A 55826-nucleotide genomic window follows, 5' to 3' on the forward strand; every position below is an offset into this window, starting at 1 on the left:
TGGCGCAACGGGCCTTACGGATGGCCGAGCGCATCGGCGCCCTCGCCGAGCACGCCCACGCCCTCACCACCCTCGGCATCGTCCGCGCCCAGCGCGGCGACCTGGAGGCGGGCCTCGAAGCCCTGTGCGCCGCACGCGACTTGGCCCGCCGTACGGACTCCGTCGAGGACGTCCTGCGCGCGGCCAGCAACCACATGTACCTGCTCTGTACGGGGGGCCGCTTCGCGGAGGCGCGCGAAGTGGCCCTGACCGGACGCCGCGCGGCCAGCGAACTCGGCGCGCCGCCCCCGCTCACCGCCGTCCTGGACTTCAACACGGCCGCGGTCCTCGTCGCCACCGGCCGCTGGCCGGAGGCCGACCAGCTCCTGGCCGAACTCGTCGGCCAGTCCAGCGCCCACATCACCCGCTATCTGCACCTGCTCCAACTGGAGTTGGCCGTCGCCCGCGGCGACCGCCGCCGAACCGCGGAACTCACCGCCGTACTCGCCGAAGCCCCCGACGACCCCCGCCTGCTCGGCCCCTGCCACGCCTGCCAGGCCGAACAGGCGCTGGACGCGGGGGAGTTGGCGACAGCCGCCGACCACGTCCTGCACGGCCTGCGGGCCGTCGGCGGCGGCGCCCTCGCCGAGGAGGAGATCCGGCTGCTCGCCGACGGCGCCCGCCTCGCCGCCGAACTCGCCCTGCTGCCGGGCCCGGTACGCCCCCACGGCCTGCCCGCCGCCTGGGACGGCTCCGCCGTGACCTTCGCCGAACGCGCCGCCGCCATCGCCGCCCGCCACTGCGGCGAACCCGTCGTCGCCGCCTTCGGCGCCCTCGCCGCGGCCGAACACTCCCGCGCCGACGGCTCCGACGACCGGGCGACCTGGCGGCAGGTCGCCGACGCCTGGCGCGCCGCCGACCAGCCCTACCGCGAGGCGTACGCACGCCTGCGCGAGGCCGGGACCGCGATCCGCGCGGGCCGCCGCGAACAGGCGGGCCGCGCCCTGGCCGCCTGCCTCGGCCTGGCCGAACCCCTGTCCGCAGCACCGCTGTTGCGCCTCGCCCACGAACTGGCCACCCGCGGCCGTCTCACCCGGCCGCCCGACCCCACGACCCGGTCCGTCGCCGCCCAGGCCCGCCTCGACCTCACCGAGCGCGAGGCCCAGGTCCTCGCCCTGCTCTCCCGCGGCGAGAGCAACCGCCAGATCGCCCGCTCCCTCTACATCAGCGACCGCACCGTCGCCGTCCACGTCTCCCACATCCTGGAGAAGCTCGGCGTCCGCAACCGCACCGAAGCCGCCCTGGTCTACGCGCGTACGGACCGCCCCCGCCCCGAGCCCGCCCCGTAACCAATCGCGCCCGGAACAAACACACCTTCGCTCGATCGAGTCAAAAACCGACGACATCGCTCCGCTTGCCGCATTTGCCAGAGGCATCACGCCAGGATCAGCGGCGGGCCGCCGTCCGGCCCGGAGAAGCGAGCGAGCCGGGCCGGGTGCCGGGCTCCGTGTGAAGGGGATTTGCGTGATCTCGAAAGCCAAGAAGGTCATCGGCTCGATGACCATGGCGCTGGCCGCCGCCGCCGCGCTGACCGTCGCCGTGCCGAGCGGCCCCGCCTTCGCCATCGACCACGTCGAGTGCGTCGGCGGCGCGGACTACCTGAAGATCTACTCGCACCTCAACGGCCGTGACAGCGTGGACTGTTACGCGAATTCGGGCCGGACCGACTTCGGCGGCTGGTGGGTCGACCGGATCGTCACGGGCAACAACGACCTGATCTACTACGACGTCAACGGCGACTCGGTGCGGATCAACCGCTGGACCGACATCACGTTCCCGAACCGCCCTCCGCGGGTCAAGAGCATCCAGATCCTCTGAACCCGCGAGTCTGCGAGTCCGCGGGCCCGCGAGCGCGCAAGGGTACGAACCGGCGGCCGGGCGACGTACGGCGCCCGGCCGGGGTACCGGCTCCTCGGATCAGCCCGCGCGGACGCCGTCGAGGATCGCCAAGGCCCGCTCCACGGACTGGTCGACGCCCGCGTCGCTGTACATCGTGTCGACCATCACATGGTCGATGCCGGTACGTTCGCCCGCGGCCTTGATCACCGTCACCACCTGCTCCGTGGACGTGCCCGCCTCGATGTTGACGCGCAAGACCGCGTCGATGACGCGCGGATCGCGGCCCGCCGTCCGCGCCGCCTCGTCCACCCGCGCCCGCTGCCGGACGATGCCGTCGAAGTCCACGAAGCCCGGCACCACGCACACCGGCAGCCAGCCGTCGGCGCGTTCCCCGATCCGGCGCAGCGCCCGCCCCGAGCGCGCGCCCAGGTACACGGGCGGCCGGGGCCGCCGCGCGGGCTTCAGCGGCGCGTGGTGCAGCGGCACCGACAACCGCGCCCCGCTGTACCCGGCCGGGTCCTTCGTCCAGATCTCTTCGAGTACGTCCAGGGTCTCGTCCATCCTGGCGCCCCGCGTGGCGAAGTCCACGCCCGCGGCCTCGTACTCCTCCGGCGACCAGCCCACGCCGAACCCCGCGAGCAGGCGTCCCCCGCTGATCAGGTCAACGGTCGTGAGCGACCTGGCCAGTTGGACCGGCGGATACAGCGGCGCCACCAGTACGTGGCTGCCGAGCAGGACGCGCTCGGTGGCGCTCGCGGCCACGCCGAGCAGGACGAACGGATCGGCCGCCGCGTTCAACTCCGGCGGAATCGTGCTCCCGCCGCCGTACCCGACGCTCGGATCGACGGCGGCCAGATTCCGGTCGCCCACCCACAGGCTGGCTCCGCCCGCCGACTCGATCCCGCGCGCGAACTCGGCGGCCCGCGCGACCTCGAAAGCCTGCTTGTTGAACTGCGGCAGTGCGAATCCGACCTTCATGGCCTCCTCCTACCCCGCCAGCCTCAGAGTTGGCTCGCAAAGCTCAGGAAGTCCGCCCACTGGGCGGGGGAGAAGGCGAGTTGGGGCCCTTCCTTGTCCTTCGAGTCCCGCACGTGGACGGTGCTCGGGCAGGCCGAGACCTCTACGCAGTTGTCGCCCTGAGATCCGCTGTGGCTGGACTTGTGCCAGGTGGCGGCCACTTCGATGCAATCGCCTTCGCTGCCGCTGCTGTAGCTGCTCTTGAACCAGGCCAGATCCGATGTGTTCATAGGGCTCCTCGCATTCGCTCCAGCAGGCCCCGCGAGTCTTCGGGGGTCAGAGCCTGCGAGCGAAGTTTTGCATACCGCTGTTGGAGCTCGCTGATCTCTTTGAGGTCTCCGATCAGCCGACCGTTCTTCTGCCCCTCGGAGTATCCGAACCACCTGTTCTGGCGCGTCTCCAGCAGTTGCAAGGGACCGTCTACGCCAGCATGCGAGGGGCATCGCAGCGGCATGATCTGCAACTCAACGTTCCAGTGCCGCGCAGTGAGATCCAGCAAGTGGTCGAGCAGGTCACGCGTGATGTCCTCGCCACCTGTGTGCCGCTCCAAGAGGGCCTGTTCGATGATGAAACTGAACGCACAGGGCGGTTCACGCTTGGTAGACAGCAACTCTTGCCGCTTGAGTCGCGCTGCGACCCGCTCGGCGACGGCCTTCTCACTGGCGAGCGGCGGGACGCTCTCCGACACGGCACGGGCGTACGCCGCCGTCTGCAACAGCCCTGGAATGAGGCGGCATTCGTACGTGTACAGGCTGATCGCCGTCTTCTCCAGGCGCGCCCACTGGTGGAACCAGGCCGCGAGGCCGGGCTGCCGCCCGACATGGTCCAGCGCCTTGCGTAAGGCCCCGGTGTTGCCGAGAACCGGTTCGGCGCGGTCCACGAAGTCGGCGTCGGGCATGCGTCGCCCCTGCTCGATCGAGGCGATCGTGTGTTTGGAGAAGCGCACCTGGTTGCCGAACTCCTCGCGGCTGAGGCGCGCGTGTTCCCGGAGTGCCTGGACAAACGCACCGAAGGTGCGCAAGCTGTCCGAGGTCTCGGGCTCGCTGCCGGGAGTGCCGGCACCCGTACCGGCGGAAGTTTCCGCCTCTCCCGCACCGTCCATGCCATCGGCCATCCTCGGCCACCTCCCGCGCGCCCGCCCGTTTGACCACATCGAGTCGGACAATGCTCACAGGGGGTGACGGGTACTGTCTACGTTTTGTGCGCGTACGCTGGCGCAGCGTACGCGGCGGGACCCTGGTGGGAGGGGCGGGGCCGGGGTCACATTGGGCGGTATGACAGCACCAACGATGCACGAACTCCCCGTGACCGAACGTGAGTTCAGCCAGCGGTTCAGCGCCACGCGGCGCGGGGCCCGGCTGGCGCGGCACGCGGCGTCGAACGAGCTCCACCTGTGGGGTGTCGCGCACGGCACCGAACTGGCCGAGACGGCCGCCCTGTTGGTGGCCGAGCTGGCGACCAACGCCGCCACCCACGGCCGCGTGGCCGGGCGCGACTTCGAACTCCGTATCCGCCTCACGGCGACCCTGCTCCGTATCGACGTCTCCGACGCCCGCGGGGAACGCCGTCCCCCGGACCCCGGCCAGCTCCGTCCCGCCTCCCCGCTCTCCGACTCCGGCCGGGGGCTCCTCCTGGTCGAAGCCCTCGCCACCCGCTGGTCGGTCCTCCCCCGCGACCCCGTCGGCAAGACGCTCCGCGCCGAACTCGACCTCCCCCTTCCCCTGGAAGCGGCCCCGTAGCGAGAGCGTGCCAAAGTGGGCGTTATGACGGCTGACGCAACAGACGTAACAGCGGATGAGGTCGAGGAGTTGTCGGCGGACGCGCTGCGCTGGCTGCTCGGGAACGCGCGGGAGGGCGAGGACGGCGGGCTCGCCTGGACCACCACGCCCTCGGACGACGAGCCGAACGCCTCGCTCTACAGCGGTACGGCCGGTGTGATCCCCGTACTCCTCGAAGCGCGGCGGCACTTCGGGGACGACCGGTACGGCGACGCGGCCGTGCGCGCCGCCCGCAGTGTGGCCGCCGCCGTCGACGGCTGGGACGGCAGCTCGCTGTACTTCGGCCTGACCGGCATGGCGTTCGCGCTGCGGGCCGTCCACGACGAACTCGGCGCCCCGGAGGCCGCGGCAGGCGCCGCGCGGGCCCTGGACCTGGTGCGCTCCCGTTTCGACGGGACGCGCTGGGGCGTGCTGTTCGAACTGCTCGGCGGCAACGCCGGTATCGGCCTGGGCGCGTTGGCGATGGGCGACGCCGACCTGGCCGTGCTCGCCGTGGAGCCGTATCTGCGGACGGCCGAGGAGACCCCGGCGGGCGTCCACTGGGAGGTGCGCACCGACGCGGCCCCGCGCCTGCACCACATCTCGCACGGCACGCTCGGCATCGTGTACGCGCTGGCCCGCGTCGGCTCGGCGACCGGCCGCACCGACCTGGTCGAGCTGGCGCGGGCGGGCGCCGCCGACGTCGTGGCGCGCGACGAGGACGGGCCGGACGGTTTCCTCGTACCCCACTCCGACCCGCAGGACCGGCCCGAACTCATCGAGCGCTACAGCTACGGCTGGTGTCACGGACCGGCCGGTGACGCCCAGGTCTTCCGGCTGCTCCGGGACGTCCTCGACGAGCCCGCCGCCTGGCAGTCGCTCGCCGACCGCTGCTGGCACACCGTGACCCACTCCGGCCTGCCCCGCCGCCTGCGGCCCCGCTTCTGGGACAACAACGGCCGCTGCTGCGGCACCGCGGGCGTCCTCGCCCTCGCCTGCGACCGGCTGGCGGAACAGGGCGACCCCCCGGACTTCGCCCGACTCCTCGCCGCCGACCTCTCCTCCCGCGCCACCCGCGACCGCGAGGGCGCCCGCTGGTCCAACATCGAGCACCGCGCCACCCCCAGCACCCTCGAACCCCACCCCGGCTGGGCCATGGGCACCGCCGGCATCGTCCGCGAACTCCTCCGCTTCACCCGCCTCACCCGCCCCGCCACCCCCACCTCCGCCTACGCCCTCCCCTGGCCCGACCACCACCCCACCACCCCGGCCCGCTGAGGCGGGGGTTATGTCGGGGGGTGGAAGCCGCCGGTCAGTGGTTCGAGCAGTTCGGCCAGGCGCAGCGGGGTGCGGTCCTCGAACATCGGGCCGACGAGCTGGACGCCCACCGGCAGGCCCTCGGGGGATCGGCCCGCCGGGATGGCGGTGGCGGGCAGGCCGGGCATGGTGGGCAGACCGGCCCAGACGAGCTGGTCGAAGTACGGGTACCCGGCGCCGTCGATGTCGATCCGGCGTCGCCTCGGGTCGGGGCCGTGGTCGTGCGGGAAGGCGGGGGTGGGCGTGATCGGGCAGACCACGGCGTCGAATTCGGCGAAGAACCGCCGCCAGCCGTGCCGGTGGAGCTCGCGGCGGCCGTTCGCGCCGAGCCAGTCGCGGTGGCTCAACACCATGGCGCGCAGCCGCGTCGCCTCCAGACTCTGGTCGTCCGGGCTCAAGTCGGCGGCGAGGGCCCGCAGTTGCTCCTGGGCCTCGACCGGGAAGTGCGCGGTGGAACTCGACATCAGGAGCTGTGTGTAGACCACCGCGGCTTCGGCCAGATCGGGCAGCAGCGGGCTGTGCCGTTCGACGCGGGCGCCGCCGTCGGCCAGGGCGTCGGCCACCCGGCCCACGGCCGCCCGTACCGCGGCCCCGGTCGGAATGTGCGGGTGCTGGTCGAGGACCAGGACCCGGAAGTCGCCGAGCCGCTCGTGGCGCGCGGGCGGCAGCCTCACCTCGTACGCCACACCGGACGTCAGCGGGTCGGGCCCTGCCATGACGTCGAGCAGGAGCGTGAGGTCGCGCGCGGAGCGCGCCATCGGGCCGACGACGGCGAGGTCGAGGTCGACCGGCAGCGCCGGTGCGGGCGGCTGGGCCATGCCGCGGTTCGCCGCCAGCCCGAGCGTCGGCTTGTGCGCGTAGATCCCGCAGAAATGCGCGGGGGTGCGCAGCGAACCGGCGATGTCCGAGCCGATGGACAGCGCGCCGAAGCCGGACGCGAGGGCCGCCGCCGATCCGCCGGAGGAGCCACCCGACGTGCGGCCGTGGTCCCACGGGTTGTTGGTGGTGCCGTAGATCTCGTTGAAGCTCTGGATGTCCTGGAGCCCGACCGGCACATTGGTCTTGCCGAGCACCACCGCGCCCGCGGCCCTGAGCCGCGACACCTGCACCGCGTCCTCGGCCGGCAGGTGGTTCCGGTGCTGCGGCATGCCCCAGGTCGTGGGGAGCCCGGCCACGTCGTACGACTCCTTGACCGTCACGGGAATGCCGAGCAGCGGCCGGTCCTCGCCGCGGGCCCGCGCCGCGTCGGCCTCCCGCGCGGCGGCCCGCGCACGGTCGAAGTCCGGCACGCAGATCGCGTTGACCGCCTCGTCGTCCCGCTCGATACGGGCTATCGCCTCGTCGGTCAGTTCCGCCGAGGTCACGTCACCGGCGCGCAGGGCGGCACGGAGTTCTTCCGCCGTCTGAAAGCTTCTGTCCATGCCAGGGACCGTACGGGCGGTCCGCTGGAGCCACGAAATGTCGATTCGGGCAAGGGAAAGTCGCCCCGATCTCCGGGGTCCGGGGGCCACTTCGCGGCCGGCCCCGGCGCGCCCGGAGCCGTAGCCTCCGCAATTGTCGCAGCGCTGTTATATTAGCGCTGTGACAACTTCTGATCCCACCGCGCTCCCCGACCCCTGGCACACCCTGCACGAGCTGCTGGCGGCCATGGACGCCGAGATCGAGCAGCTCTACGTCGAACGCGGCATCACGGGCGTACGGCCCCGGTTCGCGTATCCGCTGATCCGGCTCGCGCACACCGGCCCGCTGACCATCCGCGAGCTGGCGAAGTCCCTGAACCGCTCGCACTCCGCGATCAGCCAGACCGTCGCCGCCATGCGCAAGGAGGACCTGGTCACCTCGGAGCCCGGCCCCGACGCCCGCACCCGGCGGATCGACCTGACCGAACGCGGCCGGTCGCTCGTACCGTTCCTGGAGGCGGAGTGGCGCGCCACCCACGAGACCGTCGCCGAACTGGACGCCGAGGTGCCGTACGCCATGACCGCCGTCGTCGAGGAGGTGCGGCGCGCGCTGGAACACCGGTCGATGCGCCAGCGCATCCTCAACCGCCTTGTCGAGCCGCAGAAGTGAGCGGGTCGAAGTGAGCGGGTCGAAGTGAGCGGACCGAAAGTGAGTGAGCGGGTCGAAGTGAGCGGGACGACGTGAGCGGACGGATACGCGTCCGGTTCCTCGACACCCGTCCGCTGCGCGGCAGTCAGCCCTTCCGCGACCTGTGGATCGGCACGTCCGTCTCCCAACTCGGCGGCCAGATAGCCAATGTGGCCGTCCTCGCCCAGGTCTGGGACCTCACCGGCAGCCCGGTCGGCACCGGCGCGATCGGGCTCGCCACCGGCCTGCCGATGCTGCTCTTCGGGCTGCTCGGCGGCGCGTTGGCCGATACCGTCGACCGCCGCGCGCTCGTACGCGCCACCACCACGGGCCAACTCCTGGTCGCCGCAGCCCTGTGCGCCCAGGCCCTGGCCCACAACAGGAACGTCCTGCTCCTGCTCGCCCTCGTCGCCCTGGCCACCGTCTTCAGCGCGCTCGGCGCTCCCGCCCGGCGCACCTTTCCCGTCCGGCTGCTGCCCGGCGACCAGGTCGCGGCCGGTCTCGCCCTCACCAACGTCTCCTTCCAGGCCGCGATGCTGGCCGGGCCCGCCGCGGCCGGACTGATCATCGCCCGTTGGGATTTCCCCGCCGCGTACGGGATTCAGGCCGTGGCCATGGCGGTCTCGATGCTCGCGGTGATTCGTCTTCCGGCGATGCGGCCGGAGGGGGGTGAGGGGACGGCGTCCGAGAGGGGCGGTGGCTGGCGTCGGCGCGCGAAGTGCGGTGGGCTTGGGCGCGCGCTCGGGAAGGGCGGTGGGCTTGGGCGCGCGCTCGGGAAGGGCGGCGGGCGGCGGCGTGCCGAGCGCGGCGGGCGGCGGCGTGCCGAGCACGGCGGGTGGCGGATCGTCCTGCGCCGACCCACCCTCTGGGGCTCGATGGCCACCGACCTGGCCGCGACGCTCCTCGCCATGCCCGTGGCGCTCTTCCCCCTCGTCAACGAGATCCGCTTCGGCGGCAACCCGCGGACCCTCGGCCTGTTCCTCTCGGCCGTCGCGGTCGGGGGCATCACGGCCGGTCTGCTCTCCGGCACGGTGACCCGCTGGCGGCGCGGCGGCCTCGTACAGCTCTCCGCCGCCGTGGTCTGGGGCCTGGCGCTGGCCGGGTTCGGGCTGGCGGGGCCTTTGTGGCTGGCGCTCGGCTGCCTGGCCGCGGCGGGGGCCGCCGACACCGTGTCCGTCGTCACGCGCAGCGCCCTGGTCCAGTTGGAGACGCCGGACGCGTACCGGGGGCGGGTCTCCTCCGTGGAGCACGTGATCGGTGTCGCGGGGCCCGAACTCGGCAACTTCCGGGGCGGTCTGCTGGCCTCGGCCACCTCCGCCCCGTTCTCGCTGGTCCTCGGCGGGGTGTCCGCCGTCCTGGCGGTGCTGGCCGTGGCCGCGACGAACGCGCCGCTCCGGGCGTACCGCACGCCGTCCCACGGCGGTGCGGACACCGACGCCGGGCCGGTCCCGGACGCCGACCTGGCGGTGGCCTCCGGCCAGGTCCCGTGAATTCTCCGAATCCGATCCGGCCGCCGTGTCGATCCGCTCCCGCGCCGTTCGACCTTGGGGGTGAGAGGGTCGGAAAACGGCCCCGGAGCGCGTCAGCGCTGAACGCACGGAACAGAACAGAGTGGAGACAGCCGTCATGGCGAAGTACATGCTGATCATGCGGGGTACGGACGAGTCCGTCGCGAAGATGATGGAGACCCCGTTCGACGAGATGCTGGAGACGGTCGGCCGGTTCAACGAAGAGCTGATCCGGGCCGGGGTCCTGGTGGCGGCGGAGGGGCTCGACGACCCGGGCCAGGGGGTCGTGGTCGACTTCAGCGGTGAGGCGCCGGTGGTCACCGACGGCCCGTACGGCGAGACGAAGGAGCTGTTCGGCGGCTTCTACCTGATCGACGTGGCCTCGAAGGAGGAAGCGGTCGAGTGGGCGAAGCGGCTGCCCGCCGTCGCCGGTTCGAAGTGCGAGGTGCGCCGGGTGCCGAGCATCGAGGAGTTCCCGCAGGACAACGAGTGGATCACCAAGGAGCGGGCGTGGCGCGAGCGGACGGGCCAGATCTGAGCGGGTCGGATCTGAGCGGGACGGTTCCTGACGGGGTGGCTCGGGGCGGACCGGTTCCTGACGGGGTGGCTCGGGGCGGGTCGGTTCCGGGCGGGTCGGCTCCCGGCGGGTCGGCTCCCGACGGACCGGGGGCCGACAGGTCGGCTCCCGGCGGACCGGCTCCCCGCAGTACGGAGGCCGCGCGCCGCGCCGTCGAGGCCGTCTGGCGGATCGAGTCGGCCCGCGTCGTCGCGGCCCTGGCCCGTTATACCGGGGACTTCGAGCTGGCCGAGGACGTGGCGCAGGAGGCCCTGGCCGAGGCGCTGGTCGGCTGGTCACGCGACGGCACACCGGCGAACCCGGTGGGCTGGCTGCTCGCGACCGGGCGGCGGCGGGCGATCGACGCCTTCCGCCGCCGCTCGGCGCTGGACCAGCGGTACGCGCTGCTCGCGGGGGAGGCGGCCGAGGACGCGGGTACGGGCGTCGCCACGGGAAGGGCTGCGGGCCCGGATACGGGTGTGGGCTCGGCGGCCGACGCCGACCTGCCCTGGGACCCGGACTGTATCGATGACGACATCCTGGCCCTGATGTTCATCTCCTGCCATCCGGTCCTCTCGCCCGAGGCCCGCGTGGCCCTGACCCTGCGCGCGGTCGGCGGCCTGGCCAGCGAGGAGATCGCGCGCGCCTTCCTGGTGCCGGTGCCGACCGTCCAGGCGCGGATCACCCGTGCGAAACGTACGATCGCCGCCGCCGAGGTCCCGTTCGCCCTGCCCCCGGCCGAGGAACGCCGGGAACGGCTCGGCGGCGTCCTCAGCGTGCTCTACGTCGTCTTCACCGAGGGGTCGACCGCGACGTCCGGCGACGACCTCCTCCGCCCCGACCTGGCCTACGAGGCGATCCGGCTCACCCGCGTACTGGCCGCCCTGCTGCCGCGCGAGCCCGAGGTGCACGGTCTGCTCGCCCTCTGCGAACTGACCGCCGCCCGCTTCCCCGCCCGCACCGGCCCCGACGGCGAGGCCGTACTCCTGGAGGACCAGAACCGGCGCCTGTGGGACCGCTCGGCGATCCGCCGTGGCCGGGCGGCTCTCGAACGCGCCTCCACCGTCGGGCGCGGCCTCGGCCCGTACGGCCTCCAGGCGGCCATCGCGGCCTGCCACGCCTCCGCGCCCTCCGTCGCCGCGACCGACTGGGAACGGATCGTCGTGCTCTACGAAGCCCTCGGCCGTATCGCCCCCTCGCCGGTCGTGGACCTCAACCGCGCGGTCGCCGTCGCGATGGCCCATGGACCGCAGCCCGCCCTCGACCTCGTCGACGAACTCGCCGCCGCCGGTCACCTCTCCCACTCCCATCTCCTCCCCACCGTGCGCGGTGAACTCCTCGCCCGCCTCGGCCGCACCGCCGAAGCCCGCGCCGCACTCCAGCTCGCCGCCCGCCACTGCCCCAACACCCGCGAACGCGCCTTGCTGCTCCGCAAGGCCGATGCCCTGCCGATGCCGTGACCCCGTCCGGGCGTCAGCGGCGCGTCGGTGCCGGTGGCGGTGCTTCGGTGGCGGTGGCGGGGTGGGTGCCGGTGCCGGTGCCGGTGCCGGTGCCGGTGCCGGGGTCGGTGCCGGGGTCGAGGGGCGGTGCCGGTGCCGGACCGGCCGGGCCCGTGCTCGACCGGGGCGGCGGGCGCGTCACGCCGTGAGGACGACCTTCCCCGCGACCGTCCCCGACTCGGCCAGCCGGACCGCCTCCGCCACGCGTGCCAGCGGCAGTTGGGCCGCGACCCGGGCGGTGACGTCGCCGCGCTGGAGCGCGGCGAAGACCTCGGTGAGGTCGGCGCGCAGCCGGGCCCGGAAGCGGTCCTTGGCCAGGGCCTTTCCGGCCCAGAGGTTGTAGAAGTAGGCGCGGCGGCCGTTGGGCAGCGTGTTCCAGACCCAGACGCGGGCGATGATCTTGAGCACGGGCCACTGCTTGGAGCCCTCGTCGTTGAGCGTGGACGCGGTGCCGTAGGAGACGAGCGTGCCGCCGGGCGCGAGCAGCCGCCACGAGTCGACGACGCCCCGGCCGCCGACGTGGTCGAAGACGGCGTCCACCCCGCCGGGCGCGAGGGCGCGGACCTGGGCGGCGACGTCACCCGCGCGGTAGTCGACCGGTGTGACGCCGCGCTCCCTGAGCGCGTCGTGGTGCCGTACGGACGCCGTGCCGATCACCTGGACGCCCGCGACCCGCGCCAGTTCGACCAGGACGGAGCCGACGCCGCCGTTCGCGCCGAGCACGAGGACGGTCTGTCCTGCGCGGACGCGCGCCTTGCGGTGCAGCATCTGCCAGGCGGTGGCGCCGTTGACCACCATCGCCTCGGCCTCCGCCGCGCCGACCCCCTCGGGCACCGGGACGGTGTCGGCGGCGTCGACCACCACGTGGCTGGCCCAGCCGCCGGTCTTGGTGAGCGCGGCGACCCGCGTGCCGACCAGGTCCGCGCCGACGCCCTCGCCCGCCGCCTGCACGGTGCCGACCAGGTCGTAACCCGGCACGAAGGGGAACGGCGGCTGGTCGTAGTAGCGGCCCCTGCGCATCTGCTGCTCGGCGAAGGAGACGCCGGTGGCCTCCATCCGCACCACGACCTGGCCGGGGCCCGGCGTGGGGACGGCGCCGTGCCTGACCTGGAGGCCCTCCGGCTCGACCTTGCCGGGCAGGACGACCTCGGTGAGTTCTTCGGTGGTGTTCATGGCGGCCTCCGCTGCGAGCTGCTCGTTACTGACGTTTGCGTTCGTTAGAAGTTCTAACACCTCACGATCGGGAGTGTCAATAGCGTTCGTGATAGCCTCTAACTAAAGGGAACATGGGCACGACGTACGGGCACGACGTACGGGAAGGAGGCAAGGCCAGTGGCTGAACCGGGTATGAGCACCAGCACCCCGCGCGAGCGGTACCGGGCCCAGGTCCGCGAGGAGGTCAAGAAACACGCGTGGGAGCAGATCGCGACGGCGGGCGCCTCAGCGCTCTCCCTCAACGCCATCGCCAAACAGATGGGCATGAGCGGCCCCGCGCTCTACCGCTACTTCGCCGGGCGCGACGAACTCATCACCGAGCTGGTCAGGGACGGCTACCGCAGCCTCGCCGACACCTTCCTCAGCGTCCACGCCGCCGCCTCGGCCTACGACTCCCGGCCCGAACTGGTCGCCCTCGCCCACGCCCTGCGCGGCTGGGCCCTGGAGGACCCGCACCGCTACTTCCTCCTCTACGGCACGCCCGTCCCCGGCTACCACGCCCCCGACGACATCACCGGCATCGCGTCCGAGATCATGGCCGTCCTCCTGGACGCCTGCGTCGCCCTCGACCCCGACGCCACCGCCCCCGTCACCCCCTTCGACACCCACCTCGCCACCCACCGCGCATGGGCCGACCCCCACCCCGCCCCCACCACCGCCCTCCACCGCGCCCTCACCTGCTGGACCCGCCTCCACGGCGTCCTCTCCCTCGAAGCCGCCGGCCACTTCACCGGCATGTCCCTCGACCCCGCCCAGCTCTACGAAGCCGAACTCCACGCCCTCCTCAAACCCTGAGCTCACCGCCGCGCCAGGGCAGTTGGACCTATTCTGGGAATCGGCAGAGGCGCAACACGAAGACGCGATACGGACGGGGGGCCGGATGTCTTTTCTGCGGTTCGCGGGCGACGAGGTCAAGGACATGGCACGCAAGCTGGAGACCAGCGGCGACCAGATGAAGAGCGCTTCGAAGGAGATGAAGCACGCCAACACCAAGGAGATCGGCCACTCCGGCCTGGAATCGGCGTGTGACGACTTTGCCGACTCCTGGGACTACGGATTCGGCCAGCTCTCCAAACTCACCCGGGGCGTCTCGGAGTTCGCGAATCAGGCCGCCGAGGAGTTCGCCAAGATCGATCAGAAGCTCCGCGACGAACTCAAGAAGGCGGGCGAAGGCGGCGGCGAGTAAGCCGTCCGCCGCTCGCCCCGCGGGCTCACTCCCCGCGCCTCGGCCTCAACCGTCGTGCTCCTGGGACGGATTGAAGGTGAACGTCCGCCCGATGTGTGCGAGCCGCCCGCTGTAGGAGTCCAGCAGGAAGAGCGACGGCGTCGAGATCGTCACGTAGACGCAGTAGTCGCGGGGCGCCGGGACGATCAGTTGCAGCGCCGCCACGGGCAGCGTCGGCCGTATTGTCGCCGCGGCGCCAGTAGGATCCTCGACTCCGGCCGCGGCGGCCATGCCCGCGGGGAGCGTCAGCAGCCGCAGCGAGGTCGACGGTGTCCCCGCTGCCCGCTGCCCGCTGCCCGCTGCCCGCTGCCCGCGGCCAGACCCGGCAGACTGGCACGCATCTGCGCTCCCGCAGAGGCCAGTTGCTCCTCGTCGGCGTCGGGCATCAACGTGGCCAGCGCCTCGTGCCAGCCTTCGGACTCAGTGGGTTCCGGCAGCCGGATGAACTCGTCGGGTACCTGGTATCCGAACGCGTACGGGATCTCCCGCCCCGCGCCCTTTGCCGTGCCTTGGGCAGTCGGGCCGCTCACGCCGCTGTCCCGTACTGCCCCTGCTCCAGCCCCTTGGCGAAGCTGTTGCCCGCTGACGTCAAGGTCGTGGGGACGTCGAACGTCGGGCCGAGCGGGCCGGGCGCCATGACCGTGGGACTGTTGTCGGGCGCCTTGTAGTTGACGAATCCGGCGATCGGCCCGGCTACGGGGATGTCGGAGATGTTCCAGTCGCCGTCGGTCCACCGGCCGTCGTTCGCGTTGGACCCGAGCGCGAAGCCCGCGCCGGTGACGGTGCCCACGAAGTCGAATACCTTGCCCGTGGCCACATACGTCCAGCCCTGCCCTGCCATGCTGAAACCGCGCAGGGTGTTGGCGACACCGCTGGGTATCTTGGCGATGTTGCCCAGCGCGCCGGGCCGGATCTTGCCGAGCGTCGCCACGATGCCTTCCGCGACACGCAGTTCACGCCCCGCCTGTACCATCGCGCGCCCGGCCTTCATCATGCTGCCGCCCGCCAGACCGATACCGCCCGCGATCACACCCGCGGCGTCCCAGGCCAGAGTCTGCCAGGTCACACCTTCGGCGCCGCCGATCATCGCGGCGCTGTGCGCGGCGAGCGCGCCCACGCCGACGATGAAGCCGATCAGGCCGAGCGCCCCCACTCCGGTGCCGAGAGCGAGGGCGACCAGGCAGATCACGCCGATGACCATCGCGATGTCGGCGAGTATGTCGCCGACCAGTTTCCAGAAGTTCGGATCGGACAGGACGTTCCACGCGTCGGCGAGGAAGTCGGTGACGCTGTCGACCAGATTGTCGAACCAACCCGGCTTCGGCGGGGCGTCGTCGGTGGCGTCCTTCAGCGCGCGCGCCGTCGAGTCGGCCGCGGTGGTGTACTCGACGTGCAGAGTACGGGCGCGCCCCCGGACCGACTCCAGTTCGCCGTGCGCCGTGTCGTACGCCTGCTGCTTGCCCTTCTTGTCCCGCTCGTGCGCTTCCTTCTCCGTGTCGGACATCGTGGAGGTGTCCGCGGGAAGACCGGTCAAGGAACTCTTGGTCGAGTCGACCTTCCGCGCCGCGGCAGCCGCCTCTTCCTCCAGCCCGCGGGCCCGCGACTGGAAGCCGTCCAGACTGGTCTCCCAGCCCGCCAGGGCCCGGTGCGCCGAATTCACCGCGTCAAGGGCCTTCTTGAGATATGGCGGAATCTTTTCCACGGACTCCGTGAAGGCGTCGGCGGACTTCCCCACCCATACACCGTCCGAGGTGCCGATCTTGCTCAGTTGGCTCTGGGCGCTGCCGCTATTGTGGGCCACTTGCCCCACCGCGGAGACCATCAGACGGACGTTTTCCAGATCCCCCGGAGCCGGATCGAAGCCAAGGTTCGGATACTTCAACGAGCCCACGCTCGCCCCCCATCCGCATGACGAACTCATGCCGCTTCGTTCAGAGATGACTTTTTCTTGACCAAGCTATAAGAAGATCCTTGCGGTATGGATGGTTCCGCCGAGTCCCGGATGCGGGTCCGCCGGCGGGGACCGGACAGAAGGTCATGCCAGACCACGGAGGCCGGAGGTCGTGATGTTCGTGGAGGCTCAACTCAAGGCGCTGATGCGGGACGGGGCGCGGGGAGCGGCGCGGCATGAGGCGCGGAATCTGGTGGGGTCGTGGCGGAGATTCGCGGCGTTCGCCTTTGTCGCCGAGCAGTACGGGTACCGGTACGAGGGGATGGCGGCGACATCGCCGAAGGGGAGTCCGAATCCGTATTTCGGGTTCCGGCGGGAGGCGGACGCGGCGGAACGGGCGACCCTGGCCGCCGCGCGGTATCCCGAGGGACTGCGCGGCGGCCAGTTGCCGGGAATGCGGCCGGGACGGCGGCGGCTGCGGCCGTCGCCGGAGGTGCGAGAAGAGGTCGAGCTGCTGCACGCGCGTATTCAGGTGGACTACGCGCGAGGCCATCGCAGGCGCGGCCTGATCCAAGTAGTGGTGCTGCCGCTGGCGTTGCTGATCCCACTGTCCCAGTTCGGCTTCACGGCGGGGCCGTTGCTCGTCTGCGGCGGTGTCTGGGCGTTCTTCGTCGGGTTGTGGGGGCTGGGGGTGCTGCTGTCCCGGCGGCGGTTGGTGAAGTACGGTGCCGTGTTGCGGGCCGCTGAGCGGGCCTAGGAGGTGGGGGCGGGGAGGGCTATGCGGGTGGTGGCGGGGGTGTGGGGGAGGGGGTGGCGGCCGGTGAGGACCGGGAGGCCGGTGGGGTCGGCGTACAGCTCGTAGCGGTAGAAGGCGACGGCGTACGCGGTGAGGGCGTCCTGCTGGTGGGCGGGGGTCAACTCCTGCGCGGGGCAGGTGCTGTCATCCTCGCCGAGCGAGGCCGGCGGGGTCCAGGACCGGTTGTAGTAGTTGTGGTTGGCGTGCTGGAGAGAGACGGAGAAGTCCGTCACGGTGTTCAGGCCCGCGATGTCGTCCAGATACTCCTGGCCCTGCTCGTGGACGGCTCCGTCACAGGTACTGGTGACGACCGCGAACGGCACCTTCGTATCGAGGGTGTCGCTGTTCTCGCCCTCCGGGTAGTCGAACTTGACCGGCGCCAGCGCGAGAACGGCCTTCACCCGTACGCCCGTCGGCCACTCGGCGCGGTGCTTGTCGGACGCCTGCCACATGGCGCCCTTGCCGCCGCGCGAGTGCCCCAGGGTGCCGACGCGCGTCATGTCAACGTGGCCGGTGAACGCGGGCGCGACCGCGCGGCCGGTCGCCGGGTCGGTGAAGCGGCCCTTCAGGGCGCCGCCGCCGTTGGCCAAGTCCCGCCACAGCCGCAGGTGTTCATTGATCAGGCGGGCGCGGTCGCCGTAGTCGAAGGACGTCATGTTGATGGCGTCGGCGCTGAGCGAGACCACGACGAAGCCGCGCTCGGCCAGCGCGCGGCCGAGGTAGTCGTAGCCCCGGTAGCTCGGGTACGGGTGCGAGCCCGCCGGGCACGGCCAGGTCTGCGCGTCCGCGTCGTCGCAGGCGTACCAGGAGCCGTGCGACATGACGACCAGCGGCAGCCGCCCGGTCAGATGACGCGGGTAGTGCACCACGGCCCGCACCTCGCTGACCGTGCCGGACTCCGGATCGGTGAACGCCGTGTCCCCGAGGTCGTATTCGGCGGTCCCGACGCCGGCGGCGGTCGTGGCTGCGGTCGTGGCGGCGGTCTCGGCGGTCGCATGCGGTACGGCGGCGACGGCCGGTGTCTGCGTGCCCGCCGCCAGGAGCCCGGCGGCCAGCAGCAGCGAGGCCGCCGCCGTGCGGACGGTGGATCGAAGAGGAGATCTCATACTCCGGTCAACACGCTGGAGCACCGCCCGAGTTGCCTCACCGGCCCCAGGCGTGTCAAAGACGATCACCAGCGCCCTACTTGCCCTTCAGGATCTTCGCCAGCGACCGGTCGAGGGAATCGGCGAGCGGCCCCGGGTCGATGGACGAGCCGCCCCCGCTGAACGGACCGGTGTCGGAGATCCAGTCGTGCAACTGCGCCTGGAGAAGCTGCGTGAGAGCGCCGTAGTACGGGGTGCGGGGGCGCTGCACCGCCTGGGTCAGCGCGGGCAGCAGCGTGGAAGCGGCGTACGCGGGGCGGCCGTCGGCGTCGCGCGGCATGTCGAGCGACTCCGACGACGCCGAGGCCCCCGGACTCGGAGAGCCGCCGGAACCCCCGGAACCCCCGGAACCCCCGGACCCGCCGGAACCCCCGGACCCCTTCGTGCCCGGCGCGAGCGTGCACCGCACCTTCGCGTCCTTGTACGCCGATTCCCGCGTCGCCGCGAATCCGGCGTCCAGCAGGCACCGCTCCGACTGCGCGTCCGTCAGGTACTTGACCAGGTCCAGCGCGTACTTCGCGCGCGGCGACCCCGCCGCCACGGCCAGATTCTGCCCGCCGAGCACGGCCTTCCCCGGCAGCCGCGCCACCTGCATCCGCGACGGGCCGAAGGTCCGCGACAGCGCGCCGTACGCGTACGGCCAGTGCCGCAGGAAGACGGTGTGCCCGGCCGCGAAGTCGCCGAGCGATGTCGACTCGTCGGAGGTAAGCGCCTCGGGCAGCGTCTCGTCATGGCCCGCGCGGGACTTCAACTCGCTCAAAGCTGCCCGCAGTTTCGCCGGGTCGGCCGTGTAATGACCTTCGGCGTCCGCGAGTTGGACCCCCACCGAGGCGAACGCCTCGATGGCGTTGACCGTCAGCCCCTCGTACGCGCCGAGTTGGCTCGTCCACCCCGCCATGTAGCCCTTGGGCTGGTGGTCCTTGTCGGCGTCGACATCGCTGATGAGCGTCTGGAGCTCCTGCCAGGTGGTGTCGGCCTTCGGGAAGCTCGCCGGATCGATGCCGATGGCCTTGATGGTGTCGGCGCGGTAATAGAGCAGCCCCACATCGCTGTTGAAGGGCGCCGCGTAGGTGTGGCCGTCCCACCGCGCGGTGCCCGCGACGGACGGGATGACGTCCCCGTCGTCGAGATTCATCTGGTGGTCGAGCGGGCTGATCAGCCCGGCCTGCGCGAACTCCGGCACCCAGGTGACGTCCAGATTCACCACGTCGTACGCGGAACTGCCGGACTGGAGCGCGCCGAGCAACTGGCTGCGCTGCTGGTCGGCCTCGCCGGGCAGCTCGACCAGCCGCGCCGGGTGCCGCCTGCCCTCCGGCGTCCCGTTCCACTGCTCGATGAGCTGCTGGCGCACCCCGTCGCTGCCGGTCACGTCCAGACCGCTGGCCACGATGATCTCGCCGCCGCCGGTCGTCGTGGGCTGCGCGGCACGGCCCCCGCCGCCCCCGCCGGTGCACGCGGCGGCGGCGAGCGCGAGCAGGCACAGGGCGGCGGCGGTCGCCGCGCGACGCCGCCTCACCGGGCGTTCCCCGTTCCCGCGCGGGCGACGTCGTCGCGCAGCTCCGAGACCTGGCTGCTCGACGCGTTCAGACAGCGCCCGCCGCTGGTCCTGGCGATCTGCGCGCCGACCGAACCGGCAGCGCAGCCGCCGCCCGGCGCCAGGGACACCCACTCCACCGGTACGGGACGGGCGGCGATCCGCGCCAGCAGGTCGGGGAGATCCCGGCCCTTGAAGTGCTCGTCGTCCTCGTCGTCGGTGATGTAGACGATCAACTGCGCCCCGCCGGTGGCCTTCTGGCGCTCCGTCATCTCGGTGAGCGCGGCGTCCAGCGCGGGTCCCGGGTAGGACTCCTCGTCCACCAGCTTCGTCGCCTTGACCTCGCGGCGGATACCGGCGAGGTCGGAATGCCTGCCCAGCGGCACCAGTTGCTGCGTCGGCGGCTTGTCGACCACCGTCCACACGCCGTACGCGTCGTCCGGCCCGAAGGTGTCGAGCGACTGCGACAGCAGGTCGAGGGCGCCCGCGGAATTGCTCCAGTAGGTGTCCATCGAGCTGGACTTGTCCAGCAGATACAGCACCCGGCCGGGGCCGAGCGCGTGCCGGTAGCGGTCCAGCGCACTGCCCACGGCGGCGGCGTACCTCGCCAGCCACTGGGCGTCGGGCGGGTAGGTGCCGGGCATGACCGTACTGCCGGGAACGACGGCTCCGGAGCCCGTGTCCGTCGCCGTGCCGCTCGCGGAACCGCTGGTGGTGCCGGTCGCGCCCCCGACCGTCCGGTAGCCGTCGTCGGTGAAGACCTTCTGCCCGGCCGTTCCGGTCAGCCAGGTGTGGAAACGGTCGACGGCGTCCTTCCTGGCCGTCGCGTCGCGGTCCGCGCCCTTCCACGTGACGTGCACGAACGGCAGGTCGAGCGGCGCGACATCGGCCGGATACTGCGGCGCGCGGGGATGGAGCCTGTTGTTGTCGCAGCCCACCCGTGCCTTGGCGTCCGCGTGCGTGTTGAACTGCGTCATCACCTGCTCGGGCACCAACACCGCCGCGTTGTCCTTCAGTTCGGGGTCCGCCCCGGCCAGCGCGCACATCAGCGCGTACGAGTCGGGCTGCGCGGGCCGCAGTTGGGCCGCCTGCCGCTCGAACTGCCCCACGACCGCGTCGCTCACGGGCGCGACGCCGTTCTGCCCGTACACCCCGACCGTCGCGAGCTGCGCCGAATCCGTGGACTCGGGATCGGCGCGGAGCACCGGCACCGTCTTGGGGTTGTTGCGCTTGAGCTGGTCGAGGAGCTGACCGAGCGGGGTGCCCGTGACCGAGGCCGGGGTACTGGCCAGGGTCGTCGGGATGGCCAGCACGACCGGGGTGTACGCGACCGGGCCGAGCGAGCCGAGCTCCACGTCGTCGCCTTTGCCGACAAGGGACTTGGCGCGGGCCAGGGTGACGTCGGAGCCCGGTATCCAGATGTCCGGCTGCGCGCCGATGTCGCGCTGCGGGCGCAGTTCACCGGTCGAGCGCGGCGTACGCCAGTCGGCCGCGTGCTGGAAACCGGTCACCGCGTCGGCGGACTTGGGGTCGACCAGGCTGATCCCGGAGCGGCGGCAGCCGCTCCCCGTGTGGTTGGCGCCCGAGGTCAGATACGCGGCCACGGCCTTCTTCACGGTCGGGGCCGCGTCCGGGTCGGTGAGCAGCCGCAGTTCGACCGGCGGCGCGCAGGCCGTACTCCCGCCGACCCAGGTGTAGACGCCGTAGCCGCCTCCGGCGAGGAGCACCGCGAAGGCGGTGAACAGCGGGATCAGGACCTTGGGATTGTGGCCCTTGCCGGGACCGGCTGTGCCCGAACTCTCCTTACGGGGACGGCCCTTGCGCTGCTCGCGCTCCCCAGGACGGCCGCGCTCCCCACGGCTTCCCCGCTCCCCGCGACCACCCCGTTCTCCACGGCTTCCGCGCTCTCCGCGACGGCCCCGCCCCGTACGCCCCTCGCCCGCGCCGATCCCGGCCGCCGCGAGCGCCGCCCGCCACCAGGCCGCCCGGCCCGCGGAGTTCCGCCGGTCGATCTCCTCCAGCAGCCGCGGCGAGAGCCCGAGCAGTACGTCCTGCCGGGACTCGGCGGCGTGGTGACGCGGCACCCACGGGTCGTCGCCGCCTTCCGTGAACTTGTGCCGCATCGCCTCGTACAGCGCGGCCGACAGCGGGATCAGCTCGATCCGCGCGGCCTCTTCCGGCCCGATGTCCTCATCGGTCCTCGGCAGCCCGTCGTGCAGCAGCCGGATGAGCTGTTTGGTGTACGGCGTCGGCTCGTGCCCGTTGCCCCCCGGTATCCGGCGGTTGATCTGGACGGCGGTCAGCACCGAGATACGGTCCCTGCCGCGGTGCAGCGTGCCCGGCTTGAATTCGAGCAGCGCGTTGCCCGCGTAGCAGCAGTCCAGGATCACCACGATCCGGTCGACCAGCCGGCGTTCGGCGATGTCCCTGAGCCTGGGCAGCACATGGCTGCTCCAGGACACCGCCTCCGCGTAGTCGTCGCGGCCGATCCTGCGGGACTCGCCGACCAGCAGGTGGAAGTTGTCGCCGTTGCGGTCCACTCCGCCGTGTCCGGCGAAGTAGAGCAGGAACAGGCCCTCGGCGGCCTTGGCCTCGTTCTCCAGGTGCGAGAGGAATTCGAGCTGGGTCCTGGGGAGCACCTGCCGGACCTCGTTGGCCCCGAACACCCCTCCGGCCATCAGGGTTTCGACCAACTGGCCGAGGTTGTGCCGCACGCCCGGCAGGTCGTCCAAGTGGTCGTACCGGTACACCCCGAAGAGCAGTGCGCGATTGGCCTTGCCGCGTGGGTCGTAAGCATGCGAGGGCACGATGGCTAGGTGTTCCTTCCGCCTTCGTCGTCCTCCGGCTCCTCGTCGGCGTCGTCCGTGTCGTCCGCCCCGTTGCCCCCGTCGGCTGCGCCGTCCCCGTCCCCGGCCCCGTCCCCGCCGCCGTCGCCGCCGTCGACCCCGTCGCCCGCGCCGTCCGCCTGGACGTCGGTCACCATGGGGTGGTCGTCGCTGCTGCTGTTGGCCGCCCACGCGTGGGCGGCGACCTTCGCGCGGTTGTAGAGGTCCTCGAAGACCGGGGTGATGGCCGCGCCCGCGATCACCAGCACCAGTTCGACGAGGCCGCCGCTCATCGGCGGGCCGTCCCGCCGCTCCTCCGGGTCATGCCGCCCGCCGTCGTACTCGCGGACCTCCGCCGTGAGCTGATGCGCGGCCTCGGCCTGCGCGAACCAGTCCTCCAGGCTCAGCCAGCGGTACAGCGCTTCCAGATCCTGCGCGTCGTCGCCAGTGACCCGAATCCGGATCCTGCGGCCCGGCTCCCCGTCCCCATGAGTCATAACTCACTACTCTTGCACGGACGCTGACACTCCGTCACTACCTTGCGCCGACGCGCCCCCACGGGTGATCCGCCGGCCCCCACGGGCGATCCGCCGGCCTCCACGGGTCGCCCGCCGGCCCCCGCGGGGCCGGTGCCCTGGGCACGACGGCGAGCCGGCCCTTTCGGGGGCACGGGGAACCGCGCGCTCAGCCACGGTGTTCGCGCAGGTCACCACCGGCCCCAGCGGGGTAGTCCGGCTGTCGTCGGGCCACCGGCCCGGTGGTGGGCTGCTCGCGCGGTTCCCCGCGCTCCTTCGGGGCGCGCGCGGCCGTGACGCTTCCCGGCCGTCGGCCGGAGGGGGCGGAGCCGCGGCCGAGGGCGGCCGAGGTCACGGCCAGCGCCAGCGCCGCCGCGGCGAGGGCCGCGCCGAGCCAGTTCGGGGCGGTGTAGCCGAGCCCGGCCGAGAGAAGGAGCCCGCCGAGCCACGCGGCCAGCGCGTTGCCGAGGTTGAAGGCGCCGATGTTGACGGCGGAGGCGAGCGTCGGGGCGCCGGACGCCTGGTCGAGCACCCGCTTCTGGAGCGGCGGGACGGTCGCGAAGCCGAGCGCGCCGATCAGGAAGACGGTCACGGCGGCGGCCACCTTGTTGTGCGCGGTGACGGTGAAGAGCGCGAGGACGAGCGAGAGCCCGCCGAGCGTGGCGTAGAGCATCGGCATCAGCCGCCGGTCGGCGTACCGGCCGCCGAGCAGATTCCCGCCGACCATGCCGAGCCCGAAGAGCACCAGCAGCCAGGTGACGGACGAGTCCGCGTAACCGGTCACGTTCGTCATCATCGGCGCGAGATACGTGATCGCGGCGAAGACGCCGCCGAAGCCGAGCACGGTCATGGCCATGGCGAGCAGCACCTGGACGTTGCGGAAGGCGGCCAGCTCGTGCCCGAGGCGTACGCCCTCGGGCCGGGGGATCTCGGGGACGAGCTTCGCGATGCCCGCGAGGCCGAGGACGCCGAAACCGGCGACGACGAAGAAGGTGACGCGCCACCCGGCGGACTGCCCGACGAAGGTGCCCAGCGGTACGCCGACCACGTTGGCCACGGTCAGGCCGGTGAACATCATCGCGATGGCCCCGGCCCTCTTCTCCGCGGCGACCAGACCGGCCGCGACGACCGAGCCGATGCCGAAGAAGGCGCCGTGCGCGAGGGAGGCCACGATGCGGCCCGCCAGCATGAGGGCGAAGGTGGGCGCGACCGCGGAGACAAGGTTTCCGGCGATGAAGAGCCCCATCAGGAGCATCAGCATCCGCTTGCGGGAGATCTTGGTGCCGAGCACGGTCATCAGCGGCGCGCCGACGACGACGCCGAGCGCGTAGCCGGTCACCAGGAAGCCCGCGGTCGGGATGGACACCCCGAAGTCCCCGGCGATGTCGGGCAGCAGCCCGATGATCACGAATTCGGTCGTGCCGATGCCGAAGGCCCCGAGGGCCAGGGCGAGCAGCGCGAGCGGCATGGGAAACACCTTCCGGAGGAGAGGGGACGGAACCGGCGGTACGGACGGGTACGGGACCGGTGTGCGGTTAACCAGCGCCCACAATAATTGCAGACGCGGGATAAGTGCAAACGCCGCCTATTGCGGAAGCGGGCTATCCTGAAGACGCGGCCGACGACGACCGCGGGACCGGCCGGCGCGAACCGGCCGGTCGGGGACGAGGGTGGTGCGAGCCGCCGCGAGGCCGGTGGAGGAGCCGAGGATGACCGAGACCGTGGCGCTGGCCCAGGGCTGGTGCGCGCTGTCCCTGCTGCACGGCAGGATCGAGGCGCACATCGAGCGCGCGCTCCAGGCGGGGCACGAGCTGAGCGTGCGCGAGTTCTCGCTGCTCGACGTGCTCAGCAAGCAGCACAACGGCCCCGGCGGCCACCTCCAGATGAAGAAGGTCGCCGACGCGGTCGTGCTCAGCCAGAGCGCCACGACCCGGCTGGTCAGCCGCCTGGAGGACCGCGGCCTGCTGGTCCGCTACCTCTGCGACACCGACCGCCGCGGCATCTACACCGACGTCACGGAGACCGGGCTCGCCCTGCTCGCCGAGGCCCGCCCCACCAACGACCGCGCCCTGCGCGAAGCCCTCGACGAGGCCGCCCGCGAGCCCGAACTCGCGCCGCTGGTCCGTACGGTGGAGGCGCTCGGCGCCCGCTGAGCCCCGACCGCCTGACGCGTACGGCCGGGGCGACGAGCCATCAGCCGAGCCGAGCCGGGCCGGGCCGAGGCCGTGCGCCCCGGCCACCCCTCGCCCGCACCCCTCACCCGTGATCCGCCGGGTCCGAGGCCGTGCCGCCCCCGCCCGCACCCCTGCCCCGTGATTCGGTGAGGAAATCAGCGAGGAACGCCCTTGGGCGGTCGTCGCAAGGGTCCGGCGGGGGGCGGCAGGGCGATATGAGGAGATATGTACGCCATCCGAGTGGCCTGAGTGGTATCAGGCGATTTACGCTGTGTGAGGATGCGGCAGCTTCGGGGCGGAGACCCGAAGGACATCCGGTGGTAGAAGCGACTGCACTCAGCAAAGGAGGTGGCTGGAATGGCCACCGAATCGACCAACCCGACGACGGGAATCGATACCCACCCGGACCTGATGGCCCTTCGGGGCCGGTACGAGGAAGCGGCGGCGAAGCCATGGGCCGGTCTCGTTGAAGGTCTGGCCCTGCTGGCCGGGCTTTACCTGGCGATCTCGCCGTGGGTGGCCGGATTCACCGGCTTCCACGCTCTCACCGTGACCAACCTGATCCTCGGCATCGCCCTGGCCGTCCTGGCCCTGGGCTTCGGCTCCGTCCTGGAACGTACGCACGGACTGGGCTGGGCCGCCGTGGTGATCGGCGCGTTCACGATCGTCGCACCCTGGGTGGTGTCCGGTAGCCCCCACGTGCACAAGACCATCCTCAGCAACGTGATCACCGGAGCGGTGATCTGCCTGGTCGGACTCGCCACGATGGGCATGGGCATGCTCGGCCGTAGCCGGTCCAGGAGCCGCGGGCTCCCGGCCGGCGGCGGCCGGATGGGCTCGGACCGCGCGGAGCGCGGCTTCAGCTCGGACCGCGCGATGAGCACGGACCGCGGTGCGCGTTCCGACCGTGGGCTGGGCGCCGAGCGGAGGATCGACCCCGAGCGAAGGATCGATCCCGAGCGCTGATCCGGTACTGAGTCCGGAGCACCGACTCCGGAACCCGGTGGTACGGACGACCGCGAGGCCGCCCGTACCACCTTCACGTACCATCCGCCCCACCTACCACTCCTGAGCGCTGTTGTGAAGGGCTCGGGGAACTGAGATGCCGTGCGCTGTCCGTATGAGTGACAATGCGCCGTATGAAGATCGGCACCGACGGTGAACTCCCCGCCCCCGAGCGGGATTTGGGCTCGGACCCGGCTGTCTCGGACCCGGCTGTCTCAGGCCCGGCCGCCCCGGACCCGGCCGCCTCGGACTCGGCCCCCGACGTGATCGTGCGCCGCGCGACGGCCGCCGACGCGGACGCCCTCGTACGCCTCAGAGCCGTGATGCTCGACGCGATGGGCACGCGGGTCGGCGGGGACGACGCGCCGTGGCGGGCGCGGGCCCGTACGTGGTTCACCGAACGCCTCGCCGCCACGGGCGAGTTCGCCGCCTTCGTCGTGGACGACCCCGAACTGGGCGTGGTGAGCAACGCGGTGGGCGCCTGCGACCGGCACGCACCGGGCCCGACCAACCTCAGCGGTCTGCACGGCCACATCTCCAACGTCTGCACCGACCCGCGCCGCCTGCGCCGCGGTTACGCGCGGGCCTGCATGGAGGCGGTGCTCGACTGGTTCGCCGACGAGACCCAGGCGCGGGTGATCAACCTCAACGCGACCGCGGACGGCGCCGGTCTCTACACCGGCCTCGGCTTCGCGACCCCGCCGCACCCCGCCCTCCAGGTCCGCCTCGACGGCACCATCGCGCCGGTCCCTGTCATTCGTCAGGAGCGGACCGGGCCCGGCCTCTCCTAGCGTCAGGCGGTGACGGCGGCCGGCGGGACCCGGCCGCCGACACGACGGCCGGCGGGGGTCCGGCCGCGGACGGAGGGACATCACCATGCGCAGGATCACGCGGGGCGCCGCCGCGCTCGCAGCTCTGCTGGCAGTACAACGGCGGCGACTGCCGGATCACCCTGGAGCTGAACGACCACTGGTCGTACAACCTCACCCCGGTCAACTCGATCGTCTTGAACCGGCCCTGACCTGGGGCGGCGTGGCCTCGGCCGTCACCGCCCGCGTCGCGGGTCCACCGCGCAGCAGCGACGCGGTGGCGGCCAGCAGGCCCATCCCGGCCGCCGTCGCGAAGACGATCACCAGCCCGTGGTGGAAGGGCGCCGAGATCAGGTGCGGGAAGAACTCCTTCCCGGTCAGCACCGCCCTGTTGTGCGCGGGCAGCGTGTCCAGCACACCGGTCGGCCCGAGCAGCGTCTGCACCGGGTTGACCCCGAGGAAGGCCGAGAAGACCGTCGAGACCGGCGGCAGCGACGCCGCGTGGTGGGCCACGTCCGGGGGCACGCCCTGCGCCCGCAGCCCGCTGTCCAGCGCCGACGGCAGCCGGTCGGCCAGGCCCGCGATCAGCAGCGAGAAGAACACCCCGATCGACAGCGACATCCCGGAGTTCTGGAACGTCGAGCGCATCCCGGACGCCGCGCCGCGGTCGGTGGCGGGCACGCTGCTCATGATCGCCGAGGTGTTCGGCGCGGAGAACATCCCCGAGCCGATCCCGTTGCACATGATCAGCAGCGCGAACGCCCAGTACGAGAACGTGATCGGCAGCAGGAGCAGGCCGACGAAGCTGAGCGAGAAGACCAGCAGACCGCCGGTGGTGAACGCCCGTACGCCGTACCGGTCGGACAGCCACCCGCACAGCGGCCCCGCGATCAGGAACCCGGCGGTCAGCGGCAGCAGGAAGATCCCGGCCCACAGCGGCGCGTCGTCGAACGCGTAGCCGTGCAGCGGCAGCCAGATGCCCTGGAGCCAGATGATCAGCATGAACTGGAGGCCGCCGCGGGCGACCGCCGCCAGCAGCGAGGCCGCGTTCCCCGCGGCGAAGGCGCGGCTGCGGAACAGCGCGAGCCGGAACATCGGCTGCGCCACCCGCGTCTCGACGACCACGAAGACGATGAGCAGCACGACGCCGGAGATCAGCCCGGTCAGCACCTTCGGGCTCAGCCAGCCCATGGTGTGGCCGCCGTAGGGCTGGATGCCGTAGGTGATGGAGACCAGCAGCAGACCGAGGCCGACGGCGAAGGTGAGATTGCCCCACCAGTCGATACGGGACTGCCTGCGCGTGGAGGTCTCGCGCAGCGAGCGGTAGGCCCACACGGTGCCGAGGATGCCGAACGGCAGATTGACCCAGAACACCGCCCGCCAGTCCCACGCCGACAGCAGCCCGCCCAGCACCAGGCCGACGAACTGGCCGGACAGCGCCGAGATCTGGTTGATGCCCAGCGCCATGCCGCGCTGCTCGGCGGGGAAGGCGTCGGTGATGATCGCGGCGGAGTTCGCCATCAGCATGGAGCCGCCCACGGCCTGGACGATCCGCCAGCAGATCAGCCACATCGCGCCCGCGCCGCCGTGCGCGGGGTCGAAGGAGAGCGCGACCGAGGCGAGGGTGAAGACGACGAAGCCGAGGTTGTAGATCCGCACCCGGCCGACGATGTCGCCGAGCCGCCCGAGGGTGACCACCAGGACCGCGGTGACCAGCAGATACCCCATGATCATCCACAGCAGGTAGCTGATGTTCCCGGCCGCGAACGGGTCCAGGTGGATGCCGCGGAAGATCGCGGGCATCGAGATGATCACGATCGAGGAGTCCACGGTCGCCATGAACATCCCGAGGCTGGTGTTCGACAGCGCGATCCACTTGTAGCGGTCGGGGCGGGGGCCCGCGGGGCCGGGACCGGGCGGGGCGGCGCGGGCGGGTATGTCCGAGGGGTCGGGCTCCGCGGGGTCAGACACGGCGGGTGATCCTCTCCAGCAGGGGAATCGCGTCGGCCAGCAGCCGCTGCTCCTCGGGGGTCAGCTCCTCGTCGATCGCGCGGGCCAGACGGCGGGCGCGCTCGGCGCGGGCGCCGTGCAGGCCGTCGAGACCGGCCTGGCTGAGGGAGACGACGATGCGGCGGCCGTCGGACGGGTCGGGGTCGCGGACGACCAGGCCGCGCTCCTGGAGCACGCCGATGATCGTGCACATCGACTGCGGCCTGATGCCCTCGCCCGCGGCCAGCTCCGTCGCGGTGGCCGGGCCCTCCCGGTCCAGCCGGACCATGGCCGAGATCTGCGAGAAGGTCAGCTCCCCGTCCGGCTTCACCTGCCGCAGCCGCCGCACCAGCGGGCTCAGTGCCACGCGCAGGTCCACCGCGATGCGTCCGGCCTCGGCCGGACGACCCGGACCGGCCGGGTCGTCCGGGCTCGCCGCCGTACCGGTCGCGTCGGCCGCGGTGCCAGCCGCGTCGCTGCTGGTCGTCATGATGATCAGTATAAACTTATCAGTCCAGGCTTATGGTATAGCTGGCGCATGACTGTTTCCCCCAGCGGTTCGCTGACCGCCACCACCGTCACGATCACCGGCCACGGCGGCGACGAGATCGAGGCGTACGTGGCCCGACCGGAGGGCGACCACCGCCGCGGCGGTGTCGTCGTCATCCACCACCTGCCCGGATACGACCGCCCGACCAAGGAGATGACGCGGCGGTTCGCCGAGATGGGCTACGACGCCGTCTGCCCCAACCTCTTCCACCGCGAGGCCCCCGGCGCGGCCCCCGACGACGCCGCCGCGGTCGGCCGCGCCAACGGCGGGGTTCCGGACGAGCGGCTGGTCGGCGACGTCGAGGGCGCGGTCGCGTACCTGCGCGCCCTGCCCACCTCCAACGGCAAGGCCGGCGTCATCGGCCACTGCTCGGGCGGCCGTCAGGCCGTGCTCAGCGCCTGCCACCTCGACGTGGACGCCGCCGTCGACTGCTACGGCGCCTTCGTCACCGGCACCGTCCCCGAGGGCTTCGTCCTGCGCATCACCAACCTCGTCGACCAGCTCCCCGGCCTCCGCGCCCCGCTGCTCGGCCTGTTCGGCGCCGCCGACAGCCACCCCAGCCCCGCCGAGGTCGCCGAGCTGGAGCGCATCCTCACCGACCTCGGCAAGGAGTACGAGTTCCACAGCTACGAGGGCGCCGGGCACGGCTTCTTCGCCGTCGACCGCCCCAACTACAACGTGCCCGCCGTCCAGGACGGCTGGGAGCGCATCGCGGACTTCTACGGCAAGCACCTGGAGGGCTGACCATGTGCACGTACTCCACCGTCAAGGCCGAGGTCGAGGGCAGCGCCAAGGGGCCGGGCGGCTCCTGGTTCCACGTCACCGACGTGACCGTCTACTTCGACCACCCCGTGCACGCGCTGGCCGAGCACACCCTGAACATCGACTTCGCCGCCCCCGCCAAGGGGCCTTCGGCCCGCGTCGCCCTGGAGCTGACCGCGGACTCCGCGCGGGCGCTGATCACCGCGATCCAGGACGCGCTGGCGGCGGTGCCGCGCGAGATGGCCGTCTGACCACCGGGCCCGCGGGCCCAAGGCCCTTGCCGCGCGGCGGAGTTCGGGCCGGGCGCCCGGCCCCGCTGTTACGCGACCCCGTCCTCTGTTACGCGACCCCGTCCTCGCTCTGCCGCACGCACGCCGACTCGCACGCGTCCAGTCGCGCCAGGCCCGCCAGTATCGTCCGCGCCTTCGCCTCCAGGCGGTAGGTGCGGGCGAGTTCCAGGGCCCGGTCCCAGTGCTTGCGGGCGGAGGCGGGGTCGCCGCGCTCGAAGTGCGTACGGGCCAGCACCTCCAGGGTGTCGGCCGCCGTACCGCGGTCCCCGAGCCGGTCCAGGATCGCGACCGTCTCCTCCAGCGCCGCGACCGCCTCGTCGTACCGGCCCACGGTGCGCAGCGCCTCGCCGAGGCTGGTGAGGCTGCGCGCCGTGCTGGTCAGCAGCCCGCGCTCGCGCCACATCCCCAACGCCCGCCGGTAGCAGGCGATCGCGGCGGCCGGGTCGCCCGCGCCCAGGTGCGCGTCACCGAGATTGCCCAGCACGGTCGCGACCCGGTCGGCGTCGCCCACCGCGTAATGCAGGTCGAGCGACTGCCTGCCGTACTCCAGCGCGAGATCGTGGTCGCCCAGCGCGTGGTGCAGCCCCGAGAGGTTGTTGAGGATCGCCGCCTGCCCCTGGAGGTCGCCCGCCGCCTCGAAGTACCGCCGGGCGACGCCCAGATGCTCAAGGCACGGGTCCACCCGGTCGGCCATGCCGTGCGCGACGCCGAGCCTGCTGTGCATCCACGCCCGGCCCTGGACGTCCCCGGTCTCCTCCACGCAGGCCATCGCCTCCTGGAGGCACAGGTCCCACTCACCGGTCCACCAGTACGCCTGCGCGTAGCCGAACAGACCCGCCGCCAGCCGCCACGCCACGTCGGGCCAGCGGCGCGCCGCCGCCAGCCGTATCGCCTCCTTGATCGCGGGCAGCTCCTTGACGCACCACCGCAGCGCGGCCTCCTCGCTGTCGAACTCCAGCGGGGGCACGGCCGGTTGTTCGTGCAGCGGCGGTATCGGATGGCCCTCGGGCGCGAGCAGGGCCGCGGTCCCGGCGACCGTGACCGTGTACCAGACCAGCAGGCGGCGCAGGCCGTTCTCGCGGACCCGCGGCGGCACCTCCTCGGCGGCGCGGGTCGCCGCGTACTCGCCCAGCAGATCGTGGAAGGAGTAGTGGCCGGCCCGCGGAGTCTGCAACAGGTGCGTGTCGACCAGCGCTTCGAGCAGGTCCTCGGCCGGGGCGGGGTCGCGGCCGATCAGCGCGGCGGCCGGGACGAGGTCCAGCGGGTGGCCTGGCCACAGGCCCAACAGCCGGAAGGCGCGGGCCGCTTCGCGCTCGGCGGCCTGCGGGCTGTCACGCATCGCGAGATAGCTCATCGCGAAGGTGTCCTGCACGGCCAGGCCGCCCGCGGACAGCGCGTGCAGCCGGTCGCCCGCGCCGTCCAGCCGCTCCGCCAGCGCGGTCAGCGGCCAGTTGGGGCGGGCCGCCAACCGGGCGCCCGCTATGCGCAGCGCCAGCGGCAGTCCGCCGCAGGCCGCCAACACCCCTGCCGCCGCCGCCGGTTCGGCCGCCACCCGCTGCTGCCCGCACACCGCGACCAGCAGCCGGTGCTGCTCCTCCGCGCCCAGCGGCTCCAGCGGCAGCCGTACCGCTCCGGGCAGATCCGCCAGCGTCCTGCGGCTCGTCACGATCACCGCGCTGTCGCCGCGGCCCGGCAGCAGCGGCACCACCTGCGCCGCGTCGCCCGCGTTGTCCAGCACCAGCAGCACCCGGCGGCCGTGCAGCGCCTGCCGCAGCAGCGCCGACAGGTCGTCCGGGTCGTCCGGCAGCGGCAGCGCGCCGCCGGTGCCCGGCGCGCCGCCGTCGGCCAGATCGCCCAGGAACCGGGCCAGCAGGTCGCGCGGGCGGCGCGCGTCACCCGCGCCGAAGCCGCGCAGGTCGGCGTAGAGCACGCCGTCGGGGAAGTCGCAGCGCGCCCGGTGCGCCGCGTGCACCGCGAGCGCCGTCTTGCCTATGCCGCCCATGCCGGTGACGACCGCCACGCGCGGGGCGTCCGGGTCGCAGGGGCGTATCACCCCGAGCAGCGCGGCCAGTTCGTCCGTACGGCCGGTGAAGTCGCCGGTGTCGGCCGGGAGTTGAGCCGGGGGAGTGGACGGCTGGGATTCCTGCGGGGCCGCTTCGTCCTCGGGGGCCGCCAGGATCTCGCGGTACGCGGCCTGCACCGAGGGGCCCGGCTCCACGCCCAACTCGTCGACCAGCGTGCGGCGCAGGTCGTGGAAGGCGGCAAGTGCCTCCGCCTGCCGGTGCGTTCGGTGCAGGGCCAGCATCCACTGGCGGTGGAACGGCTCGCGCAGCGGATGCGCCGCCGTCAGCGCCGCCAATTCCGCCGCCATTCCCTGATGGCGGCCCAGCGCCAACTCCGCGTCGAACCGCCACTCCAGGGTCTGGAGCCGGGCTTCCGCCAAATGCGCCGCGTACGCCCGCAGCGGGTCCGACAGCGCCGGTACGTCCGCCAGCGGGTCGCCGCGCCACAGCGCCAGTGCCGCCCGGCACTCGGCCAGCACCGCCGGCCAGTCCCCGTCCCGGTGCGCCGCCCGCGCCGCCGCGTGATGCCGTACGAACACCTCGGCGTCCAGCTCGCCGACCGCCACGTCCAGTACGTAGCCCTGCGGGACCGCCCGCAGGCGCGAACCCGGGCGGTCGTCCTCGGCCAACAGCCGTCGTAGCCGGGCCACATGATTGTGCAGCGACGCCGTCGCCGTCGGCGGGGGCTCCTCGCCCCACATCGCCGCCTTCAGGGCCTCCGGGCGCACCGCCCGGCCCGGACTGCTCAACAGCGCGGCCAGCAGTGCCCGCGCCTTCGCCGAGCCGACGCCGCCACCCTCCACGGTCACAGCTCCGAGCAGCTCGAACCGCATCCGTGGCCCTCTCTGGCCGTTCCCCCGAACGGCGCGTTAGCCCCATGTTAGCGGCCGGTTGGCGCCCCCCTCCATGCTTGACCTCCGGGTCCGGCCCGGCGGCGCGGGTGGGTCCATCCACCGCCGCAACGGGGGCGCGGCACGCCGCGGCCGGACCCGACCACTTCGCCCCCTCCCGCCCTCCGGGCGCGGGAAGACCGCCTCGCCTCTCCGCAAGGCCGTGCCCCTGCGTACGCCGCAGATGCGGTCGCCTTCGGGCCGGCAGCCCGGTGGGGGCGTGTCGCGCAGTTCCCCGCGCCCCTGAAATCCCCCGCCTCGCGCAAGGCCAGCGGCCCTCGTCCTCATCCGCGAGGGCTTGTGCCCCTGGTGGGGCGGACCGTTTTTTGCCCAGGGCGGCACGCCGATCTTTTAGGGGCGCGGGGAACTGCGCGCTCAGCCACGGCGGTGGCGCGGGTGAAGAACCGGCCCCAGTGGGGCAGATGCGGTTGTTTTCGGGCTGGCAGCCCGGTGGGGGCTTGTCGCGCAGTTCCCCGCGCCCCTCAAAAGATCGGCGTGCCGCCCTGGGCAAAGGGCGCTGTCCGGGGGCGCGGGCCGGGAAGGATCGGGGGCCGTCCTCAGAAAAAGGGTGTCGTCCGGGGGCGCGGGCCGGGAAAGATCGGGGGGCCCACAGCGGGAGCGTGTCAGTGGGGTGTGGGCGGCGTGTCAGTGGGCGGGGGGAGGGTGGGGGCATGGAGAAGACGGTGGGCGGGGAGAGAGCGGCAGCGAAGGCGGCGGCGTTCGGGAAATTCGTGGTGTGCGGCGGAGGCGTCGGCCTGCTGTCGAGCGCCGTGCTGGTGGCGGCGGCGGGCCACGCCCCGTTCGCGTTGGTGAACGCGTTGGTCACCGTGGTGTCGACCCTGCTGGCGACGGAGCTGCACCACCGGATCACGTTCAGGTCCGCCGAAGGCGGATGGGCGGGGTGGCGGGTGCACAGCAAGTCGGCGCTGACGCTGCTCGGGGCATACCTGTTCACGACGGCGGCCGTCCTGACGCTGGACCACGCGCACCCGCACCCGGGCGCCCTGCTGGCGCAGGCCGTGTACCTGGGGGCCTCCGCCCTGGCGGGCATCGCCCGCTTCGCGACGCTGCGCCTTCTGGTCTTCCCCACCCGGAACCCGGCCCGCGAGGGCACCCGCGAGGCCGCCCGCGAGGCCGCCCGCGAGGCCGCGAAGCCGCTGGACCGGGACGGTGTGGCGGCAGCCGCGTAACGGCCCGGAGACGTCCCCGGGCGCCCCGTAACATTCCCCGTTCCCCGCCGCGTCGAAGAGGTGAAGGGTCGGACGGGGGAAGGGGAGCGGGATGCGAGAGGGGGAGACGGCGGCGTATCTGGAGTTCGCGGCGGTCCGCGCGAGCCACCTGTACCGGTCGGCCTGTCTGCTCGCCAGCGGCGACACGCACCTGGCGGAGGACCTGGTCCAGGAGACGCTGGGCCGGATGTTCGTCGTCTGGGGCCGGATGGCGAAGGTGGGGAATCCGGCCGCGTACGCCCAGACGGTTCTGGTCCGCGCCTTCCTGACCCACCAGCGGCGGCGTAGCAGCAAGGAACGCCCGAGCGCGGAGCTGCCGGACAGCCCCACGCGGCACGGCGACGACGCGACGCTCAGGATCACGCTGCTCGACGCGCTCGGCCGGCTCTCGCCGAAGGACCGGGCGGTCCTGGTGCTGCGGTACTGGGAGGACCGCAGCATCGAGGAGACCGCCGAGGCCCTGCGCTCCACACCGGGAGCCATAAGGACCCGCACGGTACGCGCGCTCGCCCGGCTCAGGGCGGACCTCGGCGGCAGCCTCGCCGATCTCATCGCCCGCTGAGCCGCGTCGGCTGAGCCCCCCCCGTAACCGATAGCCGCCGAACGACCGAACGACCGAACGACCGACAGACCAACCGGCCGCACCCGTGGCCGTACCCCCCCCACGTAGACCGCATCCGTACACACCAAACCGAGACGGTGGTTCCGCCATGCCCATCGAACCGATCGAATTCGAAGACGAGCTGGGCGACGCGCTGCGCCGCACCGCCGACACGTTCCAGCCGGACGACTCCCGCGGCCTGGTCGCGCAGGGGCACGCGCACGGCCGCAGACTGCGCCGCAGGCGTACGGCCGCGATCACCGCGGGCGTCGCGGCCTTCGCCCTGGTCGGGGTGGGCGGCGCGCTGGTCGGCGGCCTGGCCAAGGGCGACGGGGGCAGCGGGGTCGCGTCGGCGCCCACCAAGCCCGCGGTGTCGTCCGCGGCCTCGGACAAGGCGAGTTCCGCGGCGAAGCCGGCCAGGCCCGCGATGACGGCCAAGCAGGTGATGGACCTGTTCCTGGCGACGCTGCCCAAGGGTCATGTCACGAAGTCCACCTGGCCCAGCCGCGGCACCGAGGAGGGCATTCCGCTGGCGGCGGTCGTCTTCAACAAGGGGCTGGTGACGCTCGGCATCGGCGCGGGCGAGGCGGTGCCGTCGTGCCCGGACTTCCCCTCGCAGGACCCGGACACCTCGTGCACGTCGACGCACGTGCACGGCGGCACACTGACGATCTCCAAGGGCTTCGAGTACTCCGACCACCGGGCAGAGACCAAGGAGTGGTACGCGACCCTCGTCACACCCTCCGGCGCCGTGATCAGCCTGAGCGAGTGGAATTCCAGGGATGAGAAGGACGCCCCGATCTCACGTCCGAATCCGCCGCTCAGCTCGGCCCAGCTCGCCAAGATCGTCACCGACCCGCGCTGGCAGCGGGTGATCGACGCGCTGCCCGACCCGGACAAGGCGACCAGGGACAACGCGGCCACGGACCCGTCGGCGAAGGACAAGGCGTCCGCCCGCATGGCGGGCACGTACGGCGGCTGACACCGCCCCCCGCCCGGACGTTCCCCGACCCGTCTCCCGGCCCGTCCCCCGGTGCCTCGCAGGGCCTTCCCCCCGCCCCCTCCTCCGGTCCGCCGCCGACCGGACCGGGGGAAGGGGGGCTTCCCGTTCACAAGCTTTTTGCGCATGCTTTGAGTACCCGGGTGCCGTCGGCGACGGCTTTCGGGTGACAATGCGACAGTCGAAGCTGAAGTATTCGGCACAGTTGGCCCCCTGAAAGAAGCGAGGATCTCCATGTTGCGAAACGGGCTGGAGCCGTGGCACCTGATCGTGGTGGCGATCGTCGTCATCGTGCTGTTCGGTTCCAAGAAGCTGCCGGAGGCGGCCCGCGGACTCGGTAAGTCGATGCGCATCCTCAAGTCCGAGGCGAAGGCGATGAAGAGCGACGACACGGGGCCCGCGAGCCCCGAGCCGACCGCCACCGCCACCCCGGCGCCCGAGGCCATCACCCCGAGCGACGTCGTGACCGCGAGCGAGACGACCCCGACTCCGCAGCCGACGACCACGGCCAAGTAGCCGCCCCGCGCGCGGCGTTCACCGCCGCGTCCGCCGGGTATCCGGCCGAATCACCGCGAAGCGCCCGTCGGCCCCCCGCCGGACGCCGCTGGGACGCGGCCTGCCCCCGCCCCCCGTTTCCGGGATCCGGCAGCCTTGATACGTTCCTGATGTCCAGGAACCGGAAGGCCGGATCCGGTGGAGTGACGGGGGGCCAGGGGTGACCACGGGTACGGGCAGCGCCGCGGAAGCCGTACCGCCGGAGTTTCTGACCGGTTTTCCCGAAACGCTCGCCGAGGTCTCCCGCAGTTGCCGCCCGCTCAGCCGCGCCGAGCGCGAGAGCCGCCGCGCGCTGGGCGAGCAGGCGGCGGACTCCGGCATAGCCCTGCCGTCGCTGATCGGCACCCACCTCACGGCCGTCCGCGAGACCTGGCCCGTACTGCCCGGCGTGGCGGACGCCAGGAGCACCGCCGAGCTGCGGCAGGTCGGCGCCGCCGTACTGGCCGCCCTGGAGACCGGTGTCGCCGCCCTCGCCGAGGGCCACAGCCGGGCGCAGCGGCACTCGGTACGCCGCGCGGCCCTCGCCCGCCGCGCCTTCGTCGACGACCTGCTCTACGGCCGCAGCGACCCCGGCCGCCTCGCGGAACAGGCCGAGGGCTTCGGACTGCGGCTTGCGGGCCAGCACGTCGTGGCGGTCGCCGCGGCGCCCGAGGACGGGCCGTACGACGAGACGCACCCCGCGCTCAGCCGGGTCGAGCGCGAACTGGCGGGCCGCTTCGGCGACCACGACGCGCTGGTCGCGCCCAAGGACGGCCGGATGGTCTGCGTCGTGCCCGGCACGCAGCGCCAGGTGCTCGACGCCTTCGTGAAGACCGTCGCCGCGCCCAGGACCGCCGTCGGCCGCTCGCACAGCGGCGCCTCCGGCGTGGTCCGCTCGTACGAGGAAGCGCTCAGCGCCCTGGACCTCGCCGACCGGCTCGGCCTGGAGGCGACCGTGCTCAACGCGGCCGACCTGCTGGTCTTCCCGGTGCTGATGCGGGACCGCGCGGCGATGCTCGACCTGGTCAAGACGGTGCTCGGCCCGCTGGAGGAGGCGCGCGGCGGGGCGCTGCCGCTGCTGGAGACGATCACCGCGTACGCCGCCGCCGGGTACGTGAACGCCGAGGCCGCCCGGCGGCTCGACCTGAGCGTGCGCGCGCTGTCGTACCGGCTGGAACGTATCGCCGCCGTGACCGGCTTCGACCCGGACGACGCCTTGCAGCGCTACACCCTGGAGACGGCCGCGATGGGCGCGAGGCTGCTGGACTGGCCGACCAAACCGCTGTGAGCCGCGCGCCGACGCGGCGCGTGCGCTGACGTGGACGCGCACGCCCCAGTGAGGGCCGTGCCCACGCGGCGGGCGGGACGGTTCGGCGCGTGCGCTGACGTGGACGGGCGCGCCCGAGCCAGGGCCCTGCCCACGCGGCGGGCGGGACGGCTCGGCGGGTGCGCTGACGTGGCCGGTGTGCCGACGCGCGGGCCGGGGCTACGCGGCCGGCGGGGGCGGTGTCGCGCCGGTGGGTATCGCGGTCGCTCCGGCGGCGCGGGCGGCGGCCACTTCGGCGGCTTCCGCCTCCTGCGTCGGGCAGCTCCGGTCCTCCTCCGAGCGGGCCTCCTCGCACTCCGTCTTGAGCCCGGCGCTGATCGCCCGGCCCGCGTCGCGCAGCGTGGCCAGCTGCTCCGGGGTCAGGACGTCGAAAAGGTGCTCGCGGACGGCCGTCACATGCCCGGGGGCCGCCGCTTCCAGCGCGGCGAACCCGGCGTCGGTGAGCGTCGCCACCCAGCCGCGCCGGTCGCAGTCGGCGGGGCTGCGTACCACCCAGCCCTGTTTCTCCAGCGCGGACACCGCGTGCGAGAGGCGGCTGCGGGAGGACTGCGAGGCTTCCGCCAGCTCGCTCATCCGCAGGCTGCGCCCGGACGCCTCCGAGAGCCGCACCAGAATCTCGTAGTAGGCCATGGGCATGCCGGACTCGCGGCGGAGCTGGCGGTCGATATACGCCGAGAACTCCACGCTGGCGGTCATATACGCACGCCAGATCTCCTGCTCGTCGTCGCTCAGCCAGCGCACATCGTCCATGCCCACCAGCATACGGGTGGTTGAACTCTCAACACCATGGCGTTATGGTGGGTGAGCGCTCAACCAAATACCCCGGTTCACCGCTCAAGGAGCCCCACATGTCCTCCCAGACCGAAGTGATCGACGGCTACGTCGCCGGCAAGTGGACGATCGACGCGGTCCACTCCGATGTCTCCTTCTACGTCCGTCACCTCGGTGTCTCCAAGGTCCGCGGCAGCTTCGACAGCTTCGAGGGCACCATCGAGACCGCCGAGAACCCGGTGGACTCGAAGGTCTCCGCGGTGATCAAGACCACCTCGGTGAGCACCAACAACGAGATGCGCGACAACCACGTCCGCAGCGCGGACTTCCTGGACGTGGAGAAGTTCCCGGAGCTGACCTTCACCTCCACCGCGATCCGCCCCAAGACCTCCGAGCTGTTCGAGGTCGACGGCGACCTGACGCTGCACGGCGTCACCAAGACCGTCACCCTCCAGCTCGAACTGAACGGCTTCGGCACGGCCCCCCAGGGCCACGCCATCGCCGGTTTCTCGGCCGCCACCGAGATCAGCCGCAGCGACTTCGGCGTGACCGGCGGCGCCGCCGGCGCGGCCGTCAGCGACAAGATCCGCATCGCGCTGGAGATCGAGGCCGCCCAGGGCTGAGGCCCCCGCGCCCCGCCCTGCCACGGCACCGCAGATCACGCGTTCTCGCGCCTTCGCGCGGCGTATTCCACGGCTCCGGCCGCCCTCCGTACGGGTCACTCCGCGCGGACGGCGGCCGGAGCCGTTTCGGTTGCGGTCGGTTCAGGACGTGTAGACGCGGTGAAGACTGCCGGGAACCGGCAATGCGACAAAGGTTCCCGGACTGCGACAATCATCGCGGGGCGGGGGAGAGCCGCACAGGGGGGAGGTGTTGGGGATGGGGGAGTTCACCAGCATCGTTCTCGGCTTTCCGACCGTCCTGTTCGGCGGGGCCCTGGTGGTCGTGGTCTGCTTCTGGCTCGTTGTGCTCCTCGGGGGGGCCGATGCCAACGGACCCGGACACCACGGCCCCGACGCCGACTTCGGGGGCGCCGGACACGGCGGTCACGGCGGGCTCGACGCGCACGCGCACGACGCCCCGGACGGCGGCCACGAGGGCCACGGCGGACTCGGCGGCCTGCTGGCCGCCACGGGACTGGACGGCGTGCCCGTCACCGTCGTCTTCTCGCTGCTCACCGCGCTCGCCTGGTTCCTGAGCCTGGCCGGCTCCGCGGCGCTCGACGGCGCCGGCCCGCCGGGCCTGGTGCGCACGCTGCTGTCCTTCGCCGTCCTGTGCGGCGCCGTGATCGGCTCCTGGTCGCTGACCTGGGTGCTGGTCCGCCCACTGCGACGGCTCTTCCCGCACGAACGCCCGCCCTCACGCGAGGACTTCGTCGGGCAGCCCTGCGTGATCCGCACCGGACGCGTCACCGGCGCCTTCGGCCAGGCCGAGGTCACCTCGCCGGACGGCTCCACCGCGGTGGTCCAGGTCCGGCAGAGCGGTGAGGACAGGTACGCGGCGGGCAGCACCGCGCTGATCTACGCGTACGAGCCCGACGGCGAGTTCTTCTGGGTCGCGCCGTTCGACCCTTACGAACGCATCGGCCCCGCGACGGTCTGAGCGGTTCAACCCCTGAAGGCCGCGACGCCCGAAGGCTTCACCGCCTCGGGGCCGCGACGCCTCGCCGCGCCCGCCCGTCCGCACCCCCACTGAACGTCCCCGCTGAACGTCCCCGCCGGCCGGACCACTCCGGCCGGTCCGCCTCGCCGCGCGGCACCACCCCGCCGTACGGCGGCACATCGTCCCCGCACCACCAGACCCGTAGAACCTGAGGATCTGCCATGGATGCCACCGCCATCGGAATCGGCGTGCTCTTCGGAGTGCTTCTGCTCATCGCCCTCGGAACGCTGTTCACCGTGAGCCGGCTGTTCCGAAAAGTCGCCCAGGGCCAGGCGTTGATCATCTCCAAGGCGAAGCATGTCGACGTCACCTTCACCGGCGCCGTCGTGCTGCCCGTCCTGCACAAGTCCGAGCAGATGGACATCTCGGTGAAGACCATCGAGATCCAGCGGACCGGCCGCGAGGGCCTGATCTGCCAGGACAACATCCGCGCCGACATCCACCTGACCTTCTTCGTCCGCGTCAACAAGACGAAGGAGGACGTGATCAAGGTCGCGCAGGCGATCGGCACCGAACGGGCCAGCCACCAGGGGACGTTGCAGACGCTGTTCAACGCGAAGTTCTCCGAGGCGCTGAAGACCGTCGGCAAGCAGCTCGACTTCGTCGACCTCTACACCCACCGCGAGAACTTCCGCGACCGGATCATCCAGGTCATCGGCACCGACCTCAACGGTTACCACCTGGAAGACTGCGCGATCGACTTCCTCGAGCAGACCCCGATGACGCAGCTCGACCCGGCCAACATCCTGGACGCGCAGGGCATCCGGAAGATCACCGAGCTGACGGCGATCGAGCACGTGCGCACCAACGAGTTCCAGCGCACCGAGCAGAAGGAGATCACCCGGCAGAACGTCGACGCGCGCGAGACCATCCTGGAGCTCGAACGCCGTCAGGCCGAGGCCGAGATCAAGCAGCGCCGCGAGGTCGAGACGCTGCGCGCCAAGGAAGAGGCGGCCACCGCCCGCGTGCAGGAGGAGGAACGCCTGGGCGCGCAGGGCGCGTTCATCCGCACCGAGGAAGTGCTCGGCGTCCAGCGCGAGAACCAGCAGCGCGAGATAGCGGTCGCGCAGAAGAACCGCGAGCGGGTCATCGCCGTGGAGAACGAGCGGATCGAGAAGGACCGCGTCCTCGAAGTCATCGCCCGCGAGCGGGAGACGGAGCTGTCCCGGATCTCCAAGGAGAAGGAGGTCGAGTCCGAGCGCCGCGAGGTCGCGGACGTCATCCGGGAGCGGATCGCGGTCGACCGCACGGTGGCCGAGCAGGAGGAGTCGATCAAGGCGCTGCGGCTGGTGCAGGAGGCCGAGCGCGAGCGGCAGGCGCTCATCATCACCGCGGAGGCGCAGGCGCAGGAGCAGCTCGTCAAGGACATCAAGGCGGCGGAGGCGTCCGAGCAGGCCGCGCACCACAAGGCACGCGAGTCGCTGACCATGGCCGAGGCCCGCAAGCAGGCCGCCGAGCTGGACGCCGCCGCCAAGATCCGGCTGGCCGAGGGCATCCGGGCGGAGGCCGCGGCGGCCGGGCTCGCCGACGTCGAGGTGCGCGAGCGCAGCGCGGAGGCGATCACCAAGGTCGGTCACGCCGAGGCCGAGGCCACCGAGGCCCGGCTCAAGGCGGAGGCGGAGGGCTCGCGGCTGCTGGCGCTCGCCAACGCCGAGGGCACGACCGCGCAGGCGAAGGCCGACGCGGCGATGATCGGCGAGAAGCTGAAGGCGGAGGCCGAGGGCCTGACGGAGAAGGCCGCCGCGATGGCGGCGCTCGACGACGCCTCGCGCGGCCACGAGGAGTACCGGCTGCGGCTCGCCGCGGAGAAGGACATCCGGATGGCCGGGCTCGACACGCAGCGCTCCATCGCGGAGGCGCAGGCGACGGTGCTGGCCACCGGCCTGGAGCACGCCGACATCCAGATCGTCGGCGGCGACAGCGTCTTCTTCGACAAGCTGCTCGGCGCGGTCTCGGCCGGGCGCAGCGTCGACAACTTCGTGGCGAACTCCGACACCGTCAAGACGCTCGCGGGCACCTGGCTCGACGGTTCGGGCAACAGCTTCACCGAGGACGCCACGCGCGTGCTGTCCTCGCTCGGGTCCGGTGACGTAGCCAACCTCACCGTCTCCGCGGTGCTCGGCCGCCTGATCGCCGAGGGCGGCCCCCAGGCGGGTTCGCTGAACAAACTCCTCGACCAGGCAAGGTCGTTGGGCCTGGCCGACGCGCCGCTGAGCGCTCTGCGCGGTGCCGCGCCCGACGCCCAGCCCGCGGCCTCCTCGGCCAACGGTCTCGTCAAGAAGTGAGGGGGCCGGGCGTGAGCGGGGCGCAGGAGTCGCGGGGCACGGCACCCGAGGGTTCGCCGGGCGCGGCCTCAGGGGGGCCGCGCCCGGCGGGCGGGTCAGCCGCGGGCGGGCTGGACGGGGACGCGTACGAGGTGCTGCGCGCACGGCTCACCGCGTCCGCGCGGCTGCTCGCGGACCGGGCGGGGGCGCTCAACTCCCGTCGCCAGGAGGTGTTCGGCACCACCGAGCTGCGCCTGGACGGCACCGAGCGGCTGCGCACCGCCCACCCCGCGCAGGCGGCGGACGTGGCCGCCGTCGGCCCGTATCTGCTCTTCGCCTCGAACCCGCCGGAGGTCACCTCGGTCGGCGACGTCTTCCAGGCGCTCCCGGCGGCGTCGGTCGGCGAGGGCGGTGGGGGCGGGCAGGGCAGTGCGGGCGGCGAGGGCGGTGCGGGCGGCGGCGACGCGGGTCCCGCCGGGCTGCTCGACGACCCCGTTTTCGTACGGGAGTTCGGCGAGCTGTACCGCTACTACCGGCAGACGCGGCTGCTGCGGCTGCGCGTCGCCGAGGGGCGGTTGCTCGCGGTCTTCAGCACCGGGCCCGGCGTCGGCGACGTCCGCGTGGTCGGCTGGCGGGTCGCGCCCGACGGGAGCTGCGCGTACGAGGGGACCGCGCGCGAGGAGTGGGCCGACTCCGACGGCGGCGTCTACACCGTCACCTGGGCGGCCGTCACCCGCGAGGACCAGGTGGCGGGGCGCGACCCGCACCTCGCGCTGACCGCGGCCGACGGCGGCACCGTCACCGTCGCCACCTCCGGCGGCACGCTCGCCATCGGCGCCGACGAGGCGTCGTACGAGGAGCCCGTCGAGGACGCGCTCCAGGCCCTCGCGGACGCCGACGTCGCCTACGCCACCGTCGGCCCGCTGGTGCTGCTGCGCGTCCGGCCGTACCGCGAGAACGCCGACCGGCACTTCGCGGTCAACACCAGGACCGGCGAGATCGAACGGCTCGACGCCCTCGGCCAGGCGTGCCTGCGGCTCCCCGACGACCAGGGCGTGGTCTTCCCCGGCGGCTACGCGCTCGCCACCGGCGGCACCCGCGCGTACGAAACCGGCCCGGAGGAGCTGGAGTTCGAGCGGATCGTGCGGTCCGCGAACGGCGAGGACGTGCTGTACGTCTTCCTCGCCGCCGACGGCCGCCGCCTGCTGCTGCCGTACAACCTCATCCGCAAGGAGGCCGCGGCGCCGCTGCACGTCCAGGGCGCCGCGCTCTACGAGGACGGCACGCTGCTGACGCTGCGCCCGGCCGACGGCGGCGAGGCGGCCCGCGTGCACATGGTGCAGCGGTGGGAGACGCCGTTCCTGTCCGACGCCTACGCCGCCGCGCAGCCGGTCGGCGGCGGCCCGCTGGAGCGGATCGGCAACCCGGACCTGGTGCGGGCCGTCGCGGACACGCTGTCGGTGGCCCGTACCGCCCTGGCCCTGGAGGCCGCGCCCGCGCTGCCCGGCTACGAGGCGCTGGTCGGCGAGTGCGAGCGGGTGCTCGACCGCTACCACTGGCTCGGCGACATCGAGGAGGACGCCGCTTCGGCGGACGCGGCCTCCGGCGACCTGGTCGCGCCGCTGGCCCAGGTCCGCGACACCGGACGGCAGGTGCTCGCCGAGTACGCGCGGGTACGCGACCTGACCGCGCGCGCCGCGACCGCCGTCGACGAGAGCGCCGCCCGTATCGCCGTCCTCGTCCGGCAGACGCGCGGCGAGGCCGTGAAGTCCGCGGACGAGTGGGTCGAACGGCTCACCGAACTGCGGCGCGCGCAGGGCCACTTGATGTCCCTGCGCGAGATGCGGTACGTCGACGCCGAGCGCCTGGACGCGCTCACCGCGAGCCTGGCCAAGGACCTGGCGGACGCCGCGCGCCGCGCGGCGGGGTACTTCGCCGACGAGCACGCCTTCGACGGCTACCGGGACCGGGTCGCCGCGACCGCCGCCGACGCCGAGGCCATCGCGGCCGCGGCGGACGCGGCCGAGGTCGCCGCCGTCCTGGACGAGCAGGCCACCGGGCTCGCCACCGTCACCGAGATCGTCGGCACCCTGGAGATCGACGACGCGACCGTCCGCACCCGCATCCTGGCCGCCGTCGCCGACGTGCTCGGCGCCGTCAACCAGGCGCGGGCCGTGCTCGACGGCCGCCGCAGGGAGCTGGCAGCCGCCGAGACCGAAGGCGAATTCGCCGCCGAGAGCGCGCTGTTGGCGCAGAGCGTCAGCGGGGCGCTGGCCGCCGCCGACACCCCGGAGAGCTGCGAGGAACAGCTCGGCCGGCTGCTGGTCAGGATCGAGAACCTGACCACGCGCTTCGCCGCCGACGACACCCGGCTCGCGGCCCTGGACGAGCGTCGCGAGGAGATCCACCAGACCTTCGCCGCCCGCAAGCAGGCGCTCGCCGACGAACGCGCCCAGCGGGCCCAGCGGTTGGCGGCCTCCGCCGAGCGCGTCCTGGCCGGGGTGCGCCGCCGCGCCGCCGCGCTGCCCAGCCTTGACGACGTCAACACCTACTTCGCGTCCGACCCGATGGCCGCCCAGCACCGGCGGATCGCCGCGCAGTTGCGGGACCTCGGCGACCCGGCGCGGGCCGCGGAGGCCGAGGCGGCACTGGCCGCGGCCCGGCAGGACGCGGGCCGCTCGCTGCGCGACCGGCTCGACCTCTACGACGCGGACGGCACGGTGATCCGGCTCGGCCGCCACCGCTTCGCCGTCAACACCCAGCCGCTGGAACTCGCCCTCGTCCCGCACGCGGACGGCCTCGCCTTCACCATCTCGGGCACCGACTACCTCGTGCCGGTCGCCGACCCCGCCTTCGCGGCCACCCGCCGCTTCTGGGACCGCCCGGTCGTCTCGGAGTCGCCCGACCTCTACCGCGCCGAATACCTCGCCGCGACCCTGCTGCTCGACGCCCCCGGCGCTCTGACCGACATTCCCGCGCTGGTCAAGGAGGCCGCCGCGGCCCGGCTCGACGAGGGTTACGAGCGCGGTGTCCACGACCACGACGCGACGCTGCTGCTGACCGCGCTGCACGAGCTGGACACGGCCGCGGGACTGCTCCGCCACCCCGCGGCCGACCGCGCCCTGGCCCAGCTCTTCTGGACCCATGGCGCCGCCCCGGCCGCCCGGCCGGCCTGGACCACCAGGGCCCGCTCGCTGAGCAGGGCCGCGTCCGCCTTCGGGGACTCCGCCGCCGCCGTGCCCGCGCTGACCGAGCTGGCCGCCGAACTCGACTCCGCCGTACGGGACTTCGCCGCCCGTGCCGGACTCGGGCGGATCGGCGCGGTGGGGGAGGGGACGCCCGTCGGCGACTACCTGGTGGCCGAACTGGCCGCCGACCGGACCGGTTTCGTCGGCGGCGCCGAGGCGCGGGCGCTGCGGGAGCGGTTCGTCTCCGCGCTCGGCGGCGCGCAGGGCGTGCCGTACAAGGAGTTCCTCGACGACCTCGGGGCGCTCGGCGACGACCTGGGCGCGCGCTGGCAGCTCGTGACGGGCTGGCTCGGCGCGCATATCACGAGCTCCTCGGCCTCTTCGGCATCTTCCGTCTCTTCCGAGGACGGTGAACTCGCCGAGGCCGCCGCCGCGTTCGTCTGCGGTCCCGACCTCGCGGTCTACGCCTCCGAGGCCGCCGTCGGCACCACCGTGACCGGGCTGCTGGGCACCCACCCCCGGATCACCGCGCGGCGGATGGCCGTACGGCTGGACGAAACCCTCACCCGCGTACGGCGGTTCAGGGCCGAGGACGTCCCCGCCTACCGCGCCTACCAGCGGCACCGCACCTCCGTGGTGGCCGCCGAGCGCGACCGCCTCGACCTGGACGCCTACCGCCCGCGGCCGTTGACCGGCTTCGTCCGCAACCGGCTGCTCGACGAGGTGTCGCTGCCGCTCATCGGCGACAACCTCGCCCGCCAATTCGGCCCGTCCGGCGGCCTGTTGATGCTGATGTCGCCGCCCGGCTACGGCAAGACCTCGCTCGTGCAGTACGTGGCCGCCCGGCTCGGCCTCGCCCTGGTGACCATCGACGGGCCCGCGCTCGGCACCGGCGTCACCTCGCTCGACCCCGAGCGCGCCCCCGACGCCACCTCGCGCCGCGAGGTCGAGAAGATCAACTTCGCGCTGGAGCTGGGCTCCAACGTCCTGCTCTACCTGGACGACATCCAGCACACCTCGCCCGAGCTCCTTCAGAAGTTCATCACGCTGTGCGACGCGCAGCGCCGCGTCGAGGGCGCGGCGGGCACGTACGACCTGCGGGGCAAGCGGTTCGCGGTCTGCATGGCGGGCAACCCGTACACCGAGTCCGGCCGCCTCTTCCGCGTCCCGGACATGCTCGCCAACCGCGCCGACGTCTGGAACCTCGGTGACGTCCTGACCGGCCGGGAGGCGCTCTTCGCGCTGAGCTACGTGGAGAACGCGCTCACCGCCAACGAGACGCTCGCGCCGCTGGCCGGGCGCGAGCGCGGCGACCTCGAACTCCTCATCCGGCTCGCCGAGGACGACCCCACCGCCCGCGCGGACGACCTCGCCCACCCCTATCCGGCCGCCGAGCGCGAGGACATCGTGGCCGTCCTGCGCCATCTGCTGCGCGCCCGCGCCACCGTGCTGGCCGTCAACGCCGCCTATATCGCGTCCGCGGCCCGCACCGACGCCTCGCGCACCGAGCCGCCGTTCCTCCTCCAGGGCTCCTACCGCACGATGTCCCGCCTCGCCGCCCGTATCCAACCCGCCATGAACGAGGCCGAGTTGGAGGCCGTCATCGACGACCACTACCGCGCGGAGGCGCAGACCCTCGCCTCCGGCGCCGAATCCGCCCTCCTCCACCTCGCCGCCCTCCGCGACCGGCTCACCCCCGCCGAGGCGGCCCGGTGGTCCGCCATCAGGTCCGCCTACGCGGGGGGCGGTACGGCCGCGGGGTAGCGGGACACGGCCGGCCGCGTCGGCCCACGCGGCAAATCCGGTGACGCCGGGGCCCTCCCCCCGGATACTGCCGCCCATGGACGAGGTCAATGTGGTGGTCGCCCACTCCGAGCGCGCGACCCTGCGCGTCGGCGACGTGTTCTTGAAGGTGGACGCCGATCAGGCGCGTATCGACGTCGAGGTCGAGGCGATGGCCCTGGCGCCGGTCCCGACCCCGGAGATCCTGTGGCGCGAGCCGCCCGTGCTCGCGCTCGCCGCGGTCCGGGGCACGGCGCTCGGCCGCCTCGGTGAGCCGTCGCCCGCGTCCCCGGCGGCGTGGGCCGCGGCGGGCGCCGCCGTCCGGCGGCTGCACGACGCGCCGTTGCCGCCCTGGCCCGGCCGGCGCCGCCGCGACCCCGGCGAGTTGGCGGTGGAACTCGACGGCGAGTGCGAGGCGCTGGTGACCAGCGGCGTCCTGCCCGCCGCCCTGGTCACCAGCAACCGCCGGGTCGCCGAGGCCGCGCTCCGGGCGTGGACGCCGGTGTTCGCGCACGGCGACCTCCAGATCGATCACGTCTTCGTCGACGGCGCCGAGGTCACCGGCGTCATCGACTGGTCGGAGGCGGGCCGGGGCGACGCCCTCTTCGACCTCGCCACCTTGACCCTCGGCCACGAGGAGCGCCTCGGCGACCTCCTCACCGGCTACGGCGCCGACGTCGACCTCGACGCTCTGCGCGCCTGGTGGTCCCTGCGCGCCCTCCTGGGCGTCCGCTGGCTGACCGAACACGGCTTCGACCCGTTCGCCCCGGGCTGCGAGGTCGACGTCCTGAAATCCCGCATGTAGCCCCGTACGCAGACCCCCGACCCCCGAGCCCCGGGCCGCGCCACAGCGCGGCGCGGTCAACCGACCGGGGCCGTACCCCGGAAGGCTATTCGGCGGCGGGACGCAGGGCGTGGACCAGGGGGCGGAGTCTGGTGGCGCGGAGGCGGTCGACGGCGGGGGCGGCGCGGGGGGCCAGGAGGGAGACGGGCCAGGCGACGAGGGCGCCGACGAAAAGGCCGACGACGACGTCGTGCGGGTAGTGGACGCCGATCCAGACGCGGGAGGCGGCCATGAGGAGGGCGAGGGGGACGGCGAGACGCGGTCCCAGGCGCCGGTCGGCGAAGAGCAGGCCGACGGCGGCGGCCGCGGCGATGGCGGAGTGGTTGCTGGGGAAGGACCAGTCGCCGAGCGCCGGACACGTCTCGACCGTGACGGTGTGCAGTGTCTGACAGGGCCGCTGCTCGTCGAAGACCGCCTTGACCCCGTCGTTGACGAGGAAGGCGACCACGACGGTGAACGGCACGGCCAGCGCCGCCGCCATCGCGGCGGACCCGGCGGGGCGGGCCCGCCACCAGACGATCAGCATCAGGACGGCGAAGAGGCCGAGCCCGTAGTCGCTGAAGAAGCGGACGGTGTCGTCCACGGGCTGCGGGGTGCGCCCCGCGAGGTCGGTGATCCAGCGGTACAGGCCCGCGTCGAATTGCGAGGTCACGGGCGCTCCGGGTCAGAGGCGGCGGGGGTCGTCACGGCGGGGGCGGACGCGGCGGGTACGGGCTCGGCGTCGGCCGCCTTCGCGCCGCCGCGGCGGCTGCGCCGCACCTCCAGGACCAGCGGCGCCAGCGAGACGACCACGATCACCGCGACGATCGGCAGCAGGTACGTGTCCACGTGCGGGATCGACGAGCCGAGCCCGTAGCCGCCGAGCACCAGGCCGACGGTCCAGACGGCGCCGCCCGCGATCTGCCAGACGGTGAAGGTGCGGACCGGCACGTTCAGCGTCCCGGCGAGCGGGTTGAGCACCGTGCGCACGATGGGGATGAAGCGGGCCAGGACGACGGCCTTGGCGTGGCCGTACCGTTCGAGGAGTTCCGCGGCTCTGGCCGCGCCCTGGTGCAGCTTGGCGTTCTTCGTGCGGTTCAGCAGCGCGGGGCCGCCGCGCCGTCCGATCACGTAACCGGTCTGCGCCCCCAGCAGCGCCCCGGCCACGGCGGCGAGCAGCACCTGCCACAGCGAGAGATGCACCACATCGGAGGCGCCGGGCACGCACAGCAGCCCGGCGGTGAAGAGCAGCGAGTCGCCGGGCAGGAAGAAGCCGATGAGCAGGCCGGTTTCGGCGAACATGATGACCGCGATGCCGATGGCCCCGAAGGACGACAGCAGGGAGGTCGCGTCCAGGACGTTCACGGCCTGATCGAGCGCGGGCAGGGGCATGACGGTGGGGCCCTCCCATAATGGGTCCTGGGGTGCCGCGCGGCACCCTCCCCGACTACAGTCGTGTAGTCGGTCTACAGAACTGTAGACGAACGAGCCGGAAGGGGCGATCCATGACGGAGGCCAACGCGTCGGCCCGGCGGCCTTCGGGTGAACTCGAGGCGAGCGTGCTGGCCGCGCTGTGGGCGGCCGACGGCCGCGCCCTGACCCCCGCCGACGTCCAGCGCGACCTGGGCACCGCCCTCGCGCGCACCACCGTCACCACGATCCTCGCGCGCCTCTACGAGAAGGGGTCCGTCAGCCGCACCCGTTCGGGGCGCGGCTACGCCTACCTGCCGGTCCAGGACTCGCCGGGCCTGGCCGCCCGCCGCATGCGCACCGAGCTGGACAAGTCCGGTGAGGACGACCGCGGTACGGTCCTGGCCCGCTTCGTCTCCCAGCTCGACCCGGACGACGAACGGCTGCTGCGCGAGCTGCTGGTCCAGGCGGAGGAGGACGACGGGCCGTCCCCGGCCTCCGGCCCCGCCGGTCCCGCCTCGGAGGGCCGCCGCCCGTGAACCTCGCCGTCTGGGCGCCGCTGCTGCTCCCGCTGCTCGCCGTGCCCGCCGCGCGGCGGCTGGCGGACGCGCTGCCGCCGCGCGCCGCGGCCTGGCTGCTCGCCGGGTCCGCCGTCGCGCTCGCCGCGTGCAGCACCACCGCGCTGCTGCTGCTCGCCGGGGCGGGCGCCCTGCGGCTCCCGCCGGTCGCCGCCTTCGCGCACTTCGTGCTGCCGGTGGTCGGCGACCAGGTGACGGTGGCCGCCGCGTGCGTCGCCGCCGTGCTGCTGGCCGCCGTCGTCACGGCGCTGGTCCGCACCTCGCGCCGCCACCTCGTGCTCGCCGCGCGGGCCCGCAGGCGCGCCGTCGCGGCCGGTACGGCGGCCGGTGACCTCACCGTCCTCCAGGACCCCGGCCCCGACGCGTACGCGCTGCCCGGACGGCCCGGCCGGATCGTCGTCACCACCGGCATGCTGCGTGCCCTCGGTCCCGCCGAGCGCGAGGCGCTGCTCGCCCACGAGCGGGCCCACCTCGCCGGGCGCCACCACCTCTTCCTCGCCGCCTTCGCCCTCGCCTCCTCCTGCCACCCCGCCCTGCGCGGCCTGCGCGGGCCGCTGTCCTACGCCCTCGAACGCTGGGCCGACGAGTCCGCAGCCCTCGCCGTCGGCGACCGCCGCCTCGCCGCCCGCGCCATCGGGCGCGCCGCCCTGGCCTCCCGGCCCGGCGTCCGGCCGCACGCCGCGCTCCCGGCCGCCACCGGGCCCGTGCCGCGCCGCGTCGCCGCCCTCCTGGCCCACCCCCCGACCACCCCCCACCTCCGCGCCCGCGCCCCCCGCGCCATAGCCCTCGTCCTGGCCTCCTGCCTCGCCCTGTCCGCCGCCAGCGCCCTCCAGGCCGCCCACGACCTCCACGGCTCCATCGAGGTCGCCCAGGGCGAACGCTGACCCCGTCGCCCGTCGCCCGTCGCCCGTCGCCCGTCGCCCGTCGCCCGTCGCCCGTCGCCCGTCGCCCGTCGCCCGAGGCCCCCGGCCCCGGGAGGGGGCCGATGTCGCGCGGCGCCGGCGCGCGGTGACCCATGCCTTCCGCGTTCACGCGAACGGCACCCCGGCCGGAGGAGCGCGGCCGGGGTGCCGTACCGGGATCGCGGGTGCTGCCGCTGTCCGGTCAGGGTGCGCCGAGGGTCAGGAGACCAGGGCCTGCCAGGTGTTGGGGCCGACGATCCCGTCGGCGGTGAGGCCGTGGGCGGACTGGAAGGAGCGGACGGCGGTGTTGGTGCCCGCGCCGAAGGCACCGTCCACGGCCAGGGACGAACCGTGCGCGTTGAGCTGGCTCTGCGCGGCCTGGACCGCGGCGCCCGACGAGCCCTGCTGCACGGTGACGATCAGGGCCTGCCAGGTGTTGGGGCCGACGATCCCGTCGGCGGTGAGGCCGTGGGCGGACTGGAAGGAGCGGACGTCGGTGTTGGTGCCCGCGCCGAAGGCACCGTCCACCGCCAGGGCCGAACCGTGCGCGTTGAGCAGGTACTGGACCGTCTTGACCCGCTCGCCGCTCGCGCCCTGCTGGACGGTCGGCCAGCTCGTGGTCGGCGGCGGGTTGTAGCCGCTGCCCTTGGCGAAGTTCTGGAGGTCGGTGAGGGTGCCGTTGAAGGTGTCCTGGTCACCGGGGAAGGTGCCGGAGTCGGCGTACTGCCAGATCGTCTGGGCCGACCAGCCGGCCGGCAGCGTGCCGGGGCCGCTGCTGTAACGGGCCACCCACAGCGGGTTGGTGGCGCCGAAACCGCTGTTGTTGCCGGTGCACGACGTCCACCAGTCGGTGGTGGTGTAGATCGTCGGGTAGCGCCCGGTCCTGGTGCGCACCTCGTTGCTGAAGTCCCGGATCCAGCTCACCATCGCGCTCTGGCTCAGCCCGTAGCAGGTGGCCCCGTACGGGTTGTACTCGATGTCGAGGGCGGGCGGCAGCGTCTTCCCGTCGGCGCTCCAGCCGCCTCCGTGGCCGACGAACCAGTCGGCCTGCGCCGTACCGCTCGAATTGTTCGGCAGCGCGAAGTGGTAGGCGCCGCGGACCAGCCCGGCGTTGTAGGAGCCGCTGTACTGCTGGGAGAAGTTCGGGCTCGTGTACGTGGTGCCTTCGGTGGCCTTGACGTAGGCGAAGGCGGCGCCCTTGCTCTTGACGGACGCCCAGTCGACGTTGCCCTGGTAACCGCTGACGTCGAGACCGGCCGGGCCCGTGCCGACGGCCGCCCGCGCCGCGGCCGACAGCGTTCCCGCGCCCGGGCTCCCGAGCCCCGATCCGGCGTGGTCCTGATCCGGGTGCGTCATACGGGTCGGGGTGCCGCGGCCGTCGTCGGCGGCGGTCGACGCGGAGGCGGTGCCGGGCAGGACCAGCAGGGTCACGGCGGCGGCCAGCAGCCCGGCCGCGCAGGCCGTCTTCCGGCCCGAGCCCGTACCGCGGGTGGCTGGCCTGAACCGCGAGGGGGTGGTTGCGGACATGATGCTCCCAGGGGTGTGTGGAGGGGGACACGCTCTGACGCGCTGAGCCGGGGGTGTAGCGGTGCGGTCGTCGGCGGTGGGAGTCGGGGTGGGGGTGCCGGGACTGTGAGCGGCCGGTGAGCCCGGTCCGGGCGGCGTCACCAGAGCACGGACAGCACATCAACTCCTCTGCGCGCAGGCTGTGTCGACGCGCGTCAACCTAAGGGACGGATTGACATGGCCGCAACACGTTCCGGCTCTCGGGGCCCGTGCGGGGGACCGCGTACGCGCTCGGCCAGCGGGGGCCGGCGAGCGGCGCGCGCCGCGTCGGCGACCATGGATCCGTGGACGAGTTCGAGCGGGCGTATGCGGCGGCGGTGGTCTCCGGCGCGGGGGCGACGGCGGAGGAAGCCGCCGTGGACGCGGCGGCGTCGGTGCTGGCCGCCGCGGGTGAGCGGTGGGAGGGCGCGGCCGGGAAGCTGGCCGGGCGGGTGGTGCGGGAGTGCGGGGCGCGCGGGTGGGAGCTTCGGGACCTCGTACGGATGGCGGGGCGGGAACTCGACGCGCGGCACGAGCGGTTGGCGCGGGCCGCGGGGGACGGCGAGGAACCCTTCCTCGCGGAGTTCGCCCGCAGCGAGCGGCTCGACCGCTTCAGTACGGCGACGGCCCTCGTGGAACTGCTCTGCCTGTACGGGCGGCTGCCGCGCATCACCCCCCTGACGCCGGGCCCCGCGTCGGCGCCCCCGGCCACCGGCCCGCACTCCAAGATGCTCGCCCGCATCCGGGCGCTGCTGGCGAAGGCCGAGTCCACCGGCTTCCCCGAGGAGGCCGAGGCGCTGTCGGCGAAGGCCCAGCACCTGATGGCCAGGCACAGCATCGACGAGGCGCTGGTCGCGGCCACGGGAGCGCCCGGGGCGCCGGGCCGGGGCCCCGGCGCGTGCCGGATCGGGGTGGACCGCCCGTACGAGGGCGCGAAGGCCCTGCTGCTGGACGCCGTCGCGGCGGCGAACCGCTGCCAGGCGGTGTGGGCGGCCGACTTCGGCTTCTCGACGGTGGTCGGTTTCGCGACCGACCTGGAGGCCGTCGAACTCCTCTACACCTCGCTGCTCGTCCAAGCCGACCACGCCCTGCGCGGCGGCACCTCGCGCTCGCGCGACTTCCGCGAGTCCTTCCTGATCGGTTACGCGGGCCGCGTCCGCGAACGCCTGGCCGCCGCCACCCGGGAGGCCCAGGCCGAGACCGCCACCCCGCCCGCCGACCTGCTGCCCGTCCTCGCCGCCCGCGAGGTCGACGTACGCGACGCGACCCGCCGCATGTTCCCGTCCACCACCACCTCGCGGCTCAAGGGCCGCGACGCCGAGGGCTGGCGCCACGGCGAGGCGGCGGCCGACCGCGCCCGCTTCTGAACCCCGGCCCCACCGCTCGTCCGAGGAGAGCCCGCGCCCGGCCCCCACGGTCGCGCCCCCGTGGACGCCCTCTCACCGCCGGTGACCGCGTACGCCCGCCGTCCGCTCACTGATCGGCGGTGTTCAGCCGGCCGGGCCCGTCGCCGCGCGCGGCCCCACCGCCGGTTCGAGGAGCGACAACGTCCGCCGTCGCGCGTCGAGGCCGACGCGAATGCCGACCGGCATCGGCAGATTCGGACCGGCGTGCCCGAACTCGACATTGCCCAGGACCGGGATGTCACGGTCGCCGAGGACGTCGAGGACCAGCTCGGGCAGGGTCGGGGACGCGCCGGGCTCAAGTCCGCCGATCCCGCCCGGTACGCCCACGACCATGCCGGAGATCCGGTCGAGGACGCCGGAGTGCCGCAGCACTTGCAGATAGCTCCACACGTGCGAGGCCAGGCCGCCCGTCTCCTCCCAGAACAGCACCGCGCCGTCGAACCGTTCGAGCGGCAGCGCGAACCGCGTCGCCTGCGCCAGCACGACGCGGTTGATCACCCCTCCGATCAGACGGCCTTCGGCACGGCCGGGACGCCAGCACTCCCACGACGGGCTCGCGGGCAGCGCGCCGATCGCCTCGGTACAGGTCAGCAGCCTGGAGTAGAGCTTCTCGAGTTCCGCCTGGCGCGCAGCGGGCGCGGACCGCCAGTGCCCGCCGAAGCCGGGGACGGCCATGTCGGCGTGGAACCCGACCAGGCCCGTGCGTGCGTGGAGCACCAGATGCAGCAGCGAGATGTCGCTGTAGCCGAGGATCGGCTTGGGGTCGGCCCTGATCGCCTCGACGTCGATCAGGTCGAGGTAGCCGAGCACCGTCTGGCCGCCGTCACTCGCGACGATCGCGCGCACCTCGGGATCACGCAGAAGGCCGTTGAGCTCTGCGGCGATCTCCGCCGGTGCGGCCGCGCTCCACCAATGGCTTCGGCCCGCTTCGAGCAGCGGAGCCCGGCGCACGCGGAATCCCATCCGTTCGAGCACCGCCACCGTCCGCTCGACATGGGGCTCGTGCGCGGCGGACAGCGGACCGGACAGCGCCGCGAGGACCACGAGATCCCCGGGCCCCAGCGCGCGCGGTCGAAGCGGGTGAGGCGGTGCGGAACCGGTCATGGCGTCAGTCTCGCCGCTGCCCCTGGAGGCGGTCACGCGATTTACGCCGGTCGTCCGCCCGAGGCGGCCACTGCTCGGCGCGGTCGACACCGGGTGCCGCTCAGGACGACCGGCCGCCCCGGCGCGGGGCCACCGCGTACGCCACCGCGCCGACCGCCGTCACGCCGAGACCGGCCAGCACCGAGGCCGGGGGGAGGCTCGCGGCCAGCACCGCGCAGCCGGTCAGGCCGACGACCGGAACGGCCGGGTGCGGCCGGTGCTCGTCCGCGCCCAGCCGCAGGGCGCTGGCGTTGGCGACGGCGTAGTAGACGAGGACGCCGAAGGACGAGAAGCCGATCGCCCCGGTCAGATCGGTGGTCGCGGTGAGCGCCACGACCAGGGCGCCGACCGCCGCCTCCGCCC

At 73.1% G+C, this 55826-nt stretch carries 52 protein-coding genes and 2 pseudogenes (2 of these 54 running past the window's edge); 29 read left to right on the forward strand and 25 right to left on the reverse strand.

From position 1 onward, the window contains the following. On the forward strand, window positions 1-1328 hold the end of the coding sequence (locus ACIP4Z_RS20085; protein WP_401309818.1) for a helix-turn-helix transcriptional regulator. It extends 1912 nt beyond the left edge of the window; the window shows 1328 of its 3240 coding nt (coding positions 1913-3240); its start codon lies off the left edge, out of view; it ends in the stop codon at window positions 1326-1328. A 175-nt stretch (window positions 1329-1503) separates the two neighbouring features. Then, entirely contained in the window at window positions 1504-1857 is a 354-nt protein-coding gene (locus ACIP4Z_RS20090) for a beta/gamma crystallin domain-containing protein (protein WP_355336359.1), read from the forward strand. A gap of 99 nt (window positions 1858-1956) precedes the next feature. Here the strand turns inward: ACIP4Z_RS20090 and ACIP4Z_RS20095 are convergent, their stop codons facing one another. The 3 genes from ACIP4Z_RS20095 to ACIP4Z_RS20105 are packed head-to-tail and all read right to left on the reverse strand — an operon-like array spanning window position 1957 to window position 3997. Beyond that, window positions 1957-2856, reverse strand: a complete 900-nt coding sequence (locus ACIP4Z_RS20095) for a TIGR03619 family F420-dependent LLM class oxidoreductase (protein WP_391162541.1) — start codon at window positions 2854-2856, stop codon at window positions 1957-1959. Window positions 2857-2879: 23 nt separating this feature from the next. Next, the gene (locus ACIP4Z_RS20100; protein WP_401309823.1) at window positions 2880-3125 is read right to left on the reverse strand and encodes a DUF397 domain-containing protein; all 246 of its coding nucleotides are present in this window, start codon (window positions 3123-3125) and stop codon (window positions 2880-2882) included. Continuing rightward, window positions 3122-3997 (reverse strand): helix-turn-helix domain-containing protein, encoded by an 876-nt coding sequence (locus tag ACIP4Z_RS20105; protein WP_401310131.1) that lies wholly within the window; start codon window positions 3995-3997, stop codon window positions 3122-3124. The genes ACIP4Z_RS20100 and ACIP4Z_RS20105 overlap by 4 nt, the downstream gene beginning before the upstream one ends. Before the next feature lie 172 nt (window positions 3998-4169). On the opposite strand from ACIP4Z_RS20105, the gene ACIP4Z_RS20110 reads away from it, so the two are divergent. Continuing rightward, complete coding sequence (locus tag ACIP4Z_RS20110) at window positions 4170-4634, forward strand: ATP-binding protein (RefSeq protein ID WP_355336365.1); 465 nt, start codon at window positions 4170-4172, stop codon at window positions 4632-4634. A gap of 24 nt (window positions 4635-4658) precedes the next feature. Beyond that, the gene (locus ACIP4Z_RS20115) at window positions 4659-5930 is read left to right on the forward strand and encodes a lanthionine synthetase LanC family protein (protein ID WP_401309826.1); all 1272 of its coding nucleotides are present in this window, start codon (window positions 4659-4661) and stop codon (window positions 5928-5930) included. Window positions 5931-5938: 8 nt separating this feature from the next. Here ACIP4Z_RS20115 and ACIP4Z_RS20120 read toward each other — a convergent pair whose 3' ends face one another. After that, a complete protein-coding gene (locus ACIP4Z_RS20120; protein WP_401309829.1) occupies window positions 5939-7390 on the reverse strand; it encodes an amidase in 1452 nt (483 codons plus the stop codon). A gap of 160 nt (window positions 7391-7550) precedes the next feature. Here ACIP4Z_RS20120 and ACIP4Z_RS20125 point away from each other — a divergent pair, with 160 nt between their 5' ends. The 4 genes from ACIP4Z_RS20125 (at window position 7551) to ACIP4Z_RS20140 (ending at window position 11581) form a co-directional block, all read left to right on the forward strand. After that, window positions 7551-8039 (forward strand): MarR family winged helix-turn-helix transcriptional regulator, encoded by a 489-nt coding sequence (locus ACIP4Z_RS20125; RefSeq protein ID WP_401309832.1) that lies wholly within the window; start codon window positions 7551-7553, stop codon window positions 8037-8039. 71 nt (window positions 8040-8110) lie between these two features. Continuing rightward, a complete protein-coding gene (locus tag ACIP4Z_RS20130) occupies window positions 8111-9547 on the forward strand; it encodes an MFS transporter (RefSeq protein ID WP_401309835.1) in 1437 nt (478 codons plus the stop codon). Window positions 9548-9683: 136 nt separating this feature from the next. Further along, window positions 9684-10103 carry a YciI family protein gene (locus ACIP4Z_RS20135; RefSeq protein ID WP_188285869.1) on the forward strand — a complete coding sequence of 140 codons (420 nt, stop codon included), beginning with the start codon at window positions 9684-9686 and terminating at the stop codon, window positions 10101-10103. A 65-nt stretch (window positions 10104-10168) separates the two neighbouring features. Then, entirely contained in the window at window positions 10169-11581 is a 1413-nt protein-coding gene (locus ACIP4Z_RS20140) for an RNA polymerase sigma factor (RefSeq protein WP_401309839.1), read from the forward strand. A 13-nt stretch (window positions 11582-11594) separates the two neighbouring features. On the opposite strand, the gene ACIP4Z_RS20145 is transcribed toward ACIP4Z_RS20140, so the two are convergent. Continuing rightward, a complete protein-coding gene (locus ACIP4Z_RS20145; protein ID WP_401309842.1) occupies window positions 11595-11762 on the reverse strand; it encodes a hypothetical protein in 168 nt (55 codons plus the stop codon). Then, window positions 11759-12793, reverse strand: a complete 1035-nt coding sequence (locus ACIP4Z_RS20150) for a medium chain dehydrogenase/reductase family protein (RefSeq protein ID WP_401309844.1) — start codon at window positions 12791-12793, stop codon at window positions 11759-11761. Before ACIP4Z_RS20150 ends, ACIP4Z_RS20145 begins: the two co-directional genes overlap by 4 nt. A gap of 174 nt (window positions 12794-12967) precedes the next feature. Here ACIP4Z_RS20150 and ACIP4Z_RS20155 point away from each other — a divergent pair, with 174 nt between their 5' ends. Continuing rightward, on the forward strand, window positions 12968-13630 hold the full coding sequence (locus ACIP4Z_RS20155; RefSeq protein ID WP_401310133.1) for a TetR/AcrR family transcriptional regulator: 663 nt from the start codon (window positions 12968-12970) through the stop codon (window positions 13628-13630). An 85-nt stretch (window positions 13631-13715) separates the two neighbouring features. Further along, a complete protein-coding gene (locus tag ACIP4Z_RS20160) occupies window positions 13716-14021 on the forward strand; it encodes a hypothetical protein (RefSeq protein WP_401309847.1) in 306 nt (101 codons plus the stop codon). Between the two features lie 45 nt (window positions 14022-14066). Here the strand turns inward: ACIP4Z_RS20160 and ACIP4Z_RS20165 are convergent, their stop codons facing one another. The 3 genes from ACIP4Z_RS20165 to ACIP4Z_RS20175 all read right to left on the reverse strand — a co-directional run bounded on the left by ACIP4Z_RS20165 (window position 14067) and on the right by ACIP4Z_RS20175 (window position 15981). After that, complete coding sequence (locus ACIP4Z_RS20165; protein ID WP_401309850.1) at window positions 14067-14225, reverse strand: hypothetical protein; 159 nt, start codon at window positions 14223-14225, stop codon at window positions 14067-14069. Between the two features lie 80 nt (window positions 14226-14305). Continuing rightward, entirely contained in the window at window positions 14306-14590 is a 285-nt protein-coding gene (locus ACIP4Z_RS20170; protein WP_401309853.1) for a hypothetical protein, read from the reverse strand. Further along, window positions 14587-15981 carry a putative T7SS-secreted protein gene (locus ACIP4Z_RS20175; protein WP_401309855.1) on the reverse strand — a complete coding sequence of 465 codons (1395 nt, stop codon included), beginning with the start codon at window positions 15979-15981 and terminating at the stop codon, window positions 14587-14589. Before ACIP4Z_RS20175 ends, ACIP4Z_RS20170 begins: the two co-directional genes overlap by 4 nt. 145 nt (window positions 15982-16126) lie before the next feature. Between ACIP4Z_RS20175 and ACIP4Z_RS20180 the strand changes: the two genes are divergently transcribed. Beyond that, window positions 16127-16708 carry a hypothetical protein gene (locus tag ACIP4Z_RS20180; protein WP_401310136.1) on the forward strand — a complete coding sequence of 194 codons (582 nt, stop codon included), beginning with the start codon at window positions 16127-16129 and terminating at the stop codon, window positions 16706-16708. On the opposite strand, the gene ACIP4Z_RS20185 is transcribed toward ACIP4Z_RS20180, so the two are convergent. The 5 genes from ACIP4Z_RS20185 to ACIP4Z_RS20205 form a co-directional block, all read right to left on the reverse strand. After that, window positions 16705-17853 (reverse strand): alpha/beta hydrolase, encoded by a 1149-nt coding sequence (locus tag ACIP4Z_RS20185; RefSeq protein ID WP_401309858.1) that lies wholly within the window; start codon window positions 17851-17853, stop codon window positions 16705-16707. The two genes, ACIP4Z_RS20180 and ACIP4Z_RS20185, sit on opposite strands and share 4 nt — an antisense overlap. A gap of 76 nt (window positions 17854-17929) precedes the next feature. Further along, window positions 17930-19408 (reverse strand): extracellular solute-binding protein, encoded by a 1479-nt coding sequence (locus tag ACIP4Z_RS20190; protein ID WP_401309861.1) that lies wholly within the window; start codon window positions 19406-19408, stop codon window positions 17930-17932. Continuing rightward, window positions 19405-22233, reverse strand: coding sequence for a substrate-binding domain-containing protein (locus tag ACIP4Z_RS20195; protein ID WP_401309864.1), 2829 nt, complete (start codon window positions 22231-22233; stop codon window positions 19405-19407). Before ACIP4Z_RS20195 ends, ACIP4Z_RS20190 begins: the two co-directional genes overlap by 4 nt. Before the next feature lie 5 nt (window positions 22234-22238). Next, a complete protein-coding gene (locus tag ACIP4Z_RS20200; protein ID WP_401309867.1) occupies window positions 22239-22748 on the reverse strand; it encodes a hypothetical protein in 510 nt (169 codons plus the stop codon). Between the two features lie 187 nt (window positions 22749-22935). Beyond that, window positions 22936-24234: an MFS transporter gene (locus ACIP4Z_RS20205; protein WP_401309869.1), complete on the reverse strand. Its 1299-nt coding sequence runs from the start codon at window positions 24232-24234 to the stop codon at window positions 22936-22938. Window positions 24235-24475: 241 nt separating this feature from the next. Between ACIP4Z_RS20205 and ACIP4Z_RS20210 the strand changes: the two genes are divergently transcribed. From ACIP4Z_RS20210 to ACIP4Z_RS20220, 3 genes are all read left to right on the forward strand, one after another. Next, window positions 24476-24919, forward strand: coding sequence for a MarR family transcriptional regulator (locus ACIP4Z_RS20210; protein ID WP_391042971.1), 444 nt, complete (start codon window positions 24476-24478; stop codon window positions 24917-24919). A 378-nt stretch (window positions 24920-25297) separates the two neighbouring features. Next, entirely contained in the window at window positions 25298-25906 is a 609-nt protein-coding gene (locus ACIP4Z_RS20215; protein ID WP_391042974.1) for an SPW repeat protein, read from the forward strand. Between the two features lie 173 nt (window positions 25907-26079). Next, window positions 26080-26736 (forward strand): GNAT family N-acetyltransferase, encoded by a 657-nt coding sequence (locus ACIP4Z_RS20220; RefSeq protein ID WP_401309873.1) that lies wholly within the window; start codon window positions 26080-26082, stop codon window positions 26734-26736. A gap of 201 nt (window positions 26737-26937) precedes the next feature. Here the strand turns inward: ACIP4Z_RS20220 and ACIP4Z_RS20225 are convergent, their stop codons facing one another. Both ACIP4Z_RS20225 and ACIP4Z_RS20230 read right to left on the reverse strand, forming a co-directional pair. Further along, window positions 26938-28599, reverse strand: a complete 1662-nt coding sequence (locus ACIP4Z_RS20225) for an MFS transporter (protein ID WP_391162574.1) — start codon at window positions 28597-28599, stop codon at window positions 26938-26940. 118 nt (window positions 28600-28717) lie between these two features. Continuing rightward, a complete protein-coding gene (locus ACIP4Z_RS20230) occupies window positions 28718-29233 on the reverse strand; it encodes a MarR family winged helix-turn-helix transcriptional regulator (RefSeq protein WP_401309876.1) in 516 nt (171 codons plus the stop codon). Between the two features lie 48 nt (window positions 29234-29281). On the opposite strand from ACIP4Z_RS20230, the gene ACIP4Z_RS20235 reads away from it, so the two are divergent. After that, entirely contained in the window at window positions 29282-30037 is a 756-nt protein-coding gene (locus ACIP4Z_RS20235; RefSeq protein WP_391042981.1) for a dienelactone hydrolase family protein, read from the forward strand. 2 nt (window positions 30038-30039) lie between these two features. Next, window positions 30040-30306: a DUF6295 family protein gene (locus ACIP4Z_RS20240; RefSeq protein ID WP_355336387.1), complete on the forward strand. Its 267-nt coding sequence runs from the start codon at window positions 30040-30042 to the stop codon at window positions 30304-30306. 88 nt (window positions 30307-30394) lie between these two features. Here the strand turns inward: ACIP4Z_RS20240 and ACIP4Z_RS20245 are convergent, their stop codons facing one another. After that, on the reverse strand, window positions 30395-33241 hold the full coding sequence (locus ACIP4Z_RS20245; protein ID WP_391162525.1) for a BTAD domain-containing putative transcriptional regulator: 2847 nt from the start codon (window positions 33239-33241) through the stop codon (window positions 30395-30397). A 728-nt stretch (window positions 33242-33969) separates the two neighbouring features. On the opposite strand from ACIP4Z_RS20245, the gene ACIP4Z_RS20250 reads away from it, so the two are divergent. From ACIP4Z_RS20250 to ACIP4Z_RS20270, 5 genes are all read left to right on the forward strand, one after another. Then, on the forward strand, window positions 33970-34488 hold the full coding sequence (locus ACIP4Z_RS20250) for a hypothetical protein (RefSeq protein ID WP_401309881.1): 519 nt from the start codon (window positions 33970-33972) through the stop codon (window positions 34486-34488). A gap of 91 nt (window positions 34489-34579) precedes the next feature. Further along, window positions 34580-35089: a SigE family RNA polymerase sigma factor gene (locus tag ACIP4Z_RS20255; protein WP_355336390.1), complete on the forward strand. Its 510-nt coding sequence runs from the start codon at window positions 34580-34582 to the stop codon at window positions 35087-35089. 148 nt (window positions 35090-35237) lie between these two features. Further along, window positions 35238-36110, forward strand: a complete 873-nt coding sequence (locus tag ACIP4Z_RS20260) for a hypothetical protein (protein WP_401309884.1) — start codon at window positions 35238-35240, stop codon at window positions 36108-36110. A 252-nt stretch (window positions 36111-36362) separates the two neighbouring features. Next, window positions 36363-36644: a Sec-independent protein translocase subunit TatA gene (gene tatA / locus ACIP4Z_RS20265; RefSeq protein ID WP_355336392.1), complete on the forward strand. Its 282-nt coding sequence runs from the start codon at window positions 36363-36365 to the stop codon at window positions 36642-36644. 199 nt (window positions 36645-36843) lie between these two features. After that, window positions 36844-37950 (forward strand): helix-turn-helix domain-containing protein, encoded by a 1107-nt coding sequence (locus tag ACIP4Z_RS20270; RefSeq protein ID WP_355336393.1) that lies wholly within the window; start codon window positions 36844-36846, stop codon window positions 37948-37950. A gap of 198 nt (window positions 37951-38148) precedes the next feature. Here the strand turns inward: ACIP4Z_RS20270 and ACIP4Z_RS20275 are convergent, their stop codons facing one another. Continuing rightward, window positions 38149-38739: a MarR family winged helix-turn-helix transcriptional regulator gene (locus tag ACIP4Z_RS20275; RefSeq protein WP_401309888.1), complete on the reverse strand. Its 591-nt coding sequence runs from the start codon at window positions 38737-38739 to the stop codon at window positions 38149-38151. A 98-nt stretch (window positions 38740-38837) separates the two neighbouring features. Here ACIP4Z_RS20275 and ACIP4Z_RS20280 point away from each other — a divergent pair, with 98 nt between their 5' ends. The 5 genes from ACIP4Z_RS20280 to ACIP4Z_RS20300 all read left to right on the forward strand — a co-directional run bounded on the left by ACIP4Z_RS20280 (window position 38838) and on the right by ACIP4Z_RS20300 (window position 48461). Then, entirely contained in the window at window positions 38838-39383 is a 546-nt protein-coding gene (locus ACIP4Z_RS20280) for a YceI family protein (protein WP_355336395.1), read from the forward strand. Between the two features lie 256 nt (window positions 39384-39639). Then, window positions 39640-40362, forward strand: coding sequence for a hypothetical protein (locus ACIP4Z_RS20285; protein ID WP_355336396.1), 723 nt, complete (start codon window positions 39640-39642; stop codon window positions 40360-40362). Between the two features lie 221 nt (window positions 40363-40583). After that, on the forward strand, window positions 40584-42707 hold the full coding sequence (locus ACIP4Z_RS20290; RefSeq protein WP_401309892.1) for an SPFH domain-containing protein: 2124 nt from the start codon (window positions 40584-40586) through the stop codon (window positions 42705-42707). 11 nt (window positions 42708-42718) lie between these two features. Beyond that, entirely contained in the window at window positions 42719-47638 is a 4920-nt protein-coding gene (locus ACIP4Z_RS20295; protein ID WP_401309894.1) for a DNA repair ATPase, read from the forward strand. A gap of 76 nt (window positions 47639-47714) precedes the next feature. Next, window positions 47715-48461 carry a phosphotransferase family protein gene (locus tag ACIP4Z_RS20300; RefSeq protein WP_401309897.1) on the forward strand — a complete coding sequence of 249 codons (747 nt, stop codon included), beginning with the start codon at window positions 47715-47717 and terminating at the stop codon, window positions 48459-48461. A gap of 85 nt (window positions 48462-48546) precedes the next feature. Here ACIP4Z_RS20300 and ACIP4Z_RS20305 read toward each other — a convergent pair whose 3' ends face one another. Both ACIP4Z_RS20305 and ACIP4Z_RS20310 read right to left on the reverse strand, forming a co-directional pair. Continuing rightward, window positions 48547-49152 (reverse strand): phosphatase PAP2 family protein, encoded by a 606-nt coding sequence (locus ACIP4Z_RS20305; RefSeq protein WP_401309900.1) that lies wholly within the window; start codon window positions 49150-49152, stop codon window positions 48547-48549. Further along, the gene (locus tag ACIP4Z_RS20310; RefSeq protein WP_401309903.1) at window positions 49149-49871 is read right to left on the reverse strand and encodes a DedA family protein; all 723 of its coding nucleotides are present in this window, start codon (window positions 49869-49871) and stop codon (window positions 49149-49151) included. Before ACIP4Z_RS20310 ends, ACIP4Z_RS20305 begins: the two co-directional genes overlap by 4 nt. 113 nt (window positions 49872-49984) lie before the next feature. On the opposite strand from ACIP4Z_RS20310, the gene ACIP4Z_RS20315 reads away from it, so the two are divergent. Continuing rightward, on the forward strand, window positions 49985-50428 hold the full coding sequence (locus ACIP4Z_RS20315; RefSeq protein ID WP_401309906.1) for a BlaI/MecI/CopY family transcriptional regulator: 444 nt from the start codon (window positions 49985-49987) through the stop codon (window positions 50426-50428). Further along, the gene (locus tag ACIP4Z_RS20320) at window positions 50425-51351 is read left to right on the forward strand and encodes a M56 family metallopeptidase (RefSeq protein WP_355336403.1); all 927 of its coding nucleotides are present in this window, start codon (window positions 50425-50427) and stop codon (window positions 51349-51351) included. The genes ACIP4Z_RS20315 and ACIP4Z_RS20320 overlap by 4 nt, the downstream gene beginning before the upstream one ends. A 237-nt stretch (window positions 51352-51588) precedes the next feature. Here the strand turns inward: ACIP4Z_RS20320 and ACIP4Z_RS20325 are convergent, their stop codons facing one another. The 3 genes and pseudogenes from ACIP4Z_RS20325 to ACIP4Z_RS20335 all read right to left on the reverse strand — a co-directional run. Beyond that, on the reverse strand, window positions 51589-51780 hold the full coding sequence (locus ACIP4Z_RS20325) for a peptidoglycan-binding domain-containing protein (RefSeq protein ID WP_355336444.1): 192 nt from the start codon (window positions 51778-51780) through the stop codon (window positions 51589-51591). A gap of 21 nt (window positions 51781-51801) precedes the next feature. After that, a pseudogene (locus ACIP4Z_RS20330) lies at window positions 51802-51945 on the reverse strand (peptidoglycan-binding protein); the annotation flags it as partial. A gap of 66 nt (window positions 51946-52011) precedes the next feature. Then, window positions 52012-52896 (reverse strand): annotated as a pseudogene (locus ACIP4Z_RS20335) (lysozyme); the annotation flags it as partial. Window positions 52897-53219: 323 nt separating this feature from the next. Here ACIP4Z_RS20335 and ACIP4Z_RS20340 point away from each other — a divergent pair. Then, the gene (locus ACIP4Z_RS20340) at window positions 53220-54281 is read left to right on the forward strand and encodes a DUF2786 domain-containing protein (RefSeq protein ID WP_401309909.1); all 1062 of its coding nucleotides are present in this window, start codon (window positions 53220-53222) and stop codon (window positions 54279-54281) included. 123 nt (window positions 54282-54404) lie between these two features. On the opposite strand, the gene ACIP4Z_RS20345 is transcribed toward ACIP4Z_RS20340, so the two are convergent. Next, complete coding sequence (locus ACIP4Z_RS20345) at window positions 54405-55424, reverse strand: LD-carboxypeptidase (RefSeq protein ID WP_401309912.1); 1020 nt, start codon at window positions 55422-55424, stop codon at window positions 54405-54407. A 100-nt stretch (window positions 55425-55524) separates the two neighbouring features. Continuing rightward, window positions 55525-55826, reverse strand: the end of a protein-coding gene (locus tag ACIP4Z_RS20350; RefSeq protein WP_401309915.1) for an APC family permease. Its footprint extends 961 nt past the window's final position; 302 of the gene's 1263 nt are visible here — the last part of the coding sequence; the start codon falls outside the window, past its right edge — the gene reads right to left on this strand; its stop codon occupies window positions 55525-55527.

The organism is Streptomyces sp. NPDC088910, assembly GCF_044749865.1.
Classification (GTDB): domain Bacteria; phylum Actinomycetota; class Actinomycetes; order Streptomycetales; family Streptomycetaceae; genus Actinacidiphila.

Bases quoted from the DNA above. Each gene is read 5' to 3' on its own strand.
- ACIP4Z_RS20095 (WP_391162541.1), bottom strand. From the start codon at position 2,856: ATGAAGGTCGGATTCGCACTGCCGCAGTTCAACAAGCAGGCTTTCGAG.
- ACIP4Z_RS20100 (WP_401309823.1), bottom strand. From the start codon at position 3,125: ATGAACACATCGGATCTGGCCTGGTTCAAGAGCAGCTACAGCAGCGGC.
- ACIP4Z_RS20105 (WP_401310131.1), bottom strand. From the start codon at position 3,997: ATGGACGGTGCGGGAGAGGCGGAAACTTCCGCCGGTACGGGTGCCGGC.
- ACIP4Z_RS20110 (WP_355336365.1), top strand. From the start codon at position 4,170: ATGACAGCACCAACGATGCACGAACTCCCCGTGACCGAACGTGAGTTC.
- ACIP4Z_RS20115 (WP_401309826.1), top strand. From the start codon at position 4,659: ATGACGGCTGACGCAACAGACGTAACAGCGGATGAGGTCGAGGAGTTG.
- ACIP4Z_RS20120 (WP_401309829.1), bottom strand. From the start codon at position 7,390: ATGGACAGAAGCTTTCAGACGGCGGAAGAACTCCGTGCCGCCCTGCGC.
- ACIP4Z_RS20135 (WP_188285869.1), top strand. From the start codon at position 9,684: ATGGCGAAGTACATGCTGATCATGCGGGGTACGGACGAGTCCGTCGCG.
- ACIP4Z_RS20150 (WP_401309844.1), bottom strand. From the start codon at position 12,793: ATGAACACCACCGAAGAACTCACCGAGGTCGTCCTGCCCGGCAAGGTC.
- ACIP4Z_RS20155 (WP_401310133.1), top strand. From the start codon at position 12,968: ATGAGCACCAGCACCCCGCGCGAGCGGTACCGGGCCCAGGTCCGCGAG.
- ACIP4Z_RS20160 (WP_401309847.1), top strand. From the start codon at position 13,716: ATGTCTTTTCTGCGGTTCGCGGGCGACGAGGTCAAGGACATGGCACGC.
- ACIP4Z_RS20175 (WP_401309855.1), bottom strand. From the start codon at position 15,981: ATGAGTTCGTCATGCGGATGGGGGGCGAGCGTGGGCTCGTTGAAGTAT.
- ACIP4Z_RS20180 (WP_401310136.1), top strand. From the start codon at position 16,127: ATGTTCGTGGAGGCTCAACTCAAGGCGCTGATGCGGGACGGGGCGCGG.
- ACIP4Z_RS20185 (WP_401309858.1), bottom strand. From the start codon at position 17,853: ATGAGATCTCCTCTTCGATCCACCGTCCGCACGGCGGCGGCCTCGCTG.
- ACIP4Z_RS20200 (WP_401309867.1), bottom strand. From the start codon at position 22,748: ATGACTCATGGGGACGGGGAGCCGGGCCGCAGGATCCGGATTCGGGTC.
- ACIP4Z_RS20205 (WP_401309869.1), bottom strand. From the start codon at position 24,234: ATGCCGCTCGCGCTGCTCGCCCTGGCCCTCGGGGCCTTCGGCATCGGC.
- ACIP4Z_RS20210 (WP_391042971.1), top strand. From the start codon at position 24,476: ATGACCGAGACCGTGGCGCTGGCCCAGGGCTGGTGCGCGCTGTCCCTG.
- ACIP4Z_RS20215 (WP_391042974.1), top strand. From the start codon at position 25,298: ATGGCCACCGAATCGACCAACCCGACGACGGGAATCGATACCCACCCG.
- ACIP4Z_RS20220 (WP_401309873.1), top strand. From the start codon at position 26,080: ATGAAGATCGGCACCGACGGTGAACTCCCCGCCCCCGAGCGGGATTTG.
- ACIP4Z_RS20225 (WP_391162574.1), bottom strand. From the start codon at position 28,599: ATGTTCATGGCGACCGTGGACTCCTCGATCGTGATCATCTCGATGCCC.
- ACIP4Z_RS20230 (WP_401309876.1), bottom strand. From the start codon at position 29,233: ATGACGACCAGCAGCGACGCGGCTGGCACCGCGGCCGACGCGACCGGT.
- ACIP4Z_RS20235 (WP_391042981.1), top strand. From the start codon at position 29,282: ATGACTGTTTCCCCCAGCGGTTCGCTGACCGCCACCACCGTCACGATC.
- ACIP4Z_RS20240 (WP_355336387.1), top strand. From the start codon at position 30,040: ATGTGCACGTACTCCACCGTCAAGGCCGAGGTCGAGGGCAGCGCCAAG.
- ACIP4Z_RS20245 (WP_391162525.1), bottom strand. From the start codon at position 33,241: ATGCGGTTCGAGCTGCTCGGAGCTGTGACCGTGGAGGGTGGCGGCGTC.
- ACIP4Z_RS20250 (WP_401309881.1), top strand. From the start codon at position 33,970: ATGGAGAAGACGGTGGGCGGGGAGAGAGCGGCAGCGAAGGCGGCGGCG.
- ACIP4Z_RS20255 (WP_355336390.1), top strand. From the start codon at position 34,580: ATGCGAGAGGGGGAGACGGCGGCGTATCTGGAGTTCGCGGCGGTCCGC.
- ACIP4Z_RS20260 (WP_401309884.1), top strand. From the start codon at position 35,238: ATGCCCATCGAACCGATCGAATTCGAAGACGAGCTGGGCGACGCGCTG.
- tatA (WP_355336392.1), top strand. From the start codon at position 36,363: ATGTTGCGAAACGGGCTGGAGCCGTGGCACCTGATCGTGGTGGCGATC.
- ACIP4Z_RS20275 (WP_401309888.1), bottom strand. From the start codon at position 38,739: ATGGACGATGTGCGCTGGCTGAGCGACGACGAGCAGGAGATCTGGCGT.
- ACIP4Z_RS20280 (WP_355336395.1), top strand. From the start codon at position 38,838: ATGTCCTCCCAGACCGAAGTGATCGACGGCTACGTCGCCGGCAAGTGG.
- ACIP4Z_RS20285 (WP_355336396.1), top strand. From the start codon at position 39,640: ATGGGGGAGTTCACCAGCATCGTTCTCGGCTTTCCGACCGTCCTGTTC.
- ACIP4Z_RS20290 (WP_401309892.1), top strand. From the start codon at position 40,584: ATGGATGCCACCGCCATCGGAATCGGCGTGCTCTTCGGAGTGCTTCTG.
- ACIP4Z_RS20300 (WP_401309897.1), top strand. From the start codon at position 47,715: ATGGACGAGGTCAATGTGGTGGTCGCCCACTCCGAGCGCGCGACCCTG.
- ACIP4Z_RS20310 (WP_401309903.1), bottom strand. From the start codon at position 49,871: ATGCCCCTGCCCGCGCTCGATCAGGCCGTGAACGTCCTGGACGCGACC.
- ACIP4Z_RS20315 (WP_401309906.1), top strand. From the start codon at position 49,985: ATGACGGAGGCCAACGCGTCGGCCCGGCGGCCTTCGGGTGAACTCGAG.
- ACIP4Z_RS20345 (WP_401309912.1), bottom strand. From the start codon at position 55,424: ATGACCGGTTCCGCACCGCCTCACCCGCTTCGACCGCGCGCGCTGGGG.